Origin of the sequence: Vibrio ichthyoenteri ATCC 700023 (assembly GCF_000222605.1) — a bacterium.
GTDB lineage: Bacteria > Pseudomonadota > Gammaproteobacteria > Enterobacterales > Vibrionaceae > Vibrio > Vibrio ichthyoenteri.
In genome coordinates, this window is the sequence record NZ_AFWF01000284.1 from 1 (window position 1) to 55,077 (window position 55,077).

General features: G+C 44.6%; 46 protein-coding genes and 2 pseudogenes. 31 read left to right on the forward strand and 17 right to left on the reverse strand.

Going from position 1 to position 55,077, the window contains the following annotated elements:
• Positions 1-402: SDR family oxidoreductase (locus RH85_RS18830; protein ID WP_006714314.1), on the forward strand; the 402-nt coding region annotated here is incomplete at its 5' end.
• 91 nt (positions 403-493) lie between these two features.
• Here RH85_RS18830 and RH85_RS18835 read toward each other — a convergent pair.
• The gene (locus RH85_RS18835) at positions 494-1,882 is read right to left on the reverse strand and encodes an SLC13 family permease (RefSeq protein ID WP_006714315.1); all 1,389 of its coding nucleotides are present in this window, start codon (positions 1,880-1,882) and stop codon (positions 494-496) included.
• Between the two features lie 565 nt (positions 1,883-2,447).
• On the opposite strand from RH85_RS18835, the gene RH85_RS18840 reads away from it, so the two are divergent.
• From RH85_RS18840 to RH85_RS18850, 3 genes are all read left to right on the forward strand, one after another.
• Positions 2,448-4,331, forward strand: coding sequence for a DUF294 nucleotidyltransferase-like domain-containing protein (locus RH85_RS18840; RefSeq protein ID WP_006714316.1), 1,884 nt, complete (start codon positions 2,448-2,450; stop codon positions 4,329-4,331).
• On the forward strand, positions 4,328-5,074 hold the full coding sequence (locus RH85_RS18845; RefSeq protein ID WP_006714317.1) for a 3'-5' exonuclease: 747 nt from the start codon (positions 4,328-4,330) through the stop codon (positions 5,072-5,074). The genes RH85_RS18840 and RH85_RS18845 overlap by 4 nt, the downstream gene beginning before the upstream one ends.
• A gap of 195 nt (positions 5,075-5,269) precedes the next feature.
• Complete coding sequence (locus tag RH85_RS18850; protein ID WP_006714318.1) at positions 5,270-6,934, forward strand: BCCT family transporter; 1,665 nt, start codon at positions 5,270-5,272, stop codon at positions 6,932-6,934.
• Between the two features lie 560 nt (positions 6,935-7,494).
• On the opposite strand, the gene RH85_RS18855 is transcribed toward RH85_RS18850, so the two are convergent.
• Positions 7,495-9,015 (reverse strand): DUF3131 domain-containing protein, encoded by a 1,521-nt coding sequence (locus RH85_RS18855; RefSeq protein WP_006714320.1) that lies wholly within the window; start codon positions 9,013-9,015, stop codon positions 7,495-7,497.
• Between the two features lie 273 nt (positions 9,016-9,288).
• Between RH85_RS18855 and RH85_RS18860 the strand changes: the two genes are divergently transcribed.
• The 4 genes from RH85_RS18860 (at position 9,289) to RH85_RS18875 (ending at position 13,289) form a co-directional block, all read left to right on the forward strand.
• The gene (locus RH85_RS18860) at positions 9,289-9,924 is read left to right on the forward strand and encodes a hypothetical protein (RefSeq protein WP_006714321.1); all 636 of its coding nucleotides are present in this window, start codon (positions 9,289-9,291) and stop codon (positions 9,922-9,924) included.
• Positions 9,925-9,990: 66 nt separating this feature from the next.
• Positions 9,991-11,700: a type I secretion system permease/ATPase gene (locus tag RH85_RS18865; RefSeq protein ID WP_006714322.1), complete on the forward strand. Its 1,710-nt coding sequence runs from the start codon at positions 9,991-9,993 to the stop codon at positions 11,698-11,700.
• 9 nt (positions 11,701-11,709) lie between these two features.
• Positions 11,710-13,035: an HlyD family type I secretion periplasmic adaptor subunit gene (locus tag RH85_RS18870; protein ID WP_006714323.1), complete on the forward strand. Its 1,326-nt coding sequence runs from the start codon at positions 11,710-11,712 to the stop codon at positions 13,033-13,035.
• Complete coding sequence (locus RH85_RS18875; RefSeq protein WP_006714324.1) at positions 13,035-13,289, forward strand: hypothetical protein; 255 nt, start codon at positions 13,035-13,037, stop codon at positions 13,287-13,289. Before RH85_RS18870 ends, RH85_RS18875 begins: the two co-directional genes overlap by 1 nt.
• Positions 13,290-13,479: 190 nt before the next feature.
• On the opposite strand, the gene RH85_RS18880 is transcribed toward RH85_RS18875, so the two are convergent.
• On the reverse strand, positions 13,480-18,339 hold the full coding sequence (locus RH85_RS18880; RefSeq protein WP_006714325.1) for a beta strand repeat-containing protein: 4,860 nt from the start codon (positions 18,337-18,339) through the stop codon (positions 13,480-13,482).
• A gap of 138 nt (positions 18,340-18,477) precedes the next feature.
• A complete protein-coding gene (locus RH85_RS18885) occupies positions 18,478-19,452 on the reverse strand; it encodes a hypothetical protein (protein WP_006714326.1) in 975 nt (324 codons plus the stop codon).
• Positions 19,453-19,689: 237 nt separating this feature from the next.
• On the opposite strand from RH85_RS18885, the gene RH85_RS18890 reads away from it, so the two are divergent.
• The 11 genes from RH85_RS18890 (at position 19,690) to RH85_RS18940 (ending at position 32,346) form a co-directional block, all read left to right on the forward strand.
• Complete coding sequence (locus RH85_RS18890; RefSeq protein ID WP_006714327.1) at positions 19,690-20,943, forward strand: PP2C family protein-serine/threonine phosphatase; 1,254 nt, start codon at positions 19,690-19,692, stop codon at positions 20,941-20,943.
• On the forward strand, positions 20,895-21,227 hold the full coding sequence (locus RH85_RS18895; protein WP_006714328.1) for an STAS domain-containing protein: 333 nt from the start codon (positions 20,895-20,897) through the stop codon (positions 21,225-21,227). The genes RH85_RS18890 and RH85_RS18895 overlap by 49 nt, the downstream gene beginning before the upstream one ends.
• Before the next feature lie 8 nt (positions 21,228-21,235).
• Positions 21,236-22,357 (forward strand): nucleotidyltransferase family protein, encoded by a 1,122-nt coding sequence (locus RH85_RS18900; protein WP_006714329.1) that lies wholly within the window; start codon positions 21,236-21,238, stop codon positions 22,355-22,357.
• A gap of 20 nt (positions 22,358-22,377) precedes the next feature.
• Positions 22,378-22,857 carry an ATP-binding protein gene (locus tag RH85_RS18905; protein WP_006714330.1) on the forward strand — a complete coding sequence of 160 codons (480 nt, stop codon included), beginning with the start codon at positions 22,378-22,380 and terminating at the stop codon, positions 22,855-22,857.
• Between the two features lie 45 nt (positions 22,858-22,902).
• Positions 22,903-24,762 (forward strand): glycosyltransferase family 2 protein, encoded by a 1,860-nt coding sequence (locus tag RH85_RS18910; protein ID WP_006714331.1) that lies wholly within the window; start codon positions 22,903-22,905, stop codon positions 24,760-24,762.
• On the forward strand, positions 24,752-26,071 hold the full coding sequence (locus RH85_RS18915; RefSeq protein ID WP_006714332.1) for a DUF3131 domain-containing protein: 1,320 nt from the start codon (positions 24,752-24,754) through the stop codon (positions 26,069-26,071). The genes RH85_RS18910 and RH85_RS18915 overlap by 11 nt, the downstream gene beginning before the upstream one ends.
• Positions 26,072-26,090: 19 nt before the next feature.
• Positions 26,091-27,491, forward strand: coding sequence for a DUF3131 domain-containing protein (locus tag RH85_RS18920; protein WP_006714333.1), 1,401 nt, complete (start codon positions 26,091-26,093; stop codon positions 27,489-27,491).
• 11 nt (positions 27,492-27,502) lie between these two features.
• Positions 27,503-28,885, forward strand: coding sequence for a DUF3131 domain-containing protein (locus RH85_RS18925; RefSeq protein WP_006714334.1), 1,383 nt, complete (start codon positions 27,503-27,505; stop codon positions 28,883-28,885).
• Positions 28,882-29,937 carry a hypothetical protein gene (locus RH85_RS18930; RefSeq protein ID WP_006714335.1) on the forward strand — a complete coding sequence of 352 codons (1,056 nt, stop codon included), beginning with the start codon at positions 28,882-28,884 and terminating at the stop codon, positions 29,935-29,937. Before RH85_RS18925 ends, RH85_RS18930 begins: the two co-directional genes overlap by 4 nt.
• 90 nt (positions 29,938-30,027) lie before the next feature.
• Positions 30,028-30,810 (forward strand): family 16 glycosylhydrolase, encoded by a 783-nt coding sequence (locus RH85_RS18935; protein ID WP_006714336.1) that lies wholly within the window; start codon positions 30,028-30,030, stop codon positions 30,808-30,810.
• A 255-nt stretch (positions 30,811-31,065) separates the two neighbouring features.
• Positions 31,066-32,346: a glycosyltransferase family protein gene (locus tag RH85_RS18940; protein ID WP_006714337.1), complete on the forward strand. Its 1,281-nt coding sequence runs from the start codon at positions 31,066-31,068 to the stop codon at positions 32,344-32,346.
• A gap of 105 nt (positions 32,347-32,451) precedes the next feature.
• Here the strand turns inward: RH85_RS18940 and RH85_RS18945 are convergent, their stop codons facing one another.
• The 4 genes from RH85_RS18945 to RH85_RS18960 form a co-directional block, all read right to left on the reverse strand.
• Entirely contained in the window at positions 32,452-32,649 is a 198-nt protein-coding gene (locus RH85_RS18945; RefSeq protein ID WP_006714338.1) for a hypothetical protein, read from the reverse strand.
• Positions 32,650-32,699: 50 nt separating this feature from the next.
• The gene (locus RH85_RS18950) at positions 32,700-34,313 is read right to left on the reverse strand and encodes a response regulator (RefSeq protein WP_006714339.1); all 1,614 of its coding nucleotides are present in this window, start codon (positions 34,311-34,313) and stop codon (positions 32,700-32,702) included.
• 215 nt (positions 34,314-34,528) lie between these two features.
• Entirely contained in the window at positions 34,529-35,422 is an 894-nt protein-coding gene (locus RH85_RS18955) for a cation diffusion facilitator family transporter (protein WP_006714340.1), read from the reverse strand.
• 225 nt (positions 35,423-35,647) lie between these two features.
• Positions 35,648-36,526, reverse strand: a complete 879-nt coding sequence (locus RH85_RS18960) for a LysR family transcriptional regulator (protein ID WP_006714341.1) — start codon at positions 36,524-36,526, stop codon at positions 35,648-35,650.
• A gap of 136 nt (positions 36,527-36,662) precedes the next feature.
• Between RH85_RS18960 and RH85_RS18965 the strand changes: the two genes are divergently transcribed.
• On the forward strand, positions 36,663-37,244 hold the full coding sequence (locus tag RH85_RS18965; protein WP_006714342.1) for a class I SAM-dependent DNA methyltransferase: 582 nt from the start codon (positions 36,663-36,665) through the stop codon (positions 37,242-37,244).
• 43 nt (positions 37,245-37,287) lie between these two features.
• On the opposite strand, the gene RH85_RS18970 is transcribed toward RH85_RS18965, so the two are convergent.
• Positions 37,288-39,321, reverse strand: coding sequence for an acetoacetate--CoA ligase (locus RH85_RS18970; protein ID WP_006714343.1), 2,034 nt, complete (start codon positions 39,319-39,321; stop codon positions 37,288-37,290).
• Positions 39,322-39,594: 273 nt separating this feature from the next.
• On the opposite strand from RH85_RS18970, the gene phhA reads away from it, so the two are divergent.
• From phhA to RH85_RS19015, 9 genes are all read left to right on the forward strand, one after another.
• Positions 39,595-40,389 (forward strand): phenylalanine 4-monooxygenase, encoded by a 795-nt coding sequence (gene phhA, locus RH85_RS18975; RefSeq protein WP_006714344.1) that lies wholly within the window; start codon positions 39,595-39,597, stop codon positions 40,387-40,389.
• The gene (locus RH85_RS18980) at positions 40,379-40,741 is read left to right on the forward strand and encodes a 4a-hydroxytetrahydrobiopterin dehydratase (protein ID WP_006714345.1); all 363 of its coding nucleotides are present in this window, start codon (positions 40,379-40,381) and stop codon (positions 40,739-40,741) included. The genes phhA and RH85_RS18980 overlap by 11 nt, the downstream gene beginning before the upstream one ends.
• A 108-nt stretch (positions 40,742-40,849) precedes the next feature.
• Entirely contained in the window at positions 40,850-41,503 is a 654-nt protein-coding gene (locus RH85_RS18985; RefSeq protein WP_039949370.1) for an SH3 domain-containing protein, read from the forward strand.
• Positions 41,504-41,648: 145 nt separating this feature from the next.
• On the forward strand, positions 41,649-42,332 hold the full coding sequence (gene yjjG, locus RH85_RS18990) for a pyrimidine 5'-nucleotidase (RefSeq protein ID WP_006714347.1): 684 nt from the start codon (positions 41,649-41,651) through the stop codon (positions 42,330-42,332).
• Between the two features lie 255 nt (positions 42,333-42,587).
• Complete coding sequence (gene nirB, locus RH85_RS18995; protein WP_006714348.1) at positions 42,588-45,161, forward strand: nitrite reductase large subunit NirB; 2,574 nt, start codon at positions 42,588-42,590, stop codon at positions 45,159-45,161.
• 13 nt (positions 45,162-45,174) lie between these two features.
• Positions 45,175-45,498, forward strand: coding sequence for a nitrite reductase small subunit NirD (gene nirD, locus RH85_RS19000; RefSeq protein WP_006714349.1), 324 nt, complete (start codon positions 45,175-45,177; stop codon positions 45,496-45,498).
• Between the two features lie 108 nt (positions 45,499-45,606).
• A complete protein-coding gene (locus tag RH85_RS19005) occupies positions 45,607-46,455 on the forward strand; it encodes a formate/nitrite transporter family protein (RefSeq protein WP_006714350.1) in 849 nt (282 codons plus the stop codon).
• Between the two features lie 186 nt (positions 46,456-46,641).
• Positions 46,642-47,430, forward strand: a complete 789-nt coding sequence (gene cobA / locus RH85_RS19010) for a uroporphyrinogen-III C-methyltransferase (protein WP_006714351.1) — start codon at positions 46,642-46,644, stop codon at positions 47,428-47,430.
• 227 nt (positions 47,431-47,657) lie between these two features.
• On the forward strand, positions 47,658-48,779 hold the full coding sequence (locus RH85_RS19015; RefSeq protein ID WP_006714352.1) for an HD-GYP domain-containing protein: 1,122 nt from the start codon (positions 47,658-47,660) through the stop codon (positions 48,777-48,779).
• 105 nt (positions 48,780-48,884) lie between these two features.
• Here the strand turns inward: RH85_RS19015 and RH85_RS23550 are convergent, their stop codons facing one another.
• Both RH85_RS23550 and RH85_RS23555 read right to left on the reverse strand, forming a co-directional pair.
• Positions 48,885-49,196 carry a hypothetical protein gene (locus RH85_RS23550; RefSeq protein WP_006714353.1) on the reverse strand — a complete coding sequence of 104 codons (312 nt, stop codon included), beginning with the start codon at positions 49,194-49,196 and terminating at the stop codon, positions 48,885-48,887.
• A gap of 9 nt (positions 49,197-49,205) precedes the next feature.
• Positions 49,206-49,433, reverse strand: coding sequence for a hypothetical protein (locus tag RH85_RS23555; protein WP_006714354.1), 228 nt, complete (start codon positions 49,431-49,433; stop codon positions 49,206-49,208).
• Positions 49,434-49,632: 199 nt separating this feature from the next.
• Here RH85_RS23555 and RH85_RS19025 point away from each other — a divergent pair, with 199 nt between their 5' ends.
• Entirely contained in the window at positions 49,633-50,115 is a 483-nt protein-coding gene (locus tag RH85_RS19025) for a LabA-like NYN domain-containing protein (RefSeq protein ID WP_006714355.1), read from the forward strand.
• Positions 50,116-50,153: 38 nt separating this feature from the next.
• On the opposite strand, the gene RH85_RS19030 is transcribed toward RH85_RS19025, so the two are convergent.
• On the reverse strand, positions 50,154-50,402 hold the full coding sequence (locus RH85_RS19030; RefSeq protein ID WP_006714356.1) for a DUF2986 domain-containing protein: 249 nt from the start codon (positions 50,400-50,402) through the stop codon (positions 50,154-50,156).
• A gap of 430 nt (positions 50,403-50,832) precedes the next feature.
• Between RH85_RS19030 and RH85_RS19035 the strand changes: the two genes are divergently transcribed.
• Entirely contained in the window at positions 50,833-51,189 is a 357-nt protein-coding gene (locus RH85_RS19035) for a DUF3316 domain-containing protein (RefSeq protein ID WP_006714357.1), read from the forward strand.
• Positions 51,190-51,355: 166 nt separating this feature from the next.
• Here the strand turns inward: RH85_RS19035 and RH85_RS19040 are convergent, their stop codons facing one another.
• From RH85_RS19040 to RH85_RS23105, 5 genes and pseudogenes are all read right to left on the reverse strand, one after another.
• Positions 51,356-52,816: a peptide MFS transporter gene (locus tag RH85_RS19040; RefSeq protein WP_039949372.1), complete on the reverse strand. Its 1,461-nt coding sequence runs from the start codon at positions 52,814-52,816 to the stop codon at positions 51,356-51,358.
• 233 nt (positions 52,817-53,049) lie between these two features.
• Positions 53,050-53,343: pseudogene (locus RH85_RS23775) on the reverse strand (nucleotidyltransferase family protein).
• 47 nt (positions 53,344-53,390) lie between these two features.
• A complete protein-coding gene (locus RH85_RS23780; protein WP_420895806.1) occupies positions 53,391-53,510 on the reverse strand; it encodes a nucleotidyltransferase family protein in 120 nt (39 codons plus the stop codon).
• A gap of 108 nt (positions 53,511-53,618) precedes the next feature.
• Positions 53,619-54,788 (reverse strand): DUF6602 domain-containing protein, encoded by a 1,170-nt coding sequence (locus RH85_RS19045; protein ID WP_006714359.1) that lies wholly within the window; start codon positions 54,786-54,788, stop codon positions 53,619-53,621.
• Between the two features lie 67 nt (positions 54,789-54,855).
• Positions 54,856-55,077, reverse strand: a pseudogene (locus tag RH85_RS23105) (hypothetical protein); the annotation flags it as partial.

A 55,077-nucleotide genomic window follows, 5' to 3' on the forward strand; every position in this document is an offset into this window, starting at 1 on the left:
GGGGTCTTCAATTTAACGCAGGCGGTTGCGCCGATTATGATGGTAAATGGTTATGGCTCTATCGTGACTATGTCATCAGTGGTGGGCACGGATGGCAATATTGGCCAAAGTAATTATGCCGCGACCAAGGGCGGGGTGATTGCGATGACCAAAGGGTGGGCGAAAGAATTCTCCCGTCATGGTGAACAAGTGAGAGCGAATTGCGTGGCGCCGGGTTTTGTTGAAACACCGATGACGGCTAACTTACCTGAAAAAGTGCTGTCAATGATGAGAGAAAAAACGCCTTTAGGTCGAATGGCATCAGTAGATGACATTGCCGATGGCATTGAATTCTTAGCCAGTGATAAATCAAGCTTCATTACCGGGCAGGTACTCAAAATCGATGGTGGTTTGGTGTTGTAATCGTTCATGCAGAGGTATTGGAGCATGAAAGTAAAAGAACCACGAGCTGTGGCTCTTCTACCTCTAACATTATTATTTAATCAGCGTCGCGTTAAGACCAAAACACTAAGGCAATCAGTGTTAAAGCGCCAACACAAACCAAGTTAAGGATGAAGCCAACTCGCATCATCTCACTTTGTTTGACCATACCAGTGCCAAATACAATGGCATTTGGAGGGGTGGCCACCGGCATCATAAACGCACATGAAGCTGCAAGCGCAATTAAGACCGATAAAATAATAGGTGATAGTCCAAAGGCTTCAGCAACCGTCGCAAATAGAGGGATGAATAGCGCAGCAAGTGCTGTGTTGCTGACAAATTCCGTTACGAACACGACAAAGCTAGCAATCAGGATCAACACTAAGACGAGACCTAAATCAGCCACGATAACGCTTAACCCATTGGCAAGAAATTCGCTGGTACCGGTAGCTTTTAATACGTTACTTAAACAGATACCGCCACCGAATAGTAACAGAACGCCCCAATCAGCCGTTTTTTCAATATCCTTCCAGTGAACGACCCGACAGAAACTTACGGCAATAATAGCCCCTAACGCAATGATAGTATCAAACTGCGCAAAGCCTCCTAACATGCCATTAATCGGTTTACTGAATATCCAGAAAATAACGGTAGTTGCAAAGATTGCGAGCGTGACGATCTTGCCTTTATCCCAATCGACAGCGGTATGGTTGAGCTCAAAGTCTCCAGTAAGTTCTGGCTTTAGAAGGCCGTAGAGCACAATAATCGCTAACGGTAATATAACCGAAGCGATCGGTAGTCCGTAACTCATCCATTCCGTAAACGTTAATCCAACTTCTGCTGCCGCGATGGCGTTAGGTGGGCTGCCCACGATCGTTGCCATACCGCCAATACTGGCACTATAAGCGATGCCCAGTAACACAAATACATGAGTTTTATGGCCACTTTCTTGGTTTACTTTGCTCAAAATCCCTAAGGCGAGAGGTAACATCATCGCTGTAGTCGCCGTGTTACTGATCCACATTGATAACACTGCGGTTACGCCAAACAGCATGAAAACGGCGACACTCATTTTTCCTTTGGCAATCGTCAGCACTTTATCGGCAATGACTTTATCCAAGCCTTGTCGGTTCATTGCGGCGGCTAGAGCAAAGCCCCCTAAGAACAAAAAGATGATGGAGTTTGCAAAATTGTTGAGTGCGGTTTGAGTATTAAATACACCAAACAGTACTGCCATGAGAGGAACCAAAATTGCTGTTACGGTGACGTGCAGGGCTTCAGTCAGCCACAAAATGGCGATGAAGACCAACATGCAAATACCGAGAACAACGTTTGGTTCCATTGGCAGTGTAAAGTACAACACGGCAAACAATACGATGTCAGCCAATATGATCATACTGTTTCGGTTGATTAACCACTCACGGGTATTGGTAGGTAGAGGGACACTATCATTTTTATTCATTATATTTATCTTCCTTTTGATGCCATTCGGCAGGCGAGATAATGGCAGCAAAATAACCATGTAAAAAATGGTTGTTTAATGAAATGTTAAACCCATCAAGTTAAATGGTTACAAAATTGAGTTGCAAATGATAATCAAATTAAATTATTTGTTGTTATGATTAATGTTGCTAAGCAAGGTGTTGACTTTGGTTTGAGTCGCTCAATAAACGTTATTCTTATTTATGCAAAAACGTTTTTGCCTTGTGACGAACTATTTATCCTGTTCTCATTATAAGTAATTGAACTTATTGGACTTATTCTGATTTGTGATTAATACTCATTGCTTGCAGGAAAAGGAAAAAGAAGAAATCAAACGGGCTATTAATGGTATGGCTCTTATTTATGAACTGATGATGGCGAATAATATTTTGCATACAAGTTCATGAAATATGAAAACTGTGCGTTATGCGGTTAATTTGAATACTAAATGTGTTCAATATGTAATCGTTAGGTATATTTGTATTGCCAATTTTTATTCTTGGTGCTATTTATCGCAGGAATTTAAGCTAAATATGAGGCAAGGAATGGAAGCCGAGCAATTAGAAGTACTCAATTTCATTAGCCAACACCCTCCTTTTGACGATCTGCCAGAAGAACACCTAAGAAATATTGCCTTAAATGTTGAAGTCACCTATTTCCGTGAGGGGAGTGACATCCTCAAAGTCGGCGATGACATCCGTGACCTATACATAATTCGCAGCGGTGTGGTCGAAATCTACCGTCGTAAAGGTGAGCTATACAATCGTTTTGCTACTGGCGGGTTATTTGGTCAGATGGGTTTGTTAATGAACAACCGTGTCCGTATGCCTGCGAAGGCGACGGCTGATACATTACTCTACTGTATCCCTGAAGCCATTTTTACTCAGCTGTGTGACGAATTTGAAAACTTTGCTGATTTTATGGAATTGGAAGATAGCGCTCGCTTACGCACAGCGGTTTCAAACCATTCCGAAGGCAATGATTTTACCACGGCAAAAGCACGCAAAATACTTAACCGAGAACCTATTACTCTAGAAGCTAGCGCGACGATTCAGCAAGCGGCCAATGTCATGGCCGAAGAAAATGTCACCGCGTTGCTGATTGTTAAGCCTGCGGAAGAGTGCTCCGAGGATGAAGACGAAGATCAACTGATGGGTATTTTGACCGATCGTGATTTGTGTATTCGTGTTATCTCACAAGGTATCGACACCAACTTGACCGTTAGTGAAGTGATGACCACGGATGTGGTATCACTTGGCTATAACGCTTATGTGTTTGAAGCAATGCTCACCATGTTGCGCTATAACGTGCACCATCTACCAATTTTAAAAGATAAGAAACCAATCGGTGTGATTGGAATGACGGATATCGTCCGCCATGAGTCACAAAACAGCCTGCTGTTGGTGAGTTCTATTTTCCAGCAAACAACGGTTGAAGATCTGCAATTGGTCGCGGCGCAAGTGAAAGATTGTTTTGTTCGCATGGTCAATGAAGATGCCAACGCGCATATGGTCGGCCGCGCAATGTCGGTGATTGGTAGTAGCTTTAAACAACGTTTAGCTGAAATGGCAGAAATGGAGTTAGGTCCAGCTCCTATCCCTTATTGTTTATTGGCGATGGGTTCAATGGCGCGTGATGAACAGCTTATTGTGACCGATCAAGATAACGCCATCATTTTAGACAATAGCTACGATGAAGCGATGCATGGTGAGTATTTCGCCCAGTTCTCTAAATTCATATGTGATGGACTCGCAGCTTGCGGCTACAGCTATTGTACCGGCGACATCATGGCAACGAATCCGGAGTGGCGTAAAACTCGTTCGGAATGGGAAGAGTGTTTTGCGAATTGGATCGACCACCCAACGCCAGAGCGTCTATTAAATAGCTCAATCTTTTTTGATCTGCTGGGTGTGTGTGGAAGAGTTAAATGGGCAGAACAACTGCAGAGTTTTATTGTTCGCCGTGCCAAGCGTAATAATCGCTTCTTAGCGTGTATGGCTTATAACGCCATCAGCCGCACGCCGCCGCTCGGTTTCTTTAAAGATTTTGTCATGGAGAAGGATGGTCGCCATCGTAATTCGATCAACCTAAAACGTCGCGGTACGGCGCCAATGGCCGACTTGATTCGCGTTCACGCACTGGCGGTTGGATCTCGTTCCCAAAACTCATTTGATCGACTTGATGACATTAATAATGCGGGCATTCTGCCAAAAGGCAGGGGCATGGATTTGAAAGATGCGATGGAATTGATCTATATGGTGCGTATTCGTCACCAAGCATTGGACATCGAAAATCAAGACGATCCAGATAACAATATTGAGCCTGAGCATATGTCAGAATTTGAACGCCGAAATCTAAAGGCCGCGTTCCAAATTTTGAGTAATGCGCAGAATTACATCAAGTTTCGTTATCAGAGAAGCAGCAAATGATCGCTTTGTTGAATGATAAAAACAGTTCGAGCTTGCTTGATACATCGAGCACACCCGATTGGCCAGTTTACTTTGAACAACTTGGGTCGCAGGCAAAAGATTCACGTTTAAAAGCCTACTATTCGGAGCCTCTTGCCGAGGCCTCCACACCGCTAAAAGATGTGCAGTTTGTTGCCTTGGATTTCGAAACGACAGGTTTAAATGCGCAGCAAGATGCCATTCTTACTATCGGTTTAGTGCCATTTACTATGACTCGCGTTGCGTGCAAACAATCAGCACATTGGGTGGTGAATCCAAACCGAGAACTCAATGAAGAGTCGGTCGTGATTCATGGCATTACAGACACGGAAGTGAAAGCGGCTCCTCAGTTGGAAGAAATACTGGAAGAGGTGTTAAAGGCTCTGGCCGGTAAAATTGTCGTTGTTCATTACAAAAATATTGAGCGGCAATTTTTCTATCAAGCGCTGGTGGAATGTATCGGCGAAGGGATTGAGTTTCCGGTCGTTGATACGTTGGATATTGAGTACGCGATTCAACGTGAACAGTGCCGCGGTTTTGTCAATTGGCTAAAGCGTAAGAAGCCAGGTTCCGTAAGGCTTGGTCAGTCTCGAGAGCGATACGGATTACCTGCTTATCAACCTCATCATGCGTTAACAGATGCACTGGCCACGGCGGAACTATTACAGGCGCAATTTCAGTATTATTTTTCACCAGAGACCCCGCTGTCAGAAGTGTGGTTATAGGAAAAAATGTTCTTTATTGGTAAAAAATAAGTGTAATCGAGGTGGTTTTAAGATTATGATCCTTCATCCTTTCGATTAGTTAAGGAAATGCTCAATAGTGAAAAATTGAGCGATTGGATTTGAAATTACCTTTCACTCTTAATGATTACGAAAGAAGAATTTTAATAAATGGTCACGTTTTTAAGGAGATAATTCGTGAGCACAGAAAACAATGGCGGGATTCAACGTCCTGACGGCAAGGTAAACGCAATCGATACTGATTACCAAATTGGTCAAGATAACGTTGCTTTAAAAGTAGGCCCATTTGGCCTTGATATTCATAACCGTGTTTTTGCGATTTCTGGGATGTCCATCATCCTGTTCGTTGTACTAACACTTTCCTTTAGACAGCAAGTTGAACCATTTTTCGCCGGATTGCGTGGATGGCTAGTCTCAAACTTAGATTGGTTTTTCCTAGCTTCAGGTAACTTTTTTGTTGTCGTCTGTCTGATCCTTATTTTTACTCCGCTTGGTCGCGTAAGAATTGGTGGTACAGAAGCAACACCGGATTATAGCTATACGGGTTGGTTAGCAATGCTATTTGCTGCCGGTATGGGTATCGGCCTGGTGTTCTTTGGTGTATCTGAGCCAATGTCTCACTTCAGCGCGGCGCTTAATGGCGTTACGGTTGAAAATGGCGTACGTACTGACTGGGCTCCTTTGGGTGCTGCGATTGGTGACACCGAGGCGGCTTCAGCTCTGGGTATGGCAGCCACGATTTACCACTGGGCATTGCACCCATGGTCAATCTACGCGTTGCTGGCTCTTGGTCTAGCGATCTTCTCGTTCAACAAAGGTCTACCATTGACCATGCGTTCAATCTTCTACCCGCTGTTTGGCGAGCGTATTTGGGGTTGGACAGGCCACGTGATTGATATTCTGGCGGTTGTTGCGACGGTATTTGGTCTTGCTACGTCATTGGGTTATGGCGCATCGCAAGCGGCTACTGGTTTGAACTACTTGTTCGGTATTCCAATGAACGATACGACGCAAATCATTTTGATTGTGATCATTACGGCATTGGCATTGGTGTCAGTTGTTGCGGGTCTTGATAGTGGCGTTAAGCGTCTTTCTGAGATCAACATGGGCGTTGCGGCAGTTCTATTGCTGTTCGTGATTGTTGTTGGTCCAACGCTAGCGATCTTCACCGGTTTCTTTGAAAACATCGGCGCTTACTTGTCGAACATTACTGCGCTTTCGATGCCGTTTGGCCGTGAAGACGTGAATTACTCACAAGGTTGGACTGCGTTCTACTGGGCATGGTGGATTTCATGGTCCCCATTCGTTGGTATGTTTATCGCACGTGTTTCTCGTGGTCGTTCTGTTCGTGAATTCATCGTCTGCGTTATTCTGATCCCATCAACAGTGTGTGTATTGTGGATGACAGCCTTCGGTGGCACTGCGATTAGCCAATACGTTAATGACGGTTACCAAGCGGTATTTAATGCTGACCTACCATTAAAATTGTTTGCGATGTTAGATGTGATGCCATTTGCTGAGATCACTTCTATCGTTGGTATCATTTTGATTGTGGTGTTCTTCATTACTTCTGCGGACTCTGGTTCACTGGTTATCGATACTATTGCGGCAGGCGGTAAAGTGGACGCTCCGACACCTCAACGTGTATTCTGGTGTACATTTGAAGGTTTAGTTGCGATCGCGCTATTACTTGGCGGTGGCTTGGCTGCGGCGCAAGCGATGGCGGTAACAACAGGTTTACCATTCACGCTTGTTCTATTGGTTGCATCGGTTTCTTTGGTGAAAGGTTTGATGGATGAACCTCGACCTAAAATCAAAAAAAATAAGAAAGCGACAGCTTAGTTAGTTTGACTTGCTAATCAGTACAACGAAAAACGGCATACGAGAGTATGCCGTTTTTTTATTTGTTGAAACTAACATTCAAAATAAAAAAAGAGCCGCAAAAGCGACTCTTTTTTCTCCAAACTGTCAGCAAAAAAGCTTGGAATTCCAGGGGCAAACGAAGGTTTCTTTTTGTTCTAGGTAAAAAGTACTATCGAATGGGTTAGATGTAAATTGGCAAAATCGATTTGGTTTTATTTTGTTGATGGAAAAAATATAAGGGTGGAGTAATTCACATATAGATGTAACAAATGTATCTATCAATATTATACAAAGTTCAAATAGTGACGTTAATTTGACGAAAGTATTAGAGCGTCAAAAAATAATTAATACCAAATGGCATGTTTTAGATATATAACTCTAAACGTGTAGAGCTAAGGTGATAGCGGGAATTAACAGCAAGCAACCTAATGTTGATTTATTAACTAAAGAGAATAATTCAATGGAGATGAAAAATTGCTTTAAGCAGATTGAAATTGGATCAGTGCGCGTTGGAGAGTCATTATTCGTGTGTTCGAGTTTTAGTCTTGCTGTAATTCAGCTTCATTTTTCGAGATTTCTTGATGCTTTAGGTCATCTATCGTTGGATGAAGTAGCGGTTGTTTACCATTTTGTTTATACCATAGCGCCACAAGGATCAGCGAATTGGTATTGATGTTAAACGCCGTATTAGTACCGCCATTTTCATACTGTCCCGTTGGGATACTGCGAGCTTGCAGGCTATTGCTAAGTACGGCCTGATAGAGTTGTTGGCTAAATACATCATCAAAAATAACGCTGAATCCAAACGCAACTTTGTGGCTTAGGATTTGAGGGTTTTCTATCACTTTTCCTCCGGGACTGACACTAGTCCAAGATTTTCCATAATAAAACAAATTATTATAAGCAAACCAAGGGTTTTTATTCATTGCGTCTTCAGCATAGCTAAAGAGCTTATTTTCCTTTTTAGAGTGTTGTTTATGTAGGGAGTAGATCGAACTAATTTGATTCCAACTATCATGCTGGCCAAACTCTAAGCTGGCGAGCACATAAGGGTCACTCGTCATAAAAGGAACATTGCGATTGTCAATATCGAGTGTCGTTCCAGATATTTCAATAGAAGATATATAGTCATTAATATCTGGTAGAGGGACCTTATAGCCAAATAATTGAAAGCCTGTTGCCGCGTACTGTAAATAACCGTGGCGGCCCTCTTGGCGATAATATTCTTTGCCGTTATATAACTTGGTACCGTACAGGGTACCTTTATGTATCGCTTTGTTGAGTTCCCAATAGCTAAGAAGATCGAGGATCTCTTCCTCTAGTTCAGGATGTTGCTGACTGAGTATTTTTAACCAGATTAGTAGACGTCCAATGTCAAGCGCTGACCAACCGTTACCATTGCTTGGCGTGGAGCTCAGCCGTCCCGATGGCATTCCTGTTTTGGTGCTGTATTCACGATTAGGCAGCCAGCCTTTATAAAGCGGCATTTGACGTAAAGTGGTTAATGTTTTGCCAAGCTCAAGGTGCGTTTGTTCCTTTGATTTCAAGTTAAGTGCTTCAAGCGCGAGTGTGCCTGCGATACCACTGGCGACATCCCACATGGTGGAGTGAGTGTAACCTTGAACAGAGTCCCATAGCCCGGTTGATTTGTTGCGATTTCGTTCTAAATAATATTGGGCTTTTTTGGTTAGCAGTCGCTCATTTCGAGTCAACTGGTAGCGGGGAGTAAAATGATGATGTTGGTCGATTCCATTCATATCTGGGTGTAATGAAGCCGTTTTTGTTGCGGTGTCATGGGTTAGCGTAGCGTTATGTTTCGTCGAGTTTGGTGGATTCAATATGTTCTTTGAGGTTTCGCTAAGCACTGACTCATCACTTATCGGTGGTGCGATCACTCTGCGGTGAAACGTGGTTTCTTTTGCTTTGGCCGAAGAAGAGTGCGATACGCTGCGCTGGCCATAGAAGCTCACTTCTTCTATTTCCATCTCATCACTAACATCGCTTAGTGCAGGTAAAGCAATGCTCAGTGTTAAAAGCATCAACCAAAAGGGTGTTTTCACGTATTATGCAATTCCATTCGCAATATCTACCTAAGGTAATGATAATACAAGATTTGCTATACGCTAGTGAGAGCGAAAAAAAGAGGGGATTGAACATGATTAATGCTTGCTCAAAAAAACAACAGTAAACTTGAGTTTCATAACCAGAGCTTGTTACACTATAAAGGATCGAGATACGCCGAAGTTATCCGACACACCTTAAATTTGTACTTTAATTTATGACAACGGACAGTGCTGGCTAAATGGATTTAAGTTTAGTTAGGAAATACTGTTATGCGACATTTCTGCCAATTTGTTCAAACGCTGGGTTTTGCCGACGGCCAAATCAATGTTTGTGATTCCCTCTCTGAATCATTCTTTATTTATAGCCATCCTGATTATGCTTTAGGCTCTGATGCTAAAAGGCGAGTGTTTGACTATGTGTCACAGCAGCCGTTGTTTTTGCAAGATTATGGGCAACTCGATCAGGCTGATTTTGTACTGGGTTTTTCATTTGGTGACAGTGACACGATTAATCACGATTTGGCACAATTGGCAAAGATTGTTCATCAGAATAAACCTCAACTTGCTCTCTATCTTCAGCAAGAAATTGCACTACATGCCTCTTGTTTGCCTAATGTCCCAATCGCCAATACTGCGTATCAAACGACGCTTGATGTCGCTAAGCAAGCGCATCAGCAACAAGGTGGTCATAAGGTGGTGGTATTGGCACAAGCGTGGCATGCGAAACGCTGTATCGAAACATGCAATGCGCTCGGCCTAGAGGTTGTCGCGCTAAGAGTGGCCCATGGCTTTCCCGCGAATGATCCCCAGCCTTGGGTGCGGAATCCTATCAACTGGGTAATTAAAGAAAGTCATCGGCATTTAGCGACGGGGTATGAAATTAGTCAAAGATATCAATTAGCTTAGCCTGCGATTCGTAAAACAGCGTCTATACTTATTTTTATAATTATATGCAACAACGTTGGTTAGGCTATGAGTTTAGATTTAGCGCGGGATCGGCTATCGAAAAATCCTTTCGATACGGTTCGTAAGGAGATTTGGGCCGCGATCGCCTTCAGTCTAGGTGTGAATTTGTTGGTATTGGCTGTGCCTATTTACAGCTTACAATTGTTTGATAGGGTAATGGGGAGCGCGAGCCTCGAAACCATGTTTGCCTTATTAGCCATCACGGTTTTTCTCGTTTCATCGCAAGCGTTGTTGGAATATGTGCGAACACTGTTAATGCAGCGTTCTGCATTAAAATTAGATACGCAATTAAGCGGTGAATTGTTGGCGAAAAGCATCTCCGAATCATCTAAAAGCAATCGAATTGAAAAGAACGCCTTACAAAACCTGACGACGCTGCGTAATTTTTTGGTCTCACCATCCACCTCTTCCATTCTGGATCTCCCTTTCACCCCATTGTTCTTATTATTGCTATTTGCATTTCATCCCTACATCGGCAGTGTCGCATTAGTGGGTGCTCTTGTATTTGCAGGCCTTGCTGCGGTGATGATGCTAGGGGGGCGGAAAATCAGTGCCCAAGCGCAACAAACAACCGCTCAAGTGAGCATGGAGCTCAATGATTACTTAAGAAACGCACCAACATTAAAAGCGATGGGCATGAGTGAGAATGTCGGTAACGCGTGGCAAAAAACCAATGCTAGTGTATTGCAACTCCAATGGTTGGTTAATTCTCGCGTGGGTCTATTACTGGCCATTAGCCGATATTTTCGAACCTTACTGCAAGTGGCAGTGTTAACTTGCGGTGTCTATCTTGCACTGCAACAACAAATAGGCATTGGTGCTGTGATTGCAAGCTCCATTTTGATTGGGCGAGTATTAAGCCCATTTGAGAGTGCGGTGAGTGGTTGGAAATCCTGGTATAGCGCTTTTAAAGCTTGGCAAAGCTTAAATCAAACCGTAACGAATACTACGGCAGAGAAAAAAATTCTTTTACCTGAGCCCAAAGGAGACATTCAATTTAGTAACGTTAGTTTGAAATTTGCTAATGCTCGTAAACCGACGATTCAAGGTATCAGCTTTAAGTTAGGTGCGGGTAATGCACTGGCGGTCATGGGCAATTCAGGTTCTGGCAAATCAACACTCGCGGGCTTGTTGATGGGAATCCAGCAACCGAGTATGGGGGAGATCTTGATTGATGGCGCCAGTATAGAAAAGTGGAACCTGAATCAATTTGGGCAATACATCGGTTATTTACCACAGCACGTCGGTTTGCTTGCTGGTACGGTTAAACAGAATATCTGTCGTTTTACGGACGGTGATGATGAAGCCGTGATACGTGCGGCTAAATTGGCCTGTATCCATGAAATTATTATGTCCTTACCAGAAGGGTACGAAACCTATATTGGCGAAGGGGGCGTTTTACTTTCAGGTGGGCAAAAGCAACGGATTGGCTTAGCAAGAGCTATCTACTCAAATCCACGCGTCTTGGTACTTGATGAACCCAATTCCAATCTTGATCCTGAGGGAGAAACGGCCTTAGCGATCGTTTTGCAACATTGTAAAGAGCACCAAATCACGGTGGTCATGATAAGTCACCGCCCGGGTTTTTTACGCCAAATGGATTGGGTAATTAAACTCAAGGATGGCAAGGTAGAAAAAGCGGGAACATGTGAGCAATTTCTTGGGCTGCATGTTGAGCCGGAATTGGTTGAAAACAAAACCAGCAAGACGGCTTAAGGGGGCGTTATGAATCATATTGTGCCGCAAGAGATGTTCAGTACACGCAAACTTATCCTCATTGGTTTAAGCATTCTATTGGTAACCGTAGGTGGTTTTTTAGTCTGGTCGATGAGTATGCCATTGAGCTCGGCTTCGGTGGCTCCGGGAAGCTTAGTTGTTGAGAGTAAGCGTAAACAAATTCAACACTTGCAAGGAGGCTGGGTTAAGAAGGTCTTTGTTAAAGAAGGGCAACAAGTCACCGTTAGTCAACCGTTGATCGAACTCTCTGATACGAAAGCGGAGGCGGAATATCGGCGTTATCTATACCGCAGTTATTCTTTACTCGCCCAGCAAGCTCGCCTAAATGCACTCACGAGCAATCAAAGTGAAATCGTGTGGTCAGAGACGCTGACTGCAGAGCAAGATGAACTGATCATTGCTGCACTCTTACGGAGTGAGATGGTTCAGTTTGAGCAAGCGCAGTTAAGACGGCAATTATTGGAAGGGCAGTATCAGCAAAGAATTGCGCTATATAATGAAAAAATTAAGGGCAACCAATTTCAAAAAAGAGCCATTGTCACCCAAGGCGATCTCGTGCAACAAGAAGTGGCGATGACCAAAGGATTGGTTGATAAGGGTTACGTCTCTAAAACTCGTATGTTGGAATTATTGCGTCATCAAGCACGAGTTGAAGCGGAGTTGGCCGAAATTAGTCTGACCATAGACTTGGCAGGTAGAGAATTAGAGGCGCTGCATCAAGCCCATCAAAATCAGTTGCTCGAGCTTAAGCGTGAGTATTCATTTCAACTGAAGGGTGTCAATGACGAGTTGAGGGATGTGCAGCAATTGATCAAAACAGCGTTAGATATTCGTGAACGGATTCTAATTCGCAGTGAATTTGATGGCAAAGTGGTCGGTATGAATATCGCCAATATTGGTGGCGTCATTAAGCCAGGCCAAGTGTTGATGGAGATCGTCCCTGATAGTGATGAATTGATCGTTGAGGCGATTGTTTCACCTAAAGATATTGATGTGGTAAGGCCGGGGCTTGATGCCCGTGTGCGTTTGACCGCTTATAGTGCTCGAAATACTCCGCCAGTGATGGGGGAGGTGTTACACGTTTCAGCCGATAGAGTGCTGCAAGGTGGTGACAGCAATGATGCAACGCAAGGGTATCTTGTCACGATCCGTTTTGAGTCTTCCTCAGTCGCGAATTTAGTTGAAAACCATGGTGTGGATCTGTATCCGGGAATGTTAACTGAAGTGTTGATCCTCGGCGAGGAACGTACGTTATGGGATTATCTTGTTAGCCCGATTTTAAATGGCTTACAAAAAGCAATGAGGGAAGTCTAATGACCCAAGAAATGATGTTTTGGTTGTGTTTCTATGGCTTTTTTATGCTTGCGACTGCACTTGTTGGGTACCACAAAAAGAATACCGTTGCTGGGGTCTTACTGGGCTACGTTCTAGGCCCTGTTGGCCTTATTTTGATGCTGCTGAGTCAAGATAGGCGCCATGGCCGCTGTCCGCATTGTTCGGCTAAAGTAGACCGTCATGCTTATCATTGTCCTCACTGTGAACAGAAATGCTATCGACAGTTGGTATAGCTTCTTTATTCCGACTCTAAAATAGCAGGGCGGCCACTGGGCCGCTTTTATTTTATCTAGCCTCTGTTTGTGTAGTCATGTTACAACCAGTATTGTTAGGGGGTAAGGGCTGACTAGCCGTAAATAATACAAGGCCAAAAAAGGCCCACAAACGTGGGCCAAGCAGTGGTGTGAACTTTTGAATGCGTGGTTAAACGTCACTTGAATCAGGGAAGTTAATATCGTGGCTGTCTAAATCGCTCCAGATAACAACTTCTTGCCCTGCATCGTTTTCAAAACGGTAGCCGTATAGAGAGCCCGTGTCGATGTCGCTAGCTTGGTAGATACTTTCTATCGAGTCACTCATTTCAACGTGACTTTCGGTTAGCGTCCAGCCCCAACCAGACAAGTCAATGCTACTTGCTCCGGTACAAACAAACTGCCCAGAGGTTTCACCTGCGGTGTGGTTTGCGGCGATTTTATCGAGTGCAAGTGAGAGTTCGGTATCACTGGAGTTAATGCTGATACCTTCGAGTTCTTGGAAAGTATTGTGGCTCATGTCGATCATTTGACTCTGGTTATCATCGCCCACAAGTAACACATCAAAATCGGCACCACCACTGAAGTGAACCATGTTGGACTCGCCACTTTCGAGTTCATTGGAGTCAAACACGAGTTGGTCGTTACCCGCTCCCCCAAACAGTTGGTCAATACCTTCACCGCCGTTGAGAATATCGTCGCCAGTTTGGCCATAGAGGGTATCGTCGCCAGCATCACCCGCTAAGGTGTCATTGCCTACGCCGCCATCTAAGGTATCAGCGTTGTCGTTTCCGCTGAGAGTATCGTTACCTTCACCGCCAGACACATAGTCTTCGCCGCTACCACCAGTGAGTTTGTCATCGCCTTGTGCGCCATAAAGCATATCGTTTCCTCCATTGCCTGATAGTGTGTCATTGCCATCTTCGCCAAACAGCGTGTCCGCAGATCCACCACCAGAAAGGTTATCGTTACCAGTTCCGCCCCATAACGTATCATTGCCGGAGTCGCCACGAAGGGTGTCGTTTCCTTCGTTACCATATAAAGTGTCATGACCAGAACCGCCGGATAGGTAATCATTGCCGATTCCGCCGGTGAGCGTGTCATGATCATTTTGTCCCCAAAGCGAGTCGTCGCCATCATCGCCTTGGAGTACGTCATCCCCTGAACCGCCGTACAATTTGTCGTTGTCGGCGCCGCCAAACAGTTGATCTGCGCCACTGCCAGCATTGAGCGTGTCTTTGCCCGCATCACCGCGCAGTTCATCGGTTCCTGAGCCCGTTGTGAGTTTGTCGTCACCGTCACCACCGGTAATGGTGTTGTCGCCACCTGATACGGTTACCGTGTCCTTGCCCAATCCGCCGTCAATTTGGTTGGTTCCACCTTGGGCAGTGATTGTGTCGTTACCATCGCCCCCATCGATCTGATTGTAACCTGTACCTGTAAGCTGAATGTTGTCATCGCCAAGGCCACCGACAACGATATTGTTGTCTCCAGAAGCTTTGATAGAGTCAGCACCTTCGCCACCATCAATTTGGTTCGAGCCTGCTCCACTCACTTCGATAATATCGTCACCTAAGTCACCTGATACGATGTTGTTTGCGCCACTCAACTTGATGGTGTCCTGTCCATCGCCACCTTGCACGATGTTGTTATCAGAATCGTCTTCAATGGTGTCATCGCCAATCCCGCCCAGCAGGGTATCAGCACCGCTACCACCAAGGAGTAAATCGTCGCCAGATTCACCAGAAAGGGTGTTTGTGCCACTTTCCCCAATCAGTTTGTCGTCGCCGTCACCACCGAATAGATGATCATTTCCTGAACCAGCATAGAGCTCGTCAACGCCAGCATCACCGCTCAAAGTATCATTACCCGCGCCGCCAAACAGAAGGTCGTTATCGTCACCTCCAGAGAGCGTGTCATTGCCTTCACCTGCATCAATGAGATCTTGTCCCTGGTTACCACTGAGGTTGTCATTGCCAGCGCCACCAGAAAGCGTATCGTCACCAAGTCCGCCGGTTGCGGTGTCATTACCAGAACCGCCATACAGAGTATCTTGACCTTCACCCAGGTTTATCGTGTTTTGGCCGGCTTCGCCATAAACCGTGTCGTTGCCAAGGCCTGCATCAATATTGTCGTTACCGTCTCCTGCATACAAGATGTCGTCACCACCGGCACTTGTGATAGTGTCAGCATCAGCCCCGCCATAGAGCGTATCGGCTACATCGCTACCAATAAGCGTGTCATCGCCTTCACCACCAAACATTTGATGACTGCCAGTTTCCGCGGCATAGAGTGTATCGTTGCCTTGTTCCCCAAGAATGGTATCGTAGCCATCGTCACGTATGACGTCATCGCCTGCACCACCCGCGATGAAGTCGTAGCCCTCGCCACCGATCAGTTCATCATTGCCAGCACCGCCAAATAAGGCATCATTACCAGTACCACCTTTGACAAGGTCTGTACCATCTCCCGCATCAATATGGTCATCGCCACTACCGGCATCAATATCATCATCGCCACTACCGGCATCAATATCATCATCGCCCGCACCGGCATAGATTTGGTCGCTACCGTCGCCTGCAGTGACTGTATCGGCATCGCTTCCCCCGTAAACGGTGTCATCGCCGAGGCTTGTCGTGATGGTGTTTTCACCTGACTCACCATAGACAGTATCATTACCCGCACCAGTATCGATTTGGTCACGACCTGAACCGGCGAAAATCGTATCGTCGCCTAATCCAGAAGTGATGTGGTCATTGCCAGAGCCTCCGGAAAGTAGGTCGGCGTCATCACCACTCACAATGGTGTCATCACCATCTTCACCGTATATTTCACTGCGGCCTGTACCACCATCAAGAATATCGTTGCCCTTGCCGCCGACGAGGAAATCGTCGCCTTCACCGCCAAATAGCGAGTCATTACCAGCGTCACCAATCAGGGTATCGTTGCCTTGCTCACCCAGTAGGATGTCATTACCTTCACCACCAAAAGCGGTGTCGTTACCGCTGCCTGCAGAGATGGCATCAGCGCCGTCGTTTCCTTCGATGATGTCATCACCGGCATGAGCGGTAATCGTGTCATCATCACCGCCTCCATACAGTTTGTCGTTCAATTGCGAGCCTATCAGCGTATCTTGGCCCGAACCGCCATACAGTTCACCCGCCTCCAAACCGGCATTCAATTGGTCATTGCCAGCTTCGCCAAACAGTTGGTTGTTCCCTTGTTCACCTTGCACAACATCGTTGCCAGCGCCGGCAAAGACTTGGTCATTACCGGTTCCCGCGTAGATGACATCATCACCAGATCCCGTAAAGGCTTTGTCATCGCCAGAGCCAAGCGTTACGCTATCAACACCACTGCCTGAATACACCGTGTCGTTCTCGGTTCCGGCATCGATTGTGTTGTCGCCGTCACCAGCAAAAATAGTATCTTGGCCAGAAGCTGTCGTAATGTGATCAGCACCGCTCCCAGCATAGAGGAGGTCATCACCGGCCCCAGTATTCAGCGTATTTTGTCCATCACCAGCATAAAGGGTGTCATTACCATCACCCGATTGGATGTTATCGTCATCGGCGTCGGTATAGATGGTGTCATCGCCGCTGCCACTATCAATCGTGTTGTGACCAGTCTCACCAAAGACAGTATCATTACCATCACCAGTTGATATTTGGTCATCACCTGAGCCAGCATACACTTGGTCGGCGCCCGCTCCGGTTGTGATGGTGTCTACGCCTTCGTTGGCGTGAATGATGTCATCACCTTCACCACCATCAATAGTGTCATTACCTTGACCACCAAAGAGTTGGTCGCTGCCTGCACCACCAGTTAACGTGTCGTCACCCACATCACCGTAGAGAATGTCGTTGCCATCGCCACCAGATAGGTCATCATCGCCAAGTTCACCGACTAATACGTCATGGCCTGTGCCGCCAGAGACAGTGTCATCGCCGTCACCACCAAGCAGTAAGTCATCGCCGGCATCACCGTAAATGGTATCTTGTCCTTCACCGCCAAGTACAAAGTCATCGCCTTGTTCGCCGTGAATCTCATCGTCGCCTGCATTGCCTTGGAGTAAATCAGCACCTTTCCCGCCAAACAACTTATCGTTTCCTTCGCCACCCAATAACGTATCTTGACCATCATCGCCAATTAGAGTGTCGTTACCGCTACCTCCCTCAAGGTAATCGTCGCCCAGCTCTCCCATGAGCAGATCATCACCTTCACCTCCGTACAGGGTATCCGTGCCATCGGAGCCAAGTAGGGTGTCATTGCCTTCATCGCCATAGAGAGCATCGTCTCCTGAGCCACCAATTAATACGTCGCTATCTAGGCCACCATGTAACTGGTCACTATTGATGTCGCCATCGAGAAAATCGTTACCTGAACCACCATAAATAGTGTCGTTGCCTTGTTGACCTTTGAGAATGTCGTCGCCAGCGCCCCCATCGATGGTATCGTCATAAATGTTGCGAACTTGCACATCCATGTCGCTAATGGAGGTGATTGGTGTGCCATCTTGATCGATGAAAGTGAGCACGACAGCGCCGTCAGTTGGCAGATCAGCTTCAGCAATATCAATATCGACACTGACCGTTCCACCCGCAGTCGCGGTCGTTAATTGAGTGGCAATGATGTTGCCTTGTTCGTCGGTGATTTGTACGGTAATTTGGGCGTTTTCAGTGAACCCGCCGGCATTGGTGGAGGTTTGCACGGCTTGATTGACGGCGAAATTACTCAGTTTTATTTCGTGGGTCGCTTGTTCTTCTGTACCTGCACTAAATTCATAGACAGTGGTTGAGGTTCCCCAAGAATCATCAGTGCTGGTTGGCGTTTGTTCTTGGTTTAGAGCGTATTCTACATCCCCCAAAACGGTATCTGCGCCGTCACCTGCGGAGATAGTGTCGCTTCCTTCACCAGCGGCGACGAAATCGTCACCGGCGAGAGTAGAAATTTCATCATTACCAGCGCGACTATTTATCGCATCGTCATCTGATGTACCAGTGATGAGGTCATCATGTTTGGTGCCTTCCATAAGCCTTCTCCTAGCCATTGAGCTCGAATTCTTGGTATTGCAAGTGTGATACCAGATTCATATTTTTGGTTATAGATCTAGATTAGTCGGCGGGGGGATATTTGCCACGAAAGTTTAATTTATGAATAAAATCAGCAGTTAAAATGAGAAGCTATAAGCGAGTGTAATAGACCCATCGATAAAGCGGCCAGTGTCTTCACCACGTTCTGAAGGGTGCCAACGATTCCCAGAATAATTGTTATATTGCAAAGTAATGGTCCCTGGTCTCCAGTCAAAATAACCAAAACCATAGGTGTAATCAGGGTTCCAAGGCTGTTGCTGTGATCTGTCAAAATAGTAAAAGGCTGTGGCATTCACGTACCAATTACCAAAAATAGAATATTTGCAGCCAAGACTAAGGGTTTGGTGATTCTTTTTATAGGAAATAGAGTTTAGATCGAAATACTCGGGCGTGTGATTGAAATCGACTTGGCAACCAATGGCGCCTTGTTCGGTAAAACTTATCCAATCTTTGACTAATCCTGTCACGGGAAATTTCCAACCTAATGCCCAGGTGCCTTGATTAAATTCAGTTACTCTTGCGCCATCATCTGGTGAAAAGCGATTTCCTCCGTAGTTGGAATAAACCAAACTAAAGGTGTAGGGCCTCCAGTCGCTGTAGCCAAACACATAGGTAAAATCCGGGTTCCATGCTTGTTGCTGATCGGGGTCCCAGTAGTAATAAGCCGTACCCGAGACAAACCATGCCCCGGCAATGGTGTATTTCAAAGAAAGTGTCGAGGTGGTGTTGTTATTGCTGGGTCCTGTCGTCGCGCCTGCGGGTAAATTAGCGGATTCAGTCTGAGCTAACGGATGGTGGTAACCAATATTGCCACTCAAACCTTGCAGAAAGGTTCTCGACTGCCAATCCTCATAAGGGAACGCAAAAGAGCTGGAGACACCATTCCAAATTTCTTGCAACTCTTCTTCGGCATTATGGTTGTTGAGCTTAGGTGTTACTTGTATTGGGGTAGTGGTAAGGACATGTTGAGAAGGTTTTACACCAATAGCACTGGTATTGGATAGGTACTCGTCAGCCAAAGCAGGAAAGAGAAAAAGCCATCCTGAGATCATGATAAATCGCTGTAGATATGTCCTTGTCTGCACGATACCGTCTTCCATCACGTTAACGTTGCGCTTAGCTCGTTAAGCCAAAGATTAATATACGAAATTATTTGCATTGCTACTAATCGAGTCTAACCTAAAGTTATAGCGCTTGCGAATTTAAGGCTCAAACAATAGAGCCATAAGTGCATAGAAGGCGGCAGGAAGCCGCATAAACGTCAGAACATAAAAAAACAAAGGCTAGGGATGAATAAAATTCTGCTGGTGGATGACAGCCGAACCATTCTTATCTATATAAGTTCGGTGCTCAAAAAACGAGGTTACGAGATCTTCACCGCGACCAGTGGTGAGGAGGCGCTTGAGGTGCTCAGTCAACAAGACGGCATCCAATTTGTGCTGTCTGATTGGATGATGCCGGGCATGAACGGAATTGAACTTTGCCAAACCCTGAAGAGCCATAACTTTGGCCGCTATATCTTCTTTGTACTCCTTTCTTCTAAAAACGATCAACAATCGATCGTCAGTGGTATTGATGCTGGTGCCGATGACTTTGTGGATAAAAAAACCTCAGTAGAAGAACTTGAAGCGCGTATTCGCGCCGGATTTCGCACCTTAGAACTGCACAACGATCTGCTTGAAAAAAACCAGGAGCTTGACCAAGCGTACGAAACTATCAAGCGCGATCTAGACTCTGCTGGTGATTTGATAAAGCAGATCCTGCCCAAGATAAAAACTTTCCCATGCGCTGAATTGAGTTACGTCTCTATCCCGAGCGCGCAAATTGGCGGCGACATGCTCGGTTACATGCAGCTCGACCCTGATCATATTGCTTTCTACTTGATTGATGTTGCAGGACATGGCGTTTCATCCGCTCTCATGTCTTTTTCTGTGCAGCAGAGCTTGTCGGTATTAACGGGCAGCGCTTCGGTTGTTATGCGACAAGGCCCTCGTGGAAGTGAGATTGCCGCGCCGGAAGAGGTGGTCGAAAAACTGAATCAAATCTATATGAGTGGTGAAACGAGCGTGCTCTATTTCACCATGATTTATGCAGTGTTAAATACACAAACTGGCCTGATGTCCTACTGCTGCGCTGGCCATCCCCCTTTGGTCTGGTATCACGGCAGTAACGGGCAGGCCGAGTTAATTGGCCATGATAATTTTGTGGTTGGCGCATTTGATGATGTGGATTATCAATCTTCCATTATCCAGTTGGAGCCAGGCGACAAAGTGTGGTTTTACTCAGACGGAATTACGGAAGCAGATAATGGCTCAGAACAATTCTCAGAGGATGGTTTACGCGACACGATCGAAAAATTGAACCGCTACCCAACTCAACAGCAAACTGAAATGGCGGTGAGATCGGTTCAAGAATGGCGCAACAAAGAGTGTTTCGATGACGACGTCAGTGTGTTAGTGGCGGAGTGGAAAGGGTTTATTGAAGGAGAAAATCAATGCGATATGAGATTAGTGAAAAAGGAAACTGCACAATTCTTCAAATAAATGAAGAACGCTTTGACGCCAAGTTAGCGCCTCAGTTTCGTGCTCAAATCGAAAGTGTTATGAATGAACTCAGCCCTCACTTGGTGCTTGATATTGGTGCGGTGAAGTTCATGGATAGCAGTGGCCTAGGTGCGGTTATGGGGGTATACAAACTACTGAGAGACAAAAAAATCAGTGTTGCTAGCCCGCAAAAGCCAGTGCAAGACTTGTTTAAATTAACTCGCATGGATCGATTGATTAAAACCTACGATAGCGTTGATGCTGCGCTCACAACCGCGGTTTAGGAGGGGTTATGAAAGGGATGATTCTTGCCGCAGGCAAAGGAACTCGAGTAAGACCGATTACTCAATCGATTCCTAAACCAATGATTCCAATTCTAGGGAAACCGGTAATGGAATCGATGATTGAGCTCTTTGCCCAACACAACATTAGCAAAATCATGATCAATACCAGCCATCTTGCAGAAGTCATTGAAGGTTATTTTGGTGACGGACACCACTTTGGTGTGCAGCTTTCATATTCGTATGAAGGGGAGTTAATCGAAGGGGAATACCAAAGTAAGGCGCTTGGCTCTGCTGGCGGAATGAAAAAAATCCAAGAGTTTTCTGGTTTTTTTGATGAAACCTTTGTTGTTGTCTGCGGTGATGCTTGGATTGATCTTGACTTAAATGAAGCGGTAAAAAAACACAAAAAACGTGGTGGCATTGCAACGATCATCAGCAAAAATGTACTCGATGATGAAGTGGAAAAATATGGCGTTGTGGTGACAGATAGCCGCGGTCAAGTGACCAGTTTCCAAGAGAAACCGCGTAAAGAAGAAGCCCTTTCTAATCAGATCAATACCGGTATCTATATTTTTGAACCGGCAATATTTGACTACATCCCTAATGGAGAAGAGTTTGATATTGGTAGTGATTTATTCCCGTTGTTGGTTGAGCAACATGTCCCTTTCTACTCTGTAGATATGCCTTTCCAATGGCTAGATGTGGGGAACATCAGCGATATTTGGGGAGTAACTCGCGACATCCTAAATGGCAAAGTGCCTGGCTATCGTATCCCTGGAACGCAAGTTAAAGCGGGAATATGGGTTGGTATTAACACGGTTGTCGATTTGGATAAATGCAATATTGTCCCTCCAGCAGTCATTGGTAGTGGCTGCAAAATTGATGACGATGCCAATATTACCGGCCCGGCTTTGATTGGTGCCAACTGCATTTTAGAGAAGGGATGTCAGGTCCAAGAATCACTCATTTTCGACAATATTCATGTGCACCCAAATACGGTTGTTAATCAGCAAACGATTTTTGGTAACTACTGCATTGGCCATGATGGTCGACCTTGCGACGATTTACAGTGGAATCATTTGCGCTCGAGTCCGAAAGATCGAGTATCGGACGCATTGAAATCGATTTAGTGATTACAAAGGAGAAAGAGATGACCAATAGCCACAGCAGGCATTTTGGTAATACTTACTTGAGCTCTTTGGATGCATCGCGTGATGCATCTGAAGACCTGCAGCATTTTTGCTCTCTTGTTGGTATATCAAACGAACTTGCCGCTCAACTAGAGTTGTGTGTGGTGGAAATTGTGAACAACGCATTTATTCATGCTTATAACGAGCAAGAAGGCCAGCCGATTGAATTGCAGTGTGAAATTCAAACCGATTCTAGTCAGTCAGTGTTACTGATGGCAGTGTCTGATTATGGCTGCGTAATGTCGCAGCAAGAGTTTGAAAATAAGCTTGCCACCACATTTATCGAGCCAGATCCAGAAGACGACGCCACATGGGCGACTTCGGGGCGAGGTTTTATCATTGTTTCCAGCCTAATGGATACAGTGAAATTGAGTACACAACACACGAAAAATACCTTTTTAATGGTGAAAGCGTTAGAGGAACAAGCGCTGACCGTGTAACTCGGCATTAACCTGCGAACACTGAATTGGATAGGGAGTATCTAGATGGATCACTATTTTAAGCACTTTGAACATCGCGTTCCACCAGAGCCCGTGCCTCATAGTATCCCTCGCGAGCTGTTGTACCAATATCTAGCAACATGCAACTTGACGCTTGGCATGTGGTATTTATGGTGGCGCTGGAGTTTTGCATTGAACTACGATGCGTTGTGGTTTTCATTGCCGCTTGCATTCGCGGAGTCTTGTGCGTTTATTGGTTCGATTCTTTTCACTTACAATCTTTGGAAAGTGAAAGATGAGCCGAGCAGGGAAGCGCCATTTAAAATTGCCGAGTGTGTCAGAGACACTGAGGAAAATAGACCGATCAGTGTTGATATTTTTTTCCCTAGTTATGATGAAGAGCCGGAACTGGTTAAGCTCAGCATATTGGATGCGCAAAAGGTTCGTTATCCGCATCCTATCGATATAAATATCTATATTCTTGACGATGGTAATCGTCCTGAAATGAAGACAATGGCCGACAGCATGGGAGTTGGCTATATTACCCGGGAGGGTAATATTGGCTTTAAAGCGGGTAACTTACGTAACGCAATGGAGCAAACCTATGGCGATTTTGTGGTCATTTGTGATGCAGACACGCGCCCATTTCCGACCATTTTAGAAAACACGTTGGGTTATTTTCGTGATCCAAATGTGGCGTGGGTGCAAACGCCGCAGTGGTTTTTTGACCTGCCTGAAGGAGAGCGCTTACCAAAGTTTTTGCAGCGTAAAATGGGTAAGTGGGCTTCCTATTTTGGCGCTGGCTTTGAAAAGCTCTACGGGCCCGTCACGTTGGGAGAAGATCCTTTCGTGAATGATCCACAAATGTTTTACGACGTTATTCAACGTCGAAGAAACTGGGCGAATGCTGCTTTCTGTTGTGGCGCAGGGTCAATCCACCGTCGTGAAGCGGTGATGGAAGCCGCGCTAAGGGCGTACGCAGAGCAAATCACCAACGAACAAGATCAAGTTGAACGCCAAATTCGCCGTCTGACGAAAGAGCGCGAAGTCGATCAAGACATCTCCGATAACCTGCGTAATGAAATTCTGTTTGATACTGAATTTACACCGTACAAATTTCACGTATCGGAAGATCTTTACACTTCGATTGTATTGCACTCAGATCAAGAACGTCAGTGGCGTTCTGTGATGCATCCTCGTGTCGAAAGCAAGATGCTCTCCCCTCAAGATTTGCAAACTTGGACGGTACAACGCTTTAAATATTCAGGCGGTTCCATTGACATCTTTATGAACGATAATCCGGTGTTTCGAAAAGGTCTCAATCTAAAGCAAAAGCTGATGTATGGCGCGAGTTTCTGGTCGAACCTTTCGGCGATCTGGAACATTATTTTCTTGGCATGCCCAATCATCTATTTCCTTACCTCGATTGCGCCAGTCAGTGCGTATGATGTTACGTTTTACATGCACTTCTTACCATTTGTTCTGACGGCGGAATTGGCCATGATGGTAGGTACGTGGGGCGTTGCTGGCTACAAGGGTAAGACCAACTTTCTCTCATTTTTTCCCGTCAATTTACGCGCGCTTTGGACCGTGCTACGAGGTCGGAAAATTACTTTTCCTACTACACCAAAAGAGCGACAAACCGGAAATTTCTTTAAATTAGTTTTGCCACAAAGTATGGTTTTTTTCCTTAGTTTATTCGCATTAACGTTTGCTTGGACTGGCTACACGACAGGCATGTGGGGAAGCTACTCCTTTGGCGGCTTAGTGTTAAATACGTTTTGGATTATTAACAACATGATGGCGATGTGGGGTGTGATGGCTGCTGCATTTTGGACACCACCGAGTACCGATGAAGATCAGCACGCGGCGACGAATTCAGAGGAGTTGAAATATGAAGTTTAAACAAGCGCTAGTGAATGCCCGTCACCACATTGTGTTTATTTTAGGTCTGACGACGGCATTGGTGATTGCATTTAGCATTGAGACACGCCAAGACGGTCAAGTGCTCGGCAACATTACGTTCGAAGTGAATGAAGATATTCCGTTAAAGCAAAATCGCGTTTTGACCACACAAGAATATGAGTGGGCCAGTATCGCGTGGCAATATTTTGAGAACAATTACCAAGAAAACACCGGATTGGTGAACTCTGTGGATGGCTATCCATCAACGACCATGTGGGATACTGCGTCTTATTTGATGGGGCTTATTGCCGCAGAAAAACTCAATGTGATCACGACAGAAATGTTTAGTATGCGCATGGAAAAAGCGCTAGTCACGTTATCACGCCTGCCATTGGTTAACGGTAAATTGCCCAATAAAGCTTATAACACTCAGACTCTTGAGATGGTGGATTATGAAAATAATCCGCAAGAGAATGGTATTGGTTGGTCGGCGATTGATATCGGCCGCATTCTAGTGCCAATGAATATCGTGATTTGGCAATACCCTCAGTTCAATAAGCAAGTGAACGATGTATTAAACCACTGGAGTGTCAGCGATATGCTGATTGACGGTTATCTATTTGGTGCTCGTCCGGCCGCGAAAGATGGCAGTATGGAGTTAGTGCAAGAAGGCCGAATTGGCTATGAAGAATACGCGTCGAAATCTCTCGCTTTGATGGGGCGGGATGTTTTCAATTCAATGAAATATATTGATTTTCTACAGATGGTTGATGTGTACGGAATAGATATTCCGACCGATAAACGTGACCCAGCTGAGTTTCATGCTCATAACTACGTAGTGAGTGAATCCTACATTCTCGACGGGATTGAGTTTGGTGCCGATAGCGTATCAAAAATTTTCGCTCACCGAATCTATCAAGCGCAGAAGCGTCGCTATGATGAGACTGGCATTGTGACCGCAGTCAGTGAAGATAACGTCGATCAGGCGCCATATTTTGTTTACAACACGGTTTTTTCTAACGGCAAAACATGGAATGCCATTTCAGATGACGGTAAAGATCAAGCTCACCTAAAAACACTATCAACGAAGGCCGCTTTTGGTTGGTACGCACTGTATGAATCAGATTATACAGATTTACTGATCAACGAAGCTGGCGCGCTCTATTCAAATAAAAAAGGCTGGTATTCAGGCCGCTATGAAATCGATGGACGAACCAATAAAGCCATTACCGCTAACACCAACGGAATCGTGTTGGAGTCTTTGGCTTATATAGAAAATGGCCCATTGCTAACCATAGGCGAGAAATAATAAGTAGAAGGAAGAGTGTATGCGTGGTATCTGCATCGGTTTAGTAACGTTGGCTTTGATTGGTTGCGGTAATAAGTACAACCAATTTTCTGATGACATCGTGGAGAGAAAATCTCATTGGGATATTCCTAAACCTCGCCATGGCGAACTTACAGAGCAAGAAATGGATATGGCTCGAATTGCCTGGAAGTATTTTGAGAATAATTACCAAGAAAACACTGGTCTGGTTAATGCGGTGAACAATTACCCTTCAGTGACATGGTGGGATGCTTCTTCGTATCTTGCGGGAATGGTCAGTGCTTATGAACTAGGTATTATCAAAAAAGAAGAGATGGACTCGAGATTAACTCGTTTCCTTGCCACGCTGAATAATCTTGATCTTTTCCGTGGTGAGCTACCTAATAAAGCGTACAACACACAAACTGCCGCTAAAGTGGATTATGGTAATCAACCGGGTGAAATTGGTTACTCAGCACTGGACTTAGGCCGTCTGATGATTTGGCTGCACATTGTGAAGCATCGTTATCCTGAATTCGCCACCAGTATTGATTCTGTCGTACTAAGATGGAATTTTTGCAATATTATTGACGAAAATGGCACTATGTTTGGAGCATTGCTTGAACCTGGAAAAGATGTTCAGTATCTCCAAGAAGGACGTTTAGGTTATGAAGAGTATGCCGCGAAGGGCTTCCAGCTATGGGGCTTCAATGTTGAGCAATCTCTGCTAGCTGAACCGTACTCAACCATCAATTTATTTGGATACGACGTACCGTACGACACCAGAGACCCGCGAAAACTCAAAGCTCATAGTTACGTTGTAACGGAGAGCTATGTGTTAGATGGCATTGAACTTGGATGGGATACGGTCGATGACCGTTCAGAGCATGACAATTCCTATTCTCATCAATGGATGGCAGAGTTTGCCTTGCAGATCTATCGTGTTCAAGAAGAGCGCTATAAACAAACCGGTATCATTACCGCTCGCACAGAGCACCAGCTTGCTGGAGCGCCTTATTTCGTTTACGACACTATCTATACCGATGGCTTTGCTTGGAACACCATTTCAGAGGTGGGAGATTTCCTTCCGCAGTTCTCCGCCGTAGCGATTAAAGGCGCGATGGGAATGTGGGTTCTATGGGACACCGAATACACCGATTTACTTTTTGACCACGTATCGACGGCCTATGATCGCGAGAAAGGCTTTTATGAAGGGATATTTGAAAATGGCAAAGGGTTGATCAATACCTTTACGTCGAATAACAACGGCATCACGCTAGAAATATTGCTGTATAAAAAACAGGGCAAACTTCTTAAATATAAAGATGATGTCGCTCCGAGCTTATGGGAGAGGGCGCTAGAGTCTCCATTTGGTTACGAAGGTCAATGCCTACCGCGTAAGAAAATAGAGCCTGTACAGTAGCGAGGCGCTCAATGCTAAAGAATGTCGTGGTATTAGCGTTAATCCTCTGTTTATCAGCGTGTGGTGTTATTTATCAAAGCGTAAACGATGGATTTACCGCCCTTAATCATTCGCAAATGGTACGTCAAGGTCGTCACGGTGACTTGACCGAAGAAGAGCTGGCATGGGCAGCGACAGCGTGGAAATACATTAAGAATAATACCCAACTCTCAACCGGTTTAGTCAATAGTCTTGATAACTACCCGACGACGAATATGTCAGGCGTAGCCGATTACCTCATTGCGCTATTAGCGGCGAAAGAGTTTGGTTTTATTACCAACAAAGAGTATGACGAACGGCTCTCGTTAGTGCTGAGCTTTCTCAATAAAATGCCACTTAGTCAAGGGCAAATCCCGAACAAGGTCTACAGCACTCAACATGGTCAAATGGTGAATTACGGTAATCAACCGCAAGATATTGGTTGGTCATCGTTAGATGTTGGCCGGATATTAATTGTGTTGGCGATAGTGAAGCGCCACTCGCCTGAATTTTCAGAGTACATTGATAAAGCGGTATTGCGTTGGAACTTCTGTGAGCTTATCAGTGCAGATGGGGAATTGTATGGTGCGGTGGTTAACGACGGTCAGGTTCATCGCTACAAAGAGGGACGCTTAGGCGTTGAAGAATATACTTCTTATGGTTACGTTGATTGGCATATTGTGCCTAAAAAAGCGATCAATATTGAACCTTACGATGTGGCAACGATTTATGGTGTGGATCTGATTTTTGATGGCCGTGACCCGCGCATTTTCAACGTACTTCGACCTGTTTATAGCACGCCATATTTATGGATGGGACTAGAGTTTAATTGGGATGATATCGGTGACGATAGCTCTAGTGATGCCACACATACTAACCAAACTCTTTCCGCTATGGCGGATGCGGTTTATTTGGTGCAAGAACGACGTTGGGAAAATGAACGTATTTATACTGCTCGCGGTGAACATGTCGTCTCGGGTGAGCCTTACTTTGTTTACGATGCAATATATGGGCTAGGTACTCCGTGGATCACGCTCGCGGAAGATGGGTCTTCTCATGACCAGCTCGCATTGGTATCAACGCGTATTACCTTTCAAATGTGGGCTCTGTGGAAAACAGAGTATACCGAGCGATTAATGACGTTAGTGAAAGAGCTGTATGACCCACAAAGAGGCTGGTACGAAGGTCGCTTTGAACTCACCAGTGCCTATGAAAAAAGCTTAAGTTTAAAAACTAATGCAGGGGTGTTAGAGGCCTTACTTTATAAGCAACGTGGTAAATTGTACCAGCGTAGCAGTGATAAAGAGTATCGGGATGTGAAGTTTAATTCGCGATTTGATCACCCTGGCAACTGTTTAGTTGAGACATTTCGATGAAAAAACTAATTTTATTATGGTTACTGCTTTATCTCCCCTCTGGCTGGGTATTTGGTCAGGAAACCCTGCATAAATCGGTGATTAATACGCTGGTCACTCCAACATTATTGTTGGGACAAGCGCGTTATGCGCAAGCGGCGGAGAGTTTTCATCAACAAAGCAATATTATGCTAACGCTTGAACGTAAACTCGGAGCAAAAGCGATGTGGCAAGCTGCAGGATTGGCGGAAGGGTTAGCGGCTATCGCAGCAGAGAAAAATCGTGATGCAATCGCCTATGAATATTGGGCGAATAGCGTTCGCTACTTTTTAATGTCGGGTGCAAATTGGGAGCAATTGCAAAGTAAGCTACATCAAGAGTTTGAGCAGTCGAGCACTCGGTTACAGGTCAACATGGCGCCTGGTGATACCGGGTCATCCATTGATAATACCTGGCTAGAGTTGTTTTCTTTGGTGGAGGTTTGGCAAGACAAGCTTGGGTATTTTTCTTATCGCTCCCCATCTTCTGATCTGGCAAATCAAGTGGAGCAACAAACTCAAATTTATACGCAAGGCTCCACGGATAGTGGCGCTAAAGGATCGCAATTACGTCAATATGTGCCAAATCAGCCATTGCAGCTTAATGAGGCGTTTAAAGAAAAACAGGCATTCAGTCCAGAACAAAATACAGCAGCACCAGCAAAGAAAAATGCCACTCCTGTGACGGCGCGCAGTGTGCCTGTTGTGGCGACAAACCGCCACCAGCAAATGGAGAAACAGCTAAAAACACCCCCTGCCAAAGCACTACCACAAGCCATGCAAGATAATACCCAGACATCGGTCACATCCCAAACGACTTTGGTACAAGATCAAGTGGTCATTGCCACGCCCATCGTTGTTGATGGTGAGATAATAGAGCAAGACCACGCCAACTTAGGCAATAAGCAAGTGACTCACCCAGATATACAAACTGAGAGTGAAGATAAACTGATATCAAGGGGGATAATTGGGTCAGAGAGTAGCCAAGGTGTTGAGGCGAGTCAGCGTCGAAGTTTTGCGCCAAATCCAGAGTAACAACGGTCAATTTAGCGGCTTTGTCGCGTGCAAAGATTGCGTTTTGCATTACGCTTATTAAATACAAAAAGTAATCGGCAGTGTGAGTTCATGTTTAAATTTACCAGTATCATGTTGTTGTGCGTGCTCATTGTGCCGTTGAGTGTTCATGCCCAATCTTTTCAAGACGATCTGACCAATCTAGATAGCAGTAAATGGTGGGTAGCAGATGGTTGGGAGAATGGTTTTCCATTTCTAAATCGATGGGAAAGCAAAGCCGTTTCATTTAATAACCGTGGAATGAGCATCGCGTTAAAATCGGATAAAACGCTTGATGAACAAGGCCAGCGCACGTTTTATTCCGGCGAACTCCGCAGCCACGATTACTACGCTTATGGCTGCTATGAAATTGACATGAAGCCGATTCAGGCACCAGGGGTGGTAACTTCGTTTTTCTTGTTTGCAGGACCATATGATAAGCCTGAGGATGGCAGTGGCCTGCATAATGAAATAGACATCGAATTTTTAGGTTCCAATACCAATATGGTGCAACTCAATTTTTGGACCGATGATGACGATTACGCGAATACCCATGAAACACTGATTTTTTTAGATTTTGACGCATCCCAAGCGTTTCATCGTTACGGTATTTATTGGGGTAAAGAGTATTTAGAATGGTTTATTGATGGTAAATCAGTATTCAAGGTCAAGAACAATAAATTTGATCCACTGCCCAATGCAGATCATTCCAAATTGCGCGTCATGGCTAATGTATGGGCAACCAACCCTGAAATATCAAATTGGGCAGGTGTGTTTAAACAAGATCAAAAAGCGCGCTATAAGGCGAAGTACCGTAATTTTTCTTATCAACAAGATACAAATTGCGAGCCCTAAGTTCACTGATGCGCAATCGTCAGTGTTCGTCTGGAACGGCCAGTCGCTTAGATGCCGACATTTACTTGATGCCGACAGCTTCTTAGATATCAACAGCTACTTAGATAGCAATCCTATCGCTGTCCTGAGGGGGTGACGTTAATTTCAAACCGTCATTCAGCAAGGAAAGTTAGTCAATTAACTTGTATTCAATTACATGCATACTACCTTTTAAAGACAACTTATAAATACATAACGTCAGTCTAAGGTAACAGTATGGATACATCATTAGCGCATGCGCTTGATCTTATGCATCAAGCAAGCGTAGATTTCGATCTTACCGATAACTCACATCAAACTCGTTTGCTCAATCTCGCAGATAACCTTCTAGATCTTGAAGATCTACAGCTCCGCCATCTGAAACAACTCTCTGAAACTCATCAGGCGCCGCTAGAGTTTCAACTCGCTCTCAAGTTGGTTGAATCTCGCCAAAAAATTCTATCACTGACCCAGCCAGTTAAAGTGGGCGCGGTGTTTGCGATGTGGGGTGAACATAACCGTTTGCAACCCAAGAGCAGCAACAACCCTAACGGGGAAGATTCACTACGCATAAAAATACGTCAGCTGCAATGGGCAACCAAAGGCTCACAAGTCGAGTGGCAGTTGTATGCCGTTGATGATGGCTGTCCTCACGATAGTGCGCACATTGCGAAACGCATTACCCATCAGCAGCCAAGAGAGGTCAATGAGCAGGTTAAAGTCTTGCAACTTTCAATGGCGATACCGAGTAAATCAGGGCCACTTAATGGATTAGATAGCGTCAATGATTCACGTAAAGGAGGAGCCATCATTTTGGGCTGTGATTATGCACTCTCCGCTGGCGTTGATGGCGTCGTCTACACTGACGCTGATAATTCAGTGCATCTTGGTCAACTAGGGCTGATTCTAGATCCATACATCAATCAATCGAAGCAAGTGGTGTTAGGCAATCGTAAACATAGAGACTCCATTTTGGTGAAACAAGAGGAGCGCTGGGGGGTAGGGATCAAAACACTGCGTCATATGCAGCGTATGATTGGTGCGCAGATTTTTGATCAAGGAATAAAAGATACCCAAGCGGCGTTTAAATTTTATAGTCGTCCAGTGTTAGAAAAAATCTTACAAAAACCGACGGTCTATGACTTCTCATTTGATACCGATTGGATTTTCGCTGCGATGGAAATGAACCAACCTATCACCACAGTACCTTTTGCATTTATTGATTCGGCAGCTGAATCAGCGTCAATTGTGCAAGGTCCGATGACGACGTGGTATGTACTGTTAGATGGCTTAGTCAAGGCTGCAAAAGCACGTAAAGCGGCCTATAGCGAAGATATGGCAGATGTGTTCATCAAAGAAATCGATTCACATAAAGATTTGGAGCTGCTCATTGATGTGCTACCGCCGGAGTTAGCTGTTGCTTCCGATGCAGATTTAGGTAAACCAGAGGTAATGTCTCCGCAATCAGTACGCAACTGGATTATCGCAGCTAAGTCACTGCATGCGCAGGGGGCTTAGTGTTGGCGCGCAGAGTGCGCTGGGGATAAGTTCACTTGCGCTTATCAAAAAAATCGGTTGATCTTAGGATCAACCGATTACTTATGGTGAAACAGTTTAATGTCATTAATGAGGCTCTCTTTTGTCCTGTGTTTCTATATTGAGAGAGGCTGCGTAGATCATTTCAAGTTCTTCTTGAGTAACAATATCTGAGATCCGCCGCTGTTGCTTACTCTCCTCTAAATAAGCGATAAGTTGCTGTCTTTCTCCGACAGAAAGCAAATCTATCGTTTGATACATCATTCTTTTTGCTTCTTTATCCATATAAACCTCCCTAGTTCATCCTGTTGAGGATAGGGGCTAGGTTTTGTACATCACATTCTATTATTTAATGTCGATAACGAGAATGCTGCTGGTGGCGCAACAGTGAAACCATGTTGCTTACCTGTTGTGATCCAGTTGTGCCAATTGGGTGGCAAATCGAGCGTCGCTAATTCGGATACAATGCGTCTGATCTGATTGGTATCGGATTGATTTGAGTCATGGCTATAGGCATGCAAAAACTGAATTTTCGCCTCACAAGAGTGTGGAAATTGTTGCACAAATGCTTGGCTCAATAGGCGTTCGTCTTTTGCTTGGTAGTGCTCTGGTGCCCTGGCATTTATTTGGAAGGGGTTTTGTGATTGTCCTAACGGTTGCATATTCGCCCCCCGAGCTTTGAGTACATTAACCAGAGAAGCATGAATTTCATGCTCACCAAACAATTCGAGTGCGGGCAAAAACTCCATCAATAATATCGGAGGGCATTCGAATAACTCATCATAGAAGCTTGCCATCGCTTGCATGAGCTTTTTATGGCCAAGGCTGTCATTATTTTCATCAATCAAAATATGACACTGGAACAGATGGTGTAAGGCCAACAGTTGCTGTGCGCGTTTTTGGGTCAGTTTTCGTCCAGCCAGTTGGACAAATTTATTCGCGTGTTGCAATACATCCGTTTTAGCACTGGTGCTCTCGGTCAACTGGTAAACATTTTCTAGAGATTGAAAATGCTGTACGACACTCTTTAACCAATTGATATCGGCTAAAGACATATGTTTTGCGTATATCTGGCCTATTTTTAACAGTTGATTACGCTTGTTTGCCACCGCGGTCAAATGACTTGCTCTGGAGGCTCGCTCACCAATGCTGGGTGTTAGCTCAAACGCTTTGTTGGCCCATTGTGCGGCATTGCTGGCTTGATTTGATTCTGCATAAAGTAGAGAAAGAGTGTCCATTACTCGGATCGAAAGCGGATTCTCAGTTAAAAATGAATGGAGCTCTTCAATCGCTTGCTGGGTGTTATTGTCGCGATGCAGCAGGTGGGCGATGGCACACATTTTAGAGGCGTGGCACTGAGTAGATGAAATGGTAATGTAAGCGTCAATCAGTCCCCACTTGTTTTTACTCATCCAATGTTCAAGTAAATAAGCCTCAAGGCTGATATTAAAGCCTGAGCGGTTAATCATCTCAAACAAGTTACTCGCCGATAGTGTTTCTCCGGCAATGATGGCTTGGCCTATTTGTGCCAGCTTTTGGGTTTCTCTATGAATGACACTGAGTTTTTCTGCCAAAGAAGTATTGCTAAGAGGTTTAGTGACAAAGTGACGGACTTTGCCAGAAAGGGCGGTCAGAACGGTTTCTTGTCTCGCATCGCCAGATATCATCAATACGCCAGTGGTATCACTAATTAAGCGATTACGATAAAGCAACATAGCCAATTCGTATCCGGTAAGATGTTGCTCTAAGTGATAATCGAGAATCAACACATCAAACTGATGCGTTTCGATGGCTTTGATTGCATTTTGGTAGCGTTCTACCGTGATGATCTGCTCGTGATTGACCCCAAGAGCGACGAGTTGCTGCTTAATTAAGAGCAGAGCGGTGCTGGAGTCATCGACGATGAGCACGCGCATATCTTTTAAAAAGCTGGTATTAACCTTTCTCAAGAGTGCCTCCCAAGCTAAGCATTGTTATAGGTATCCTTCCCTATATTACAGGTTAGTCTACGAGTTTCATATTTGCCATACACTTACATTTTAAATGGTTAGATAACATGCGTATTGGTTTTGTTTACTGATGGCCATTGAAACCATAAAGAGCACTCTAGGTGCTCTTTATGGTTGATCAATCAAACCAGTCTTAATGGCCAAGAATTGCAATGTTAATGAGCAATGTTCATTGTGAGCTGTAAATCCAATTTGAGTGGCGACAGTTTATCCTTTAGTAAGCGCTTTGCTTTTTCGACTTCAGCTAACTCAAGATGCTTATTGTTACTGTGAACATCAATATTTACCCAAAGTTCTTGGCCCACTTTAGCCACACCAGCTAACTCAATGTGCTGTGAAAATTGTTTATCGACATTGTTGACTTCAATATCTACTGCGTTATGAATTGCGTCACTTGGTGTCATTAATAACAGCTCTTTCATTGCTTGTTTTAGCATCTCATATGGCACTTTAATAAAGTAAAATGACATCAGGATCATCATCATTGGATCGGCGTAAACGTTAAGGTGCGCATAGGGTGTTAGTGTCAATAAAAACGCCACTACAAAGCCAAGAGTTACAGCAACACTTAATAAGGTATCCATTTGCCATTGTTTGGTCTCGGCATGGATCAAACCAGAAGAAAAGCGTTTTGATTTGTTGGCGATATACCACCAGCCATAACCACAACCAATTACATTGATCACACCAAACAGCGCAGCAATAGAGGCATTGACCTCACGGCCACCGGTGATTAGTGACATGACCGCCGAATAGAGTGAGTAGCCAACGATGGCAAGAATCACCAAGCCCTTAATGGCAATAACGATCGGTTCAATCACGGCTTTACCAAATTGGAATTCGCCTTGTGATGGGCGGCTGATATAACGAGATGCAGCGAGTGACAATAATGTTAGCAGTAGGCTAACCAAAGAGTAGACGCCATCAAAGACAATAACCAAAGAACCCATGATAAGGCCAAGCACGAGTCCGCTTGCTGCAAACCCTGATGCGAGAAGGGCTGAGAAAGTTAAGATTCGCTTTTCATTTAAGCTTGTTTGGGCACACATGGTTGAAATTCTCCTTAGAACGTCCTTCTATTCTTGAGATTTTCCGCCATTTTTACAAATGCATTGTCGGTGTCTTAGAGGGGGATATGAACAAATTTTTATTAAACCACATAAAAACAATATCTTAAGTTAAAATGTTGGTGTCAAAATAATTGTCGGTGGGTGATTTTTGATCTTTTGTGACGATTAAAAATGTCAATCGATGATTCTTTGTTCGGGGTGTAGCTAGAAATCAAATAGATATTCATTGAGCTTATCGGCTATCCATGTCATTCCAGGATGTTCTTTCATACTGACTAAAGAAAACATGCAATAGTCTTCTTGAGTTAGGCCATAGGTGTGTTTGATCACGGCAAGCTCTTGGCTACGTAGATGATGACGGATGAGCGGTTCGGGTAAGACCCCCCAAGCCCCTTCGGTTAGAATTGAGTTGAGAATATAGTCAAAGCTAGAAAAACCGATGTGTTGCAGTGATAGCGGCTGCAGCTCAGGGTTGTCTTTTTCGTTAAGGTAAACCATCACCGCTTGCATGCTGTTACGTAGTTCACCATCGGAAACGCGGCGTAACTTACTCAGAGGGTGGGTGGCATTGCATACCGACATCATACGAATTTTGCCAAGTGGTTGAGAGGTGATGTGCGGATCGTTAATGCGTTCGTAATCGACACCAAAGGCGAAATCGACTTGTCCGGTCACCACTAAATTGGCCAAATCGCCAGAGGAGGCTAAAACCATGTTGAATGAGGTGGCTGGAAAGCGTTTATTAAGGCGATGGGCAAGGTCTTGCCAAAGTTCATCGGGAAGTGAGTCATCACGAGCAATCCATACTTCCGCGTTAAATTCTCCGCTGGCCTGAACACAAGTTTGGCGAATACGAGATTCTGTCACTAATAAATTCTGGCAATCTTTGTAGATTGCCTTGCCTGCTTCTGACAAGAAAAGATGGTTGCCTGAACGGATAAATAATGCCGTATCTAGCTCTTTCTCAAGTGCTTTTATCGACATGCTGAGTTTGGTTCGATTGCAATCTAATTGTCGCGCCGCTTCCGAGACAGACCCCGTATCGGCCACGCTACAAAACGCTTCGATTTGCGATAAGTTCATATGCGTCGCTTTTCTTCAATTTGGTACGTCATGGTAAATTAATTTGCGCCAAATGTCTGTTTCCACTTAAAAAGGGGTGGCGTATAATAAGGAATACACTTACCTTTGCGGTGAAAGCAGTTTAAAGGAGACCACAATGGCGATCAATTGGGATGAATGTGCGAGCACGTGGGACAGCGATACAGCAGCAATGACTTATGCTGAGAGTGCATTTTCTTCTCTAATTAAGACGGTAGATTTGACCAACAAACATGTATTGGATTTTGGTTGCGGCACAGGGTTGCTGACGCAGAAAATGTCACCGTCGGTTAAAGATATTGTAGCGCTCGATGGCTCAGAAGGCATGATCGAGCAGTTGGACAAAAAAGCACTGGATAACGTAGAGCCTGTGGTCGATATGCTTACCCGCGGGTTAGTTGCTATGCACCCTGCGTTTCGTAACCAATTTGACTTAGTTGTGGCTTCATCGGTTTGTGGATTAATTCCCAACTACTCAGATGTTTCTGACATTATATACAGCTTGCTGGAAAAAGGAGGCCAATTCGTTCAATGGGATTGGTTAGCGAGCGATGAAAGCGAGTCTCAAGCGATGACTGAGGCGCGAGCTGAGCGTGTATTGTCAGGGGTGGGTTTTAGTGATGTGCAAACATCAGTGCCGTTTGAAGTGGTTACGGAAGAAGGCACGTTTAAAGTGCTAATGGCTATCGCGACCAAATAGCAATGCTGCCACCATTAAGTAACGATTGGCGATAAACACTATTTCAACGTGCTGATCGCCAAATCTGCTCAATCTCTTTAAGAATGTCTGGGTTAGCAATTGCGCCCAGATTGTCTATTTTTACGCCACACAATAATTGCTTAACCGCCAACTCAACCAGTTTGCCCGACTTGGTTTTTGGCATCTCACTGAGTGGTAAAATGTACTTGGGAACATGCCTTGGCGAGCATTGTATTTTCAACGTTGTTTTGATCCGCTCGCGCAGTGAAGTATCTAACTTTGTACCTTTAGTAAGCTGCACAAATAACACAATCATTTCATCAGACTCAACTTGATATCCTACTGCTAGAGAGTCCATTATCTCTGCCAATGTGTTCACTTGACGGTAAATCTCGCCGGTGCCAATACGCACTCCTGCAGGGTTTAATGTCGCATCACTTCGTCCATAAAACACCATTCCGCCATGGGGTGTCGCCTGCACATCATCACCATGGTGCCACACGCTATTAAAACGTTGCCAATAGGCATGGTGATAACGTTCTCCATCATCGAGCCAAAAGCCAATAGGTTGATTGGGAAAGCTATTGCAGCAGACTAACTCACCTCTTTGATCCACAATGCGCTCGGCTTGTGCGTTAAATACTGCCACATCCATGCCGAGCGCTGCACCTTGGCATTCACCGCGATAGACGGGAGAAATGGGATTACCGAGAACGAAGCAGCCACAAATATCCGTGCCACCGGAAATGGAAGCTAAGTGGATATCTGTTTTGATCTGTTGGTAGACGTAATCAAACTGCTCTGGATAGAGTACCGATCCTGTTGAACACAGTGTTTTCAATGCAGGCCATTGACTGATGCGTTTAGGAGACACTCCAATTTTAGCGATGTACTCGAGATATTTGGCCGAAGTGCCAAACAAAGAGACCTGCTCGCGCGCGGCCAGTTGCCATAAACGCTCCGGATCTGGGTAAGTCGGGCTGCCATCATAAATCACCAAAGTGGCACCACTTGCCAGTGTAGAGACATGCCAATTCCACATCATCCATCCGCAAGTGGTGTAATAGAATACCCGCTCACCAGGTTGAATATCACAGTGCAGTTGATGCTCTTTCAAATGATTAAGTAACGTGCCGCCGACATTATGCACAATACATTTGGGTTTACCTGTTGTGCCGGAGGAATAGAGGATAAATAGGGGATGGTTAAAACTCACCAAGGTGTAGGTGATATCTTTGGCTGAAAAATGCCTGCTCATCTCAGACCAATGAATGAGATTGTATTTGTTTCTATTCTCTCGGCAATTCGAAGGGTGGCTGTGATCTCTATCGATCACGCAAACAGCAGTAAGAGTGGGTAAGGCGCATGCGATGGCTTCATTCTTTTCTAATAGTGGAAAGTGCTTACCAGCAAAGCATGTCTCATCGGCACAAAATAGCACTTTGGGCTGCACTTGCCCAAATCGTTCAATGACACTCTCAACCCCAAAGTCTGGTGAGGTTGAAGTCCAAATTGCACCAATACTCGAAGTCGCAAGCATCGCAATCACCGATTGGGGGCCATAAGGCAAGTAGGCCGCAACCACATCACCTTGTGTCACACCCTGAGCTTGCAGCCACTGTTGAACAATTGACACATGGAGGGAGAGTTGCTGCCATGTGAATGTTGTGCGCTCTCCATCTTCACGTTCAAAGATCATCGCAAGCTTTGTTTCGCAATCTTGATTGTCTTTACTCTTTGGTATGCGCGCTTCACCAGCCAATAGATTTTGCGCGTAGTTGAGTTTGCTATCGGCAAACCAGGTCGTATCGCGGTTTTCCACCACATCTTGCCATTTGGCATCTAGGATTTGGCGTGTCCGCGTTCCTTTAAGCCCTTGTACATGGCAAAACTGCCAAATCGATTGCCAAAATTGCTCGCTGTGAGTGACAGACCAAGCGTGCAGAGAGGGGTAGCAACCGAGGTTTTTGGCTGATGGAAGATCAGATTTTATGGTGTTTAGGTAGTGGGTTAGCAGAGAATTTTCAATTCTTCGTTGACTGGGTTGCCAGCATAAATCGTCGTAAAAATCTGCCATGTCTGTTCGCTCAATCCATCCAAATCCTATTTGAGTATTGAAACAACGCGACAAAAATGCAAATCAGCATCTTACTGAATTAATGAGAAAATAATTTAAGTGTAAATAAAATATTACGCAATGTGGCAGCAAATATCGGTTTCAGTTTGTCGTAATAGCGGCTATTCCATAAACTTTAAAAGGAAGTACGTTTACTCAGGCTATCTCATCGCAATGACAGCGTCAGAGGGGCGAAAAGGATTAACATAGGCATGGTTACAGGGAGAGTGGGTTATGACTCAGTATCACTCAAAAGCCGTAGATGAAACGGGTCGGGTTGCATGGAGTGAGGAAGAAGACGCCATTTGGCATGATTTAATGGCTAGGCAACTTTCGTTGGTTGAAACACATGCATGCCAAGAATATCTAGCAGGCTTAAAACTGCTTAACCTCCCTCGTGATCGTGTCCCTCAATTGTCTGAAATAAATAACGTTTTATTGGATTCTACCGGCTGGCAACTAGAGCCAGTGGCAGCCTTAATTAGTTTTGACCGCTTTTTTGAATTATTGGCGAGGCGTCGATTTCCGGTTGCGACCTTTTTACGTTCACGTGCAGAATTCGACTACTTACAAGAACCCGATTTTTTTCATGAAGTGTTCGGTCATTGCGCCATGCTGACCAACCCCAACTTTGCTCATTTTACCCATGTTTACGGTCAGCTAGGCCAAGCGGCGCAACCGGAGCTAAGAGCATATCTTGCCCGTCTATACTGGTTTACAGTTGAGTTTGGTTTGGTCAAGGAAGGGGAGGCTTTAAAAATTTATGGTGGGGGAATATTATCTTCTCCTGGAGAGACCATTGCTGCATTAGCGCAAAATGATGTCCAGCGAGAAGCATTCAATATTAATCGCGTGCTGCGGACGCCATATCGTATTGACATAATGCAACCAATTTACTTCGTTTTAAGTGATATTGACCAACTCTATCAACTGAGTCAGCTAGATTTAATGGCAGAGGTTGAACGTGCGTCTTTAGATGGCCTCTATCCACCTCTTTTTTTAGCTAAGGAATTTGACCATGTTCAATGAGCTTAACCTGAATGAACAAACACTTGATGAACTGCGTTGCGAAGCGTGTAGTGATGATGCCATTGCGCTCAATTACGATCAGCAGCAAGCGTTATTAGCACTGTTGAATGAGTGGCATATTGAAGAGCGAGATGGTATCCCTCAACTAGAGAAGACATTCAAATTTAACAATTTTCTCTCAGCGTGGTCATTTGCTAATCGTGTCGCGGAAATCGCGGAAGAAGAATTCCATCACCCTGCTATTTTACTTGAGTGGGGTAAGGTTACGGTAACGTGGTGGAGCCATTCAATTAAAGGCCTGCATAAGAATGATTTTATTTGTGCAGCAAAGTGCGATGAAATCACGCCATAGTGGATAAGGCTGTCTTGTCTTCAACAATATCTTAAAGATTTCTATTTGATGCCGATATAGAAGTTAACTCTAATTCTTATCGGACATCGGTGAATGAAAAAAATATTGATGCTCGTCCTTTTGCTGGTCGGTATAAGCCTCGCAGGGGGAGGCTACTATGTGTTCTATTACAAACCTGCGGAAGAAGAGGCGGCACGTTTAGCCGAATTGGCCGCTCAACCCCCGGTGGTCGAAGTGACGCAACAAGCGCCAAGTCAAGCGCCAGAACCGATTGTTGAGCAAACGGATTACTATGTGAACCCGGAAAAGCTCGGTGTACGTGAGATGCCATCTAAAGATGGCTTCATTGAGTCTGAACTTTACCGAGGGGATAAGGTTCATGTGTTGGAGAAAAAACAAGGTTGGGCACGCATCTCACCTTATTATGTCTACAACGAAGGGGAACCAGAGGTCGCGGAATGGATTCCAATGGACGCGTTGCTTGCAGTCCCTCCAACCATAACTCAAGAAGAAAGAGTAAAAACCATTAGCAGTTATGTTGAAGGTTCGGATGATTTCAAATTGCATTTTGATGTATTCATTCAAACGACGGATGATCTGATCCAAGAAGGGATCTGCTTACCTCCTGATTTTGAAGAGTTGAAAGGCTGGGTTCGCTCGGTGAAATATCAAAATGATGTTTATTTTGTTTACTGTGGTGGTTTAAAGCAGGCCAACAAAATCTACCTAAATGTTCAAACAGGTAAGATATTTTATCGTTAGTGTGGTTGTTTTTTTCTGTAATAAGCTTATGATTTAAAGGAGGTTTACATTGTAAATCTCCTTTTTTGTTTTTACTTTTCAAACAGGTATAATGCCCAAGCATTTTTAGCCACTTAGGCTTTCTCACTATAAGGTAGGTAGGATCATGAAGTACGATTGGATTCTGTTTGACGCCGACGAAACCCTGTTTCATTTTGATGCATTTAAAGGTATGCGCTTAATGTTTGAGCGCATGGGCGTTGATTATACTCAAGATGATTTTGCACAGTACCAGCAAATCAATAAACCGCTTTGGGTGGATTACCAAAACGGCACAATTACCGCTGATGATATTAAGCACATTCGTTTTAAAGGTTATGCCGAGCAATTTAATACCACGACAGCAGCGTTAAACAGTGCTTTCTTGGATGCGATGGCCGACATATGCAGTATGATTCCACAAGCGAGAGAGTTACTTGAGGCACTGTCAGGTAAAGCCAAACTGGGCATTATCACCAATGGTTTTACCGAGCTACAACAAGTGCGCTTGGCTAAAATGGGTTTAAGTGATGTCTTCGCACAGGTTGTGATCTCGGAAGAAGTCGGTGTTGCAAAACCTGATGCAGGTATTTTCGACTATACAATGGAAAAAATTGGTCAGCCTTGTAAAAGTAAAGTGCTAATGGTCGGTGACAACTTGCATTCCGACGTTCTCGGTGGTGTGAACTATGGCATCGACACATGTTGGTTGAACCGCACTGACGAAGAACATGACCCACAGATAGTCCCTAACTATACCGTGTCTTGTTTAAGCCAATTGCAAACCATTTTGCTGGCGGATGTCGCCTAACAACAAAATGGAATCGACAACCGAAAGGACGCTTAAGCGTCCTTTTTTGTCATTAAGCACAGTTGTAACGTAGTCTTTAAATAACAATTTGTGAAATATAATGACATTCTTTCCCGTGTTAAAATCAATTAATACCCCTTTTTAGTGCGACATACCCCTTTAGGGTAGTTCAAAGCTGTAATTGATTTACATCATGTATTAATTATTCTTCATAATTGAGAATCCAATTAGATAAAATAATGATTGGAATTGATTATGAGCAAGCTCAAGCTAGTGATCGTCGGTAATGGCATGGTTGGTCATCGCTATATCGAAGATTTGGTTGAGAAAACGGACGTCTCACAAATGGAGATCACCGTTTTCTGTGAAGAACCGCGCGTCGCATACGACCGTGTTCACCTTTCTTCTTACTTTTCTCACCACACTGCGCAAGAGCTTTCGTTGGTGAAAGAAGGCTTTTATGAAAAGCATGGCATCCAAGTCTTGCTGGGCGAGCGTGCGATTAACATTAACCGTCAAAACCGCATCGTCTACTCATCAACAGGTCGAGAAATTCAATACGATAAATTGATTCTTGCGACCGGATCATATCCATTTGTTCCCCCTATCAAAGGTAACGAAGGCAAAGATTGTTTTGTTTACCGTACTATCGAAGATCTTAAGCAAATTGAAGCGACCGCAAAAAATAGTAAGAGCGGCGTCGTCATTGGTGGCGGCTTGCTTGGCCTTGAAGCGGCTGGGGCGGTGAAAGCGCTGGGAATGGAAACACATGTGGTTGAGTTTGCGCCTAAGCTGATGGCTGAGCAGCTTGATCAAGCCGGTGGTGATCAATTACGCCAAAAGATCGAACGCATGGGCGTTAACGTTCATACCAGTAAAAACACCCTTGAGATTGCTCCGGAAGGCATTGGTTCACGAAACGTGATGCGTTTTGCGGACGGTACCGAATTGGAAACAGACTTCATTGTTTTCTCGGCGGGTATTCGCCCACAAGATAAGCTCGCTCGTCAAATGAATCTTGAGATTGCGCCGCGCGGTGGTGTTGCCATCAACGATTTCTGTCAAACCTCAGATGAAAATATTTATGCCATTGGAGAATGTGCTTCATGGAATGGCACCTTCTATGGTCTTGTCGCTCCGGGCTACAAAATGGCCACGGTTGCTGTAGACCATCTGCTGGGCAATAGCAGTCAGTTTGAAGGCGCTGATATGTCAGCCAAGTTGAAACTGCTTGGCGTGAAAGTCGGCTCGATTGGTGATGCGAACGGCCGAACTCCAGGTTGTAAGAGCTACGTTTACCAAAATGAAGAACAAGAAGTTTACAAACGTCTGATTGTTTCAGCCGACAACAAAAAATTACTTGGCGCAGTGATGGTGGGTGATACCGCCGACTACGGTGATTTGCTGCAACTCATGTTAAATGAGATTGACTTACCAGAGTATCCTGATGCCTTGATCCTTCCAGCGCACGCTGGCGCGGAAAAACCAACATTGGGGGCGGACTCATTACCAGAATCTGCCGTGATCTGTTCATGTTTCGATGTAACCAAAGGCAAGATTGCCCAAGCGGTCGCAGCGGGTCATCACACTATCGGTGATATTAAAGCCGTGACAGGTGCTGGTACAGGCTGTGGTGGGTGTATCCCTCTTGTGACCTCGGTCCTTAATGCCGAACTGGCAAAATCAGGCATCGAAGTGAAAAATGATGTGTGTGAGCACTTTGCTTATTCACGCCAAGAGTTGTTCCACCTAATTCGCATTGAAGAGATCAAAACCTTTGAAGAATTGCTTGAGAAGTACGGCAAAGGTTACGGCTGCGAAGTGTGTAAGCCATTGGTTGGTTCCATCTTAGCGTCATGCTGGGGTGAGCACATTCTTAAGCCGCAATTGGTTAAATTGCACGATACCAACGATAACTTCCTAGGCAACATCCAAAAAGACGGCACGTATTCCGTTATACCACGTATGGCGGGCGGTGAAGTCACGCCAAAAGCTCTCGGTGCACTGGCTAAAGTAGCCGAAGAGTACCAGCTTTACACCAAGGTCACTGGTGCTCAGCGTATTGGCTTATTTGGTGCACAAAAAGATGATCTACCAGAAATCTGGCGCAAGTTGATTGAGGCCGGCTTTGAAACGGGGCAAGCGTATGCCAAGGCTTTGCGTATGGCAAAAACCTGTGTTGGCTCAACGTGGTGCCGCTACGGTGTGCAAGACTCGGTTGGTCTTGGTTCATTTATTGAAAATCGTTACAAAGGTATCCGCACTCCGCACAAGATGAAGTTTGGTGTTTCGGGCTGTACTCGTGAGTGTGCGGAAGCGCAAGGCAAAGATCTTGGCATCATCGCAACCGATGCTGGCTGGAATATGTATGTGTGCGGTAATGGCGGAATGAAGCCGCGTCATGCCGACTTACTGGCGAGCGATCTTGACCGTGAAACGCTTATTCAATACATCGACCGTTTCATGATGTTCTACATCCGCACGGCAGCACCACTGCAACGTACGTCGGTCTGGATGGAGAATATGGAAGGCGGTGTGGATTACCTTCGTCAAGTCATTGTGAACGATAAGCTTGGCATTAACGCTCAACTTGAGGCCGATGTTGCCAAGCTGGTGGGTGAGTTTGAATGTGAGTGGACGGCAACCATCAAAGACGAATCTCAATTAACGCGCTTTGCCCACTTCATTAACTCGGACAAGCGTGATGAAAACGTCGTGTTTGTGCAAGAGCGTGAGCAGCATCGACCAGCGACGTTCACGGAAAAACACCCTGAAGTGAAAGGCGACATTCTACATGTCACGCTCACTGAAACCACGACTGAAGCATAAGGATTAGTCGATTATGTCATTTGAAAAAGTATGCCAAATCAACGATATCGTTCCGGGAACGGGAGTCTGTGCGTTACTCAATGGTGAGCAAGTTGCGGTATTTCGCCCATCGCAAGAACAGCAGGTCTTCGCCATTAGCAATACCGACCCGTTTTACCAATCCAACGTGTTGTCACGCGGGTTGATTTGTGAGCATAAAGGTGAGCTTTGGGTGGCGAGTCCACTGAAAAAGCAGCGCTTTAATTTGGCGACGGGAACCTGCTTGGAAGACGCTAGCTTTAGCGTTAAATCTTACCCTACACGAGTGAAAAACGGTGTAGTAGAGATTGCTGGTTAACCAAAGAGATTGAATAGCTCAAAGGCTTCCTGCCACTTTTTAATGCGGGGTAGGGAGCCTTTCACTATTGGATTTTGACTTTTAATTTTAACTTTTTGGAGAGACATGATGTCTTATTTAAAACCAGCAGAATTTGTCCAGACAATGATTGATACTGGCGAAGCGAAAGTACGCACCTCGACGCGCGACCTTATTCTACGCGGCATGATGGCGGGCATTATTCTGTCTTTAGCGGTGGTTGTGGCTATAACTACGATCACACAAACCGGAATCGGTATTGTCGGTGCGCTCGTCTTCCCGGTTGGTTTTTGTATTTTGAGCCTAATGGGTTACGACCTTGTCACTGGTGTGTTTGGTTTGGCGCCACTGGCAAAATTTGAAAATCGCCCGGGCATTACTTGGAATCGTGTATTTCGTTGTTGGGGTTTAGTGGGCTTAGGCAACTTGATCGGTTCACTGCTGGTGGCAGCTTTGATTGCTCTATCATTGACGATGAATTTCAGTGTTGAGCCCAATGCGGTCGGCCAAAAGTTCATTGCGATTGCGACTGCCCGTACCGTTGGCTTTGAAAACTTAGGTGTCGATGGTTGGATAACCTGCTTCGTACGCGGCATTCTATGTAACTTAATGGTGTGTTTAGGCGTGATCGGCAATATGACCGCGCGCAGTGTTGCCGGTAAAATTGCGGCAATGTGGCTGCCAATCTTTATCTTCTTTGCACTTGTGTTCGAACATGCGGTGGTCAACATGTTTTTGTTCCCACTAGGTATGATGCTAGGTGCGGACTTTGGTATTGCGACATGGTTAAATTACAACCTTATCCCAACCATCCTCGGTAATATTGTTGGTGGTTTGCTTATGACCTGTATCCCACTTTACTTAACGCATAAGAAAACAGCGCCAGCTCTGGATGCAGTGGTTGACGTCGAGGCTCAAGCGGCATTGGGCACCAAATAGTATCAATCGAAGTGGTAGGGTGATGCCTTACCACTTCTCACTAATATGGTGGTACACGATCTCATTTAGCGGCAGTGTGACCAACGTAATAAACCACAGACAATGTTTGGCTATAAAAAGCGTTACTCAAACCTTTTTTATTGAGTGCCCCTTGTTATATCCAAATTTGAATTGATAGGCATCGTTATGCAAAAGACATCTTCAACGCCAGTAAGCAATGCGGCACTGACTCCACGCGCGTTACATCGTGGCTTTGTTTCTTTAGTTGGAGCGGGTCCAGGTGATCCGGATTTATTGACGGTAAAAGGCTTTCGCGTGATTCAGCAAGCCGATGTTGTTGTTTACGACCGTTTGGTGTCGGCTGATATTTTGGCGCTTGCTAATGACAAGGCGGAGATGATTTATGTGGGCAAGAAACTGGATTATCACTGTGTACCTCAAGATCAAATTAACCAAATATTGGTCGATAAAGCCTTAGAAGGTAAACGCGTGGTACGCCTTAAAGGTGGGGACTCTTTCATCTTTGGCCGTGGTGGAGAAGAGCTAGAAACGTTAGTTGAGCAAAACGTTCGTTTTGAGGTTGTTCCGGGCATTACCGCGGCGGCGGGTGCAACGGCTTACGCTGGTATTCCGCTGACTCACCGAGACCACGCACAAGCGGTGCAGTTTATTACAGGGCATGTGCAAAAAGATGGCCAAGAAATTGATTGGAGTGCGGCAGCACAATCCAATTCAACCTTAGTGTTTTATATGGGCCTAAAACAGAGTGGCTACATCGCGGATAAACTTATTACTCACGGACTTGATGCGGAAATGCCTTGTGCCATCATCGAAAATGGCACCCGTCGTGAGCAACGGGTTTATCGTTGCCCATTAGATCAGTTGGCTCAAGTTGCAAAACAAGCCCAAAGTCCCGCTTTGATTGTGGTCGGCAGTGTCACCACATTACATGAAAAATTGAATTGGTTTGAGTGACAAGCTGAGCAAAGTTGACTCATCGCTATGACTGGGATCACGAGATAGAGCAAATAGACTGGCTGAAACTAGAGATTGTTTTGTATGTTTTATAGACAGTTGGTAATGCTCTCTAATGCATAACAGTCATTAAGCGGATGTCTTGGTTGCTTAACGAACGAATAGACGCAGTGGTTGTGCTGCGCTTATCCCTATGCATGGACGAGAACATGGATTGAGGGATATCGATGAATAATCACTATTTTCAAACCACCAAGCCTCTTAATGAGCAACTACAACAGCTTATGTTGAGAATGCACACCCGCGTTCCGGCCCTCGCTCGTGTTTCATATGCGAAGTATTGCCCAGAGAGCGACACATTAGCCACTTACGCAGACAGTGAGTTTGATCTCTGGAGCGAACTTCACCATGAGCAGCGTCTCAGTAAACTCAATCATTTAAAACAGACTGCCCACAGCGCGATCCCACGTATTATCGATGATCTCAAGCAGATCACTCATTGTGAACGGGTGAACCTTCTGCTTAAAAAAGGCTACCGTTCTTCTGCCGCGATCCCGTGTTACCACCAGCGTAAATTGAGCGGTTTCATTTTTCTCAATGCCTATGAGCCGATGGCATTTGATAAAAAATCGTTAGTGCATTTAACGCCTTATCTCGAGCTCGTGCAGTTTACGGTTGAATCGCAATGCCAAGTTGTGGAAGCGATTGTTAAATTGGCGGAGCGTGTGAAAACGGGGGCGCAGTTGTATGGTCGCGATCAGTATTATCATGGTCGTCGGATGCGACTGTATACACGTCTCATCGCAGAACAATTAGCAGAACAACACCAACTCGATGATGAACAAGTGGATGCGATTTCATTGTTTGCGCAATTTCATGACATAGGTAAAACGCAAGTTGCTGATGCAGCGCTGCGTAATCGCGACCCTTTCTCCTCTTATGACGCCCTGACAGCGCAAACTCATATGGATCAAGGCGTTAAAATCATGGAGGAAATTGTCTCATCGGTCGGCGAGCCGAATCATCCAAGTATTCAATTACTTAATCAAATCATGCGTTTTCAGTCGGAGCGCTTGGATGGCAGTGGCTACCCTTATGGTTTTCAAGGTGATGAAATCCCACTTTCCGCACGGATGGTCGCGGTTGCGACATGTTTTGATGCCATGACCACCGATCAAAATGACCGCCAAGCCTTACCGGTACCTTCTGCTTTATTAGAGTTAGAAAAGCAGGTGCAGAAAGGCAAATTAGATACTGAATGCGTTAATGCACTGCGTCATCGACAAGAGTACCTTAAACAAGTGATCCGAAAATTCCCAGAGCCACTACGCTGGGGGGATATGTTTTAGTTTCTCACTTAACCTTTAGTTTTTTAGACTTTACTTCTTAGCCAGTACATTTTGCATCTTTTATACCAGTGATGCTTATTGGCGCGACGCTGAATCGGAATCTATTTACAGCGTCGCGCAGACCAACTGAGTGACTCTATGTTGCTCGATCTCAAGGTCACCTTTCACGACAAACAACACTTTATTGATATGAGCACTCAGTGAGCGGCGGTTACGTTTATCTATGTAAGTGTAAATATAACGATATTGGCCCGCCGATTGGGTGCGAGCATACACAAATAAACTTGCAAAAACACCTCGGCCCCGCTCGCTTTGGCGAATACAAACGGGCCCCCAAAATAGACTATTGTCTTGATTGAGCGCTTCACCGGCGACCACAATATGCTCAAGTTGCTGCGCAGCTTGTGAGACGCTCAAAGAAAACTGCTAGTACTGCCAAGAGGCGCAAACGGCCATCGCAATAATCTGTTGATGTGATTCTGCCACATAGACGGCTTTTTCATGTTTAATTGCATCGAGCAGTTGGTGTTGATCAAGTATCGTGTTGAGAAAGCCATCGCGTAGTTGTTGTGGGTTTAGCGTGCTAATGTGAGAGTCTTTTTGTAGCTGAATAAGCAAAGGCACATCTTCAGGGGTCGCACAGCGAAATATCATAGGCACTCTCGATAGTTTTGAATCAACCATTAATATACATATAGTACACCATGTTGTATATTTGTTAAGCAGATCACGGTATTTTTTTGAGTCGCTATTTCTTAACTCAGTATGGTAAGGATGTATTAAATGCGGTGCGCTTACTCATCCGTGCGTTAGCTGTTACTATTGCAGCATATAAAGCTAAGAGGCGAATATGATGGAAAAAGTGGCGATCTTTGTTGATGTGCAGAACATTTACTACACCACCAGACAGCACTATCACAGCAATTTTGATTACAACCAGTTTTGGGCAAAAGCTACTCAAAATCGTCAAGTCGTATTGGCTAATGCGTATGCGATCGCATCTCAAGATCCAAAACAGCGCCAGTTTCATCACATTCTGCGTGGCATTGGTTTTAGTGTGCAATTAAAGCCTTTTATTCAGCGCAGTGATGGCAGTGCGAAAGGGGACTGGGATGTGGGTATTACATTGGATGTTTACGAAGCTGCCGCCGATGTTGACCGAGTGATTTTACTCTCGGGAGATGGCGATTTTGAAATGTTAGTGAAGCGAGTACAACAACGTTTTTCCGTACAGGTTGAAGTGTATTCTGTACGTGCATTGACAGCACAGTGCCTGATTGACGCTTGCGATGTTTATACGCCAATAAGCAGTGAACTTTTGTTAGAGCGACGCTGAGTGACAAGCTTGTGCCACCCAGCCATCAGCAGTTGAAATTAAGCGTTTGCTGCTGAGTTGGTTTCAACTTCAGCGTTTTCAACTGTTGCGTCAGCGTTGTCGGCAGTTTCGGCTGCCGCATTTTCTGTCACTGAATCTTCTACCACTTCATTTGCAGCCAGTTCCGCTTCCATCTTGGCGCGGTCAGCTTTAGAAATGTAACGCGGCTTATTGCTGCTGTGCAATTTTGCGTTCTGCTTCTTCATTCTATTTTTATAAATTTGGTTAATCTTTTTTTTGCGGTTCATTGAGATGACCTTTTAACCGAGCAGTTTGCTGGGTTTTTCATTAAGTTCGGTTTGTCACGGGGCGCGCATCATAGCAAGAAGTTCACGGTTTTGCATCGGGATTTGCATTCTTCGTTCACGATGAGCGCGAGCTTAATACTATTTTGTTCTGGTGATATAACTGTCAATTATAAGATAGACAGAAGAAAATATGGAAATTTTGTTTCGCGAATCAAATTAACGGTAAAGAAATCATCGAGTTTGTGTCAAATGCAAAGATAAGGCGGTGTAAGTTGTGACTGGTCTTCACATCATATGCAACTTGTTATTTCAAAAAATCTGACGATCTCGTGCAATTTATTTTAATTCTAATAGGTCATCTATTACGTACATTTTAGTGAATCGAGCAGCGGAGCAAGAGCTCGAATTTTGGTAAGTAAAGGAGTCTATTATGATTAAAACAATAAGTTTAGCGAGCGTACTACTATTCAGTTCAGTTGCAATGGCCGGATTAAGTGGGCCTTACGCAACGGTATCATCCAATAGCACCATGACAGGCGGTTCTTACGCTTCTAAAGATGCGGCACTGCAAGTGGGACGAAACATGATTATGGATGTTAACGGTATGTCTTCGATTGAGTTGAGCCGTAATGTCCGTTGGGATACCAATGACCAAGTTGATATCACTTCATTTGAATTGCTTAATTCACAGGTCGCTCTTCAAGAAATTGTCACCAGTGAAGGGGCTATCGCTTATCAGCCAGTGATCAGCGTAAGCTACGAATATCGCGCTCGCGACCGCGATTAATCGTCTATCCTATTGGTCACTGTTTTGGTTTCGTTTTCGCTAGCACGACACGAATCAAAGTAACGCAGCACTATTGACCAATTTAAGTAGCGAGAGCTTGCAGAGATAAAAAAGCCCTAAACTTGGTTTAGGGCTTTTTTGAACATGAATTAAATTAAGCGTCAGCTTAAATTAATGATGCGTCTTCACGATTTGCGCTTTCTAGCATCTTACGGATCACATACGAACAGACAAATGCAATGATGACCATCACCACCGCCAGAATTGTTAGCAGTTGGAAATACTCGCCGTAAACGCTCTGAACCACTTGTTGTGTAATCTGTTGGCCTTTTTCGAGCGCAATAGAAGTCGAGAACACCGCACCGATAATACCACTCAGCGCCATAGCGATATAGAACAACGAAACAGAGAAGTTCTCAATGTGCTTAGGTGCGACAGATAGAATAAATGCCACTACCAAACTACCTACGATGACTTCAGCAAACGCTTGGAAGAAGTGAATCAGTAGGAAGGTTTCTGGACGAATGATCGCATCTTCACCCACATTCATCACAGCTAGCGTTAAAATACCAAACGCAATGGCCGTCAAAATGAATGAAAAGCCAATTTTTGTCGCGGTGGAGAACGTAATCCCACGCTTTTCAAGCTTGGTGAATGTGTAAGAAATGACAGGACCTGCCAAAATACACCAAAGAGGATTCATTGCCATTGATGCTTCTGGCGCAATCGGAATAAAGCCAAATAGGTCACCACGCATCGTGTTGATTGTTACCATGGTCATTGAGGTCATCATTTGGCCGTAGTAAACAAAGAAACAGGTTGTCAGGACGGTCATGATTAAGATTGTACCCATCTTCAATGCATCAGACTTGCCTGATTTAAACATCAACGAGATGAAGTACAAGATCGCAGCACCACCGATGGCGTAAACGATATTTTGACCAATATCCATGTTGGAGAACATGAAGAACACAAGAGCAACCATGGCAGCAGATAAAACAAAGAAAGCGATCCAGTTTTGCATGCTGACTGGCTTTTGATCGATGTCGGCGCCAACGTTAACCAAGGGTTTGCGGAACACAATCAGCGTGATGAGTGCAAACGTTGCCATCACGGCAGATAAGGTAAAGCTACCGTGGAAACCAATGACCAGAACAAACATCGGGAATAGGTATTGGCCAAGCAGAGCGCCGACGTTGTTGACAGAATAGTTGACAGGGTAACCATTCTCAAAGTCTTCTTGCGATGCAAAGGTGCGCTTATACAAGCTAGGGTATGACGGTGACATCAAGCCGCGAGCATAACTGGCTAGGGCAATACCGACCAAGCTTATCGGCACGTTTGTGGTCGATGCACCGAAAATCAGCAGCAAGTAACCAACAGAAAACGTCGCGTATGAAATCGTCAAAGAACGGTATGAACCAAGGAATTTGTCGGCGATAAAACCGCCAGCAATAGCAAACAGTGGGCCGATTGAAGAGAAAGCACCTACCACCATCATGGTATCCGCTTCGCTATAACCTAAATCCTCTAGGAAGAAGCGCGTCAAAATAACCATGACACCGTAGAAAGACAAGCCAAACATCATTTGGCAGAACATCATCGACTTATTGAGCCTATTCCACATAGTTTTCTCTTGTGTGTAGAAGTTGAGGCCGGAGATTATGCCAGAAATCACTATTGATGCACGGAAAAACCCCACTTTAATGCAGTGTTTTGTTCTGAAATGGTAAGAAAACGTTTGCGTTATGCTTGTGATGTTTAATTATAGAGCAGATTATTGCAGACAGTTGCATTGCATATCTGGCAACCTTTTGGCTATTCACAGGGCGGAGCAAGGTGGATAGAAGAGTCTGCCACCTAATACACCACTTTTAGGTGTTGCCAATGCTTCAACCAAGATTTCGATTGCACTCTTTGATCAAAGATTTCCTTTGACCGTTTAGGGTTATACGTTAGCTCCAAGTTAAAGAGTGAATCAAATCCGAAAGCTGCAATACATTAAAAACTATCACTATTTATCATTCTGATTACAACTGCTGTTTCTTTTTCAGGCCAATAGCTCATAGCGCCAAGTGGACTTTTGTATGGTATATCACCATTTTCAGAATGCATATAAGCTTGATTTCGCACTTGCCAATTTATGCACGGCATTGCTTTTGTTAATATCTGCTCTTAATGTTCATATGCATCAAGACTCTTTATAATGTGTCAAAATATATAATATCAAGATAATTTAGTGGTGTTGGATTTGTTATACCGTATAAAGAGTCTCTGACCAAATTCCTAACAAAACCTACTGCGAGATAGAAATCTGTCAAGTTGTGCTAAGTGGTGTGAAACAGCATTTGCTTTCGAATGCTGTCAGCCTATATCTGCTCAACGATCTTTTTCAAATTACGTCCTTGTATATTAGGATTTTTTAAAGTTTACCTTGACATTAATTCATCCACTGTAAAGTCTGGGTTATCTTCAAAATCAAACTCACTAAGAGCACTGAAATCTACCGCATAATGTTTTCCATCAATCTCCATCGGAAGAGGCTGAAAGCTTTGGGGATCACCTGTTGGACCATGCTCACTCCATACAACTTTAAGGGCTGATTTTTTTAAAGGGTTATACTCATAAACAATAGAGTTCAGGTCATATAAAGTTTCAGCGCCAACGGGCAATGAACCAAGGTGATTAATAAAATGTTGTTCTAAACTCACAGGCTTTGATTCAGCAACAACTTGTTCAATAAATTTTTTCGTCAAACGTTTTACAGAAGTCTCAGCGTTTTCTTCTTTCTTAGTCACCATTAGTCGATCGTGCTTTCTTACTTTGTATTTTCCTACTCTTGAAGGCATATCAAAATAAGAATGTAGATCTAATGGTTTTTGAGTAATCGAGTTTAGTTCATCTAAGAATTGCATATAGAATCGAAGCAGGGTATGTCGCCCTGTTTTGCGTTCATTTGCTAATTCATCAGCAGTATCAGGCAAAGTATATTGATTGAAGTTATTTCTTAGTTTCCCAAAGGGACCAACAATGCCTAACCCTAAAACAACCACAAAATCAGGTCTTAAATTGATATCATCTAATTCACTATCAAGCTGTTTTACTTGTTTAGCAATTGCTGACAGGCTACGGTTCGCAGCATATGCGAAAATTGCGGTGACAGGAGTAACGGGATCTAAACCAACCTGTATCCCAGGATTTGGGCTATGTGAAAAATTTTCCTTTGAGGCTATTCTCTTCAAACTAACAATGTTTTGATATGCATCTTTCAGCTCTTCACTTCCCAAATGAGACTTCATACTTATTGCCCCAAAAACGCTTTCAATTGGGTACAATGAATGAGATGGTGATTTTAAAAATAATGGGCAATGATCTTTGTCATATATCACTATATCAAGCTCACCACTAACATCATTATTGGAAGAAATTACTTCACCTCTCCCTGTGCCGTACTTGTTTGGTAAGTAATCACATAAAAAGTCTACGAATGCTTCCTCTCTATTGTCTCCTTTACCACCGTTATGCTTTATTTGTACACTTTTCTGAAATTTTGCCGTTAATTCAAGGCTAACTGACTCAAATATTTTTCTCAAATCCATTACTTTTTCTCATGCAAACCTCTAACCATAATTTAAAATATAAGAAACTGGTCTGAATTTTAACTCTTTAGGAAAGCCCGTAGTATTTACTGATACCAGTACTCAAAACGTTAGCTGCTGTTGTCAAGGATATTAGCCAGCCACCACTTGCGGCTTTGGAGCACATGTTACCAATCCAAGTGCTTACGTTTGAACCAAATTGACCTGTTGACGAAATATCACCATCACTTTCTATTGCTTGTTTTAGTTCTGCGATGTTTTTTTCTGGAACTTTATGTTCGGCTAAGAA

Coding starts and splice junctions, on each gene's coding strand:
- RH85_RS18835 (WP_006714315.1), bottom strand. CDS start 1,882: ATGAATAAAAATGATAGTGTCCCTCTACCTACCAATACCCGTGAGTGG.
- RH85_RS18840 (WP_006714316.1), top strand. CDS start 2,448: ATGGAAGCCGAGCAATTAGAAGTACTCAATTTCATTAGCCAACACCCT.
- RH85_RS18845 (WP_006714317.1), top strand. CDS start 4,328: ATGATCGCTTTGTTGAATGATAAAAACAGTTCGAGCTTGCTTGATACA.
- RH85_RS18860 (WP_006714321.1), top strand. CDS start 9,289: ATGCGACATTTCTGCCAATTTGTTCAAACGCTGGGTTTTGCCGACGGC.
- RH85_RS18865 (WP_006714322.1), top strand. CDS start 9,991: ATGAGTTTAGATTTAGCGCGGGATCGGCTATCGAAAAATCCTTTCGAT.
- RH85_RS18870 (WP_006714323.1), top strand. CDS start 11,710: ATGAATCATATTGTGCCGCAAGAGATGTTCAGTACACGCAAACTTATC.
- RH85_RS18875 (WP_006714324.1), top strand. CDS start 13,035: ATGACCCAAGAAATGATGTTTTGGTTGTGTTTCTATGGCTTTTTTATG.
- RH85_RS18880 (WP_006714325.1), bottom strand. CDS start 18,339: ATGGAAGGCACCAAACATGATGACCTCATCACTGGTACATCAGATGAC.
- RH85_RS18885 (WP_006714326.1), bottom strand. CDS start 19,452: ATGATCTCAGGATGGCTTTTTCTCTTTCCTGCTTTGGCTGACGAGTAC.
- RH85_RS18890 (WP_006714327.1), top strand. CDS start 19,690: ATGAATAAAATTCTGCTGGTGGATGACAGCCGAACCATTCTTATCTAT.
- RH85_RS18895 (WP_006714328.1), top strand. CDS start 20,895: ATGCGATATGAGATTAGTGAAAAAGGAAACTGCACAATTCTTCAAATA.
- RH85_RS18900 (WP_006714329.1), top strand. CDS start 21,236: ATGAAAGGGATGATTCTTGCCGCAGGCAAAGGAACTCGAGTAAGACCG.
- RH85_RS18905 (WP_006714330.1), top strand. CDS start 22,378: ATGACCAATAGCCACAGCAGGCATTTTGGTAATACTTACTTGAGCTCT.
- RH85_RS18910 (WP_006714331.1), top strand. CDS start 22,903: ATGGATCACTATTTTAAGCACTTTGAACATCGCGTTCCACCAGAGCCC.
- RH85_RS18915 (WP_006714332.1), top strand. CDS start 24,752: ATGAAGTTTAAACAAGCGCTAGTGAATGCCCGTCACCACATTGTGTTT.
- RH85_RS18920 (WP_006714333.1), top strand. CDS start 26,091: ATGCGTGGTATCTGCATCGGTTTAGTAACGTTGGCTTTGATTGGTTGC.
- RH85_RS18925 (WP_006714334.1), top strand. CDS start 27,503: ATGCTAAAGAATGTCGTGGTATTAGCGTTAATCCTCTGTTTATCAGCG.
- RH85_RS18930 (WP_006714335.1), top strand. CDS start 28,882: ATGAAAAAACTAATTTTATTATGGTTACTGCTTTATCTCCCCTCTGGC.
- RH85_RS18935 (WP_006714336.1), top strand. CDS start 30,028: ATGTTTAAATTTACCAGTATCATGTTGTTGTGCGTGCTCATTGTGCCG.
- RH85_RS18940 (WP_006714337.1), top strand. CDS start 31,066: ATGGATACATCATTAGCGCATGCGCTTGATCTTATGCATCAAGCAAGC.
- RH85_RS18945 (WP_006714338.1), bottom strand. CDS start 32,649: ATGGATAAAGAAGCAAAAAGAATGATGTATCAAACGATAGATTTGCTT.
- RH85_RS18955 (WP_006714340.1), bottom strand. CDS start 35,422: ATGTGTGCCCAAACAAGCTTAAATGAAAAGCGAATCTTAACTTTCTCA.
- RH85_RS18960 (WP_006714341.1), bottom strand. CDS start 36,526: ATGAACTTATCGCAAATCGAAGCGTTTTGTAGCGTGGCCGATACGGGG.
- RH85_RS18965 (WP_006714342.1), top strand. CDS start 36,663: ATGGCGATCAATTGGGATGAATGTGCGAGCACGTGGGACAGCGATACA.
- RH85_RS18970 (WP_006714343.1), bottom strand. CDS start 39,321: ATGGCAGATTTTTACGACGATTTATGCTGGCAACCCAGTCAACGAAGA.
- phhA (WP_006714344.1), top strand. CDS start 39,595: ATGACTCAGTATCACTCAAAAGCCGTAGATGAAACGGGTCGGGTTGCA.
- RH85_RS18980 (WP_006714345.1), top strand. CDS start 40,379: ATGTTCAATGAGCTTAACCTGAATGAACAAACACTTGATGAACTGCGT.
- RH85_RS18985 (WP_039949370.1), top strand. CDS start 40,850: ATGCTCGTCCTTTTGCTGGTCGGTATAAGCCTCGCAGGGGGAGGCTAC.
- yjjG (WP_006714347.1), top strand. CDS start 41,649: ATGAAGTACGATTGGATTCTGTTTGACGCCGACGAAACCCTGTTTCAT.
- nirB (WP_006714348.1), top strand. CDS start 42,588: ATGAGCAAGCTCAAGCTAGTGATCGTCGGTAATGGCATGGTTGGTCAT.
- nirD (WP_006714349.1), top strand. CDS start 45,175: ATGTCATTTGAAAAAGTATGCCAAATCAACGATATCGTTCCGGGAACG.
- RH85_RS19005 (WP_006714350.1), top strand. CDS start 45,607: ATGTCTTATTTAAAACCAGCAGAATTTGTCCAGACAATGATTGATACT.
- cobA (WP_006714351.1), top strand. CDS start 46,642: ATGCAAAAGACATCTTCAACGCCAGTAAGCAATGCGGCACTGACTCCA.
- RH85_RS19015 (WP_006714352.1), top strand. CDS start 47,658: ATGAATAATCACTATTTTCAAACCACCAAGCCTCTTAATGAGCAACTA.
- RH85_RS23555 (WP_006714354.1), bottom strand. CDS start 49,433: ATGATATTTCGCTGTGCGACCCCTGAAGATGTGCCTTTGCTTATTCAG.
- RH85_RS19025 (WP_006714355.1), top strand. CDS start 49,633: ATGGAAAAAGTGGCGATCTTTGTTGATGTGCAGAACATTTACTACACC.
- RH85_RS19030 (WP_006714356.1), bottom strand. CDS start 50,402: ATGAACCGCAAAAAAAAGATTAACCAAATTTATAAAAATAGAATGAAG.
- RH85_RS19035 (WP_006714357.1), top strand. CDS start 50,833: ATGATTAAAACAATAAGTTTAGCGAGCGTACTACTATTCAGTTCAGTT.
- RH85_RS19040 (WP_039949372.1), bottom strand. CDS start 52,816: ATGTGGAATAGGCTCAATAAGTCGATGATGTTCTGCCAAATGATGTTT.
- RH85_RS19045 (WP_006714359.1), bottom strand. CDS start 54,788: ATGGATTTGAGAAAAATATTTGAGTCAGTTAGCCTTGAATTAACGGCA.